This window comes from Amycolatopsis xylanica (assembly GCF_900107045.1).
Classification (GTDB): Bacteria; Actinomycetota; Actinomycetes; order Mycobacteriales; family Pseudonocardiaceae; genus Amycolatopsis; species Amycolatopsis xylanica.
On record NZ_FNON01000003.1, the window covers coordinates 1024428 to 1079904 of the forward strand.

57 protein-coding genes, 2 tRNA genes and 1 pseudogene (2 of these 60 only partly in view) are annotated in these 55477 nt (G+C 68.1%); 28 read left to right on the forward strand and 32 right to left on the reverse strand.

Features of this window, described 5'->3' with window-relative positions; all coding sequences use genetic code 11:
- Positions 1-271 carry the final stretch of a DUF3558 family protein gene (locus BLV57_RS18375; protein WP_143047093.1) on the forward strand. It extends 779 nt beyond the left edge of the window, so only the last 271 of its 1050 coding nucleotides appear in the window; its start codon lies off the left edge, out of view; the stop codon is at positions 269-271.
- A 266-nt stretch (positions 272-537) separates the two neighbouring features.
- Here BLV57_RS18375 and BLV57_RS18380 read toward each other — a convergent pair whose 3' ends face one another.
- Positions 538-2256: a serine/threonine-protein kinase gene (locus BLV57_RS18380; RefSeq protein WP_091290125.1), complete on the reverse strand. Its 1719-nt coding sequence runs from the start codon at positions 2254-2256 to the stop codon at positions 538-540.
- A 79-nt stretch (positions 2257-2335) separates the two neighbouring features.
- Positions 2336-2851 (reverse strand): hypothetical protein, encoded by a 516-nt coding sequence (locus BLV57_RS18385; protein ID WP_143047094.1) that lies wholly within the window; start codon positions 2849-2851, stop codon positions 2336-2338.
- A gap of 70 nt (positions 2852-2921) precedes the next feature.
- Here BLV57_RS18385 and BLV57_RS18390 point away from each other — a divergent pair, with 70 nt between their 5' ends.
- The 3 genes from BLV57_RS18390 (at position 2922) to BLV57_RS18400 (ending at position 7196) form a co-directional block, all read left to right on the forward strand.
- Positions 2922-3578, forward strand: a complete 657-nt coding sequence (locus BLV57_RS18390; RefSeq protein ID WP_091290129.1) for a hypothetical protein — start codon at positions 2922-2924, stop codon at positions 3576-3578.
- A 54-nt stretch (positions 3579-3632) separates the two neighbouring features.
- Positions 3633-5510 (forward strand): propionyl-CoA synthetase, encoded by a 1878-nt coding sequence (locus tag BLV57_RS18395; RefSeq protein ID WP_091290483.1) that lies wholly within the window; start codon positions 3633-3635, stop codon positions 5508-5510.
- A 99-nt stretch (positions 5511-5609) separates the two neighbouring features.
- Positions 5610-7196, forward strand: coding sequence for a beta-N-acetylhexosaminidase (locus BLV57_RS18400; protein WP_091290130.1), 1587 nt, complete (start codon positions 5610-5612; stop codon positions 7194-7196).
- Positions 7197-7199: 3 nt separating this feature from the next.
- Here BLV57_RS18400 and BLV57_RS18405 read toward each other — a convergent pair whose 3' ends face one another.
- The 4 genes and pseudogenes from BLV57_RS18405 to adh form a co-directional block, all read right to left on the reverse strand.
- The gene (locus BLV57_RS18405) at positions 7200-7826 is read right to left on the reverse strand and encodes a TetR/AcrR family transcriptional regulator (protein WP_091290132.1); all 627 of its coding nucleotides are present in this window, start codon (positions 7824-7826) and stop codon (positions 7200-7202) included.
- Positions 7825-8364: pseudogene (locus BLV57_RS18410) on the reverse strand (MOSC domain-containing protein); the annotation flags it as partial. The pseudogene BLV57_RS18410 and the gene BLV57_RS18405, both read right to left, overlap by 2 nt.
- A 33-nt stretch (positions 8365-8397) precedes the next feature.
- On the reverse strand, positions 8398-8745 hold the full coding sequence (locus BLV57_RS18415; protein ID WP_218134838.1) for a DUF779 domain-containing protein: 348 nt from the start codon (positions 8743-8745) through the stop codon (positions 8398-8400).
- Entirely contained in the window at positions 8742-10244 is a 1503-nt protein-coding gene (adh, locus tag BLV57_RS18420) for an aldehyde dehydrogenase (protein ID WP_245757371.1), read from the reverse strand. The genes BLV57_RS18415 and adh overlap by 4 nt, the downstream gene beginning before the upstream one ends.
- 106 nt (positions 10245-10350) lie before the next feature.
- On the opposite strand from adh, the gene BLV57_RS18425 reads away from it, so the two are divergent.
- Positions 10351-11817: a helix-turn-helix domain-containing protein gene (locus BLV57_RS18425; protein WP_091290139.1), complete on the forward strand. Its 1467-nt coding sequence runs from the start codon at positions 10351-10353 to the stop codon at positions 11815-11817.
- Here BLV57_RS18425 and BLV57_RS18430 read toward each other — a convergent pair.
- Together BLV57_RS18430 and BLV57_RS18435 are read right to left on the reverse strand one after the other, a co-directional pair.
- A complete protein-coding gene (locus tag BLV57_RS18430) occupies positions 11792-12712 on the reverse strand; it encodes a hypothetical protein (protein WP_091290142.1) in 921 nt (306 codons plus the stop codon). The genes BLV57_RS18425 and BLV57_RS18430 overlap by 26 nt on opposite strands.
- A complete protein-coding gene (locus tag BLV57_RS18435) occupies positions 12709-13050 on the reverse strand; it encodes a PadR family transcriptional regulator (RefSeq protein ID WP_245757372.1) in 342 nt (113 codons plus the stop codon). Before BLV57_RS18435 ends, BLV57_RS18430 begins: the two co-directional genes overlap by 4 nt.
- Positions 13051-13155: 105 nt before the next feature.
- Here BLV57_RS18435 and BLV57_RS18440 point away from each other — a divergent pair, with 105 nt between their 5' ends.
- The 4 genes from BLV57_RS18440 to BLV57_RS18455 all read left to right on the forward strand — a co-directional run bounded on the left by BLV57_RS18440 (position 13156) and on the right by BLV57_RS18455 (position 16042).
- On the forward strand, positions 13156-13953 hold the full coding sequence (locus tag BLV57_RS18440; protein WP_091290145.1) for an SGNH/GDSL hydrolase family protein: 798 nt from the start codon (positions 13156-13158) through the stop codon (positions 13951-13953).
- Positions 13932-14477 (forward strand): TetR/AcrR family transcriptional regulator, encoded by a 546-nt coding sequence (locus BLV57_RS18445; RefSeq protein ID WP_091290147.1) that lies wholly within the window; start codon positions 13932-13934, stop codon positions 14475-14477. Before BLV57_RS18440 ends, BLV57_RS18445 begins: the two co-directional genes overlap by 22 nt.
- Before the next feature lie 147 nt (positions 14478-14624).
- The gene (locus BLV57_RS18450) at positions 14625-15446 is read left to right on the forward strand and encodes an SGNH/GDSL hydrolase family protein (RefSeq protein WP_091290149.1); all 822 of its coding nucleotides are present in this window, start codon (positions 14625-14627) and stop codon (positions 15444-15446) included.
- A 137-nt stretch (positions 15447-15583) separates the two neighbouring features.
- Complete coding sequence (locus BLV57_RS18455) at positions 15584-16042, forward strand: carboxymuconolactone decarboxylase family protein (protein WP_091290151.1); 459 nt, start codon at positions 15584-15586, stop codon at positions 16040-16042.
- A 1-nt stretch (position 16043) separates the two neighbouring features.
- Here BLV57_RS18455 and BLV57_RS18460 read toward each other — a convergent pair whose 3' ends face one another.
- Positions 16044-17084, reverse strand: coding sequence for an AAA family ATPase (locus tag BLV57_RS18460; protein ID WP_218134825.1), 1041 nt, complete (start codon positions 17082-17084; stop codon positions 16044-16046).
- Entirely contained in the window at positions 17081-17713 is a 633-nt protein-coding gene (gene pnuC, locus BLV57_RS18465; RefSeq protein ID WP_091290153.1) for a nicotinamide riboside transporter PnuC, read from the reverse strand. Before pnuC ends, BLV57_RS18460 begins: the two co-directional genes overlap by 4 nt.
- 154 nt (positions 17714-17867) lie before the next feature.
- Between pnuC and BLV57_RS18470 the strand changes: the two genes are divergently transcribed.
- The 3 genes from BLV57_RS18470 (at position 17868) to BLV57_RS18480 (ending at position 20856) form a co-directional block, all read left to right on the forward strand.
- A complete protein-coding gene (locus BLV57_RS18470) occupies positions 17868-18812 on the forward strand; it encodes a DUF1996 domain-containing protein (RefSeq protein ID WP_091290155.1) in 945 nt (314 codons plus the stop codon).
- Positions 18813-19030: 218 nt separating this feature from the next.
- Positions 19031-20203, forward strand: a complete 1173-nt coding sequence (locus BLV57_RS18475; RefSeq protein ID WP_245757373.1) for a sensor histidine kinase — start codon at positions 19031-19033, stop codon at positions 20201-20203.
- Complete coding sequence (locus BLV57_RS18480; RefSeq protein WP_091290157.1) at positions 20200-20856, forward strand: response regulator; 657 nt, start codon at positions 20200-20202, stop codon at positions 20854-20856. Before BLV57_RS18475 ends, BLV57_RS18480 begins: the two co-directional genes overlap by 4 nt.
- Here the strand turns inward: BLV57_RS18480 and BLV57_RS18485 are convergent.
- Both BLV57_RS18485 and BLV57_RS18490 read right to left on the reverse strand, forming a co-directional pair.
- Positions 20853-22715 carry a Xaa-Pro dipeptidyl-peptidase gene (locus BLV57_RS18485; protein ID WP_218134826.1) on the reverse strand — a complete coding sequence of 621 codons (1863 nt, stop codon included), beginning with the start codon at positions 22713-22715 and terminating at the stop codon, positions 20853-20855. The genes BLV57_RS18480 and BLV57_RS18485 overlap by 4 nt on opposite strands.
- 43 nt (positions 22716-22758) lie before the next feature.
- Complete coding sequence (locus BLV57_RS18490; protein WP_091290159.1) at positions 22759-24201, reverse strand: phytoene desaturase family protein; 1443 nt, start codon at positions 24199-24201, stop codon at positions 22759-22761.
- A 94-nt stretch (positions 24202-24295) separates the two neighbouring features.
- Here BLV57_RS18490 and BLV57_RS18495 point away from each other — a divergent pair, with 94 nt between their 5' ends.
- Positions 24296-25036 carry a DUF2786 domain-containing protein gene (locus BLV57_RS18495; RefSeq protein WP_091290160.1) on the forward strand — a complete coding sequence of 247 codons (741 nt, stop codon included), beginning with the start codon at positions 24296-24298 and terminating at the stop codon, positions 25034-25036.
- A gap of 44 nt (positions 25037-25080) precedes the next feature.
- Here BLV57_RS18495 and BLV57_RS18500 read toward each other — a convergent pair whose 3' ends face one another.
- Complete coding sequence (locus tag BLV57_RS18500) at positions 25081-25512, reverse strand: MarR family winged helix-turn-helix transcriptional regulator (protein WP_245757374.1); 432 nt, start codon at positions 25510-25512, stop codon at positions 25081-25083.
- A 145-nt stretch (positions 25513-25657) separates the two neighbouring features.
- Here BLV57_RS18500 and BLV57_RS18505 point away from each other — a divergent pair, with 145 nt between their 5' ends.
- The 3 genes from BLV57_RS18505 to BLV57_RS18515 all read left to right on the forward strand — a co-directional run bounded on the left by BLV57_RS18505 (position 25658) and on the right by BLV57_RS18515 (position 29670).
- Entirely contained in the window at positions 25658-26593 is a 936-nt protein-coding gene (locus BLV57_RS18505; protein WP_091290163.1) for an ABC transporter ATP-binding protein, read from the forward strand.
- Positions 26590-27330 (forward strand): ABC transporter permease, encoded by a 741-nt coding sequence (locus tag BLV57_RS18510; protein ID WP_091290165.1) that lies wholly within the window; start codon positions 26590-26592, stop codon positions 27328-27330. The genes BLV57_RS18505 and BLV57_RS18510 overlap by 4 nt, the downstream gene beginning before the upstream one ends.
- A 126-nt stretch (positions 27331-27456) precedes the next feature.
- Entirely contained in the window at positions 27457-29670 is a 2214-nt protein-coding gene (locus BLV57_RS18515) for a family 2 encapsulin nanocompartment cargo protein terpene cyclase (protein WP_091290167.1), read from the forward strand.
- Here the strand turns inward: BLV57_RS18515 and BLV57_RS18520 are convergent.
- From BLV57_RS18520 to BLV57_RS18545, 6 genes are all read right to left on the reverse strand, one after another.
- On the reverse strand, positions 29667-30455 hold the full coding sequence (locus tag BLV57_RS18520) for a M48 family metalloprotease (protein ID WP_245757375.1): 789 nt from the start codon (positions 30453-30455) through the stop codon (positions 29667-29669). The genes BLV57_RS18515 and BLV57_RS18520 overlap by 4 nt on opposite strands.
- A 264-nt stretch (positions 30456-30719) precedes the next feature.
- A tRNA-Ala gene (locus BLV57_RS18525) sits at positions 30720-30792 on the reverse strand.
- A gap of 56 nt (positions 30793-30848) precedes the next feature.
- Positions 30849-31649 (reverse strand): divisome protein SepX/GlpR, encoded by an 801-nt coding sequence (gene sepX / locus BLV57_RS18530; protein WP_091290170.1) that lies wholly within the window; start codon positions 31647-31649, stop codon positions 30849-30851.
- Between the two features lie 154 nt (positions 31650-31803).
- Positions 31804-32421, reverse strand: coding sequence for a GNAT family N-acetyltransferase (locus tag BLV57_RS18535; protein ID WP_091290201.1), 618 nt, complete (start codon positions 32419-32421; stop codon positions 31804-31806).
- A 47-nt stretch (positions 32422-32468) separates the two neighbouring features.
- Positions 32469-33740, reverse strand: a complete 1272-nt coding sequence (gene glp / locus BLV57_RS18540; protein ID WP_091290205.1) for a molybdotransferase-like divisome protein Glp — start codon at positions 33738-33740, stop codon at positions 32469-32471.
- Positions 33737-34642 (reverse strand): UTP--glucose-1-phosphate uridylyltransferase, encoded by a 906-nt coding sequence (locus tag BLV57_RS18545; RefSeq protein ID WP_091290207.1) that lies wholly within the window; start codon positions 34640-34642, stop codon positions 33737-33739. Before BLV57_RS18545 ends, glp begins: the two co-directional genes overlap by 4 nt.
- Positions 34643-34666: 24 nt before the next feature.
- Between BLV57_RS18545 and BLV57_RS18550 the strand changes: the two genes are divergently transcribed.
- The 4 genes from BLV57_RS18550 (at position 34667) to mscL (ending at position 36756) form a co-directional block, all read left to right on the forward strand.
- A complete protein-coding gene (locus BLV57_RS18550) occupies positions 34667-35257 on the forward strand; it encodes a 5-formyltetrahydrofolate cyclo-ligase (protein ID WP_091290208.1) in 591 nt (196 codons plus the stop codon).
- Between the two features lie 89 nt (positions 35258-35346).
- Positions 35347-35682 carry an FmdB family zinc ribbon protein gene (locus BLV57_RS18555; protein ID WP_091290210.1) on the forward strand — a complete coding sequence of 112 codons (336 nt, stop codon included), beginning with the start codon at positions 35347-35349 and terminating at the stop codon, positions 35680-35682.
- A 136-nt stretch (positions 35683-35818) separates the two neighbouring features.
- The gene (locus BLV57_RS18560; RefSeq protein ID WP_091290212.1) at positions 35819-36310 is read left to right on the forward strand and encodes a hypothetical protein; all 492 of its coding nucleotides are present in this window, start codon (positions 35819-35821) and stop codon (positions 36308-36310) included.
- 26 nt (positions 36311-36336) lie between these two features.
- Positions 36337-36756, forward strand: a complete 420-nt coding sequence (gene mscL / locus BLV57_RS18565) for a large conductance mechanosensitive channel protein MscL (protein WP_091290214.1) — start codon at positions 36337-36339, stop codon at positions 36754-36756.
- A gap of 7 nt (positions 36757-36763) precedes the next feature.
- Here the strand turns inward: mscL and BLV57_RS43305 are convergent, their stop codons facing one another.
- On the reverse strand, positions 36764-36931 hold the full coding sequence (locus BLV57_RS43305; RefSeq protein ID WP_091290216.1) for a hypothetical protein: 168 nt from the start codon (positions 36929-36931) through the stop codon (positions 36764-36766).
- Between the two features lie 50 nt (positions 36932-36981).
- A complete protein-coding gene (locus BLV57_RS18575) occupies positions 36982-37482 on the reverse strand; it encodes a MogA/MoaB family molybdenum cofactor biosynthesis protein (protein WP_091290218.1) in 501 nt (166 codons plus the stop codon).
- A gap of 116 nt (positions 37483-37598) precedes the next feature.
- On the opposite strand from BLV57_RS18575, the gene BLV57_RS18580 reads away from it, so the two are divergent.
- On the forward strand, positions 37599-38654 hold the full coding sequence (locus BLV57_RS18580; protein ID WP_176968673.1) for an NAD-dependent epimerase/dehydratase family protein: 1056 nt from the start codon (positions 37599-37601) through the stop codon (positions 38652-38654).
- 3 nt (positions 38655-38657) lie between these two features.
- Here BLV57_RS18580 and BLV57_RS18585 read toward each other — a convergent pair whose 3' ends face one another.
- Genes BLV57_RS18585 through BLV57_RS18595 form a run of 3 tightly spaced genes read right to left on the reverse strand, consistent with a single transcriptional unit; the run spans position 38658 to position 41739 of the window.
- A complete protein-coding gene (locus BLV57_RS18585; RefSeq protein ID WP_091290221.1) occupies positions 38658-39707 on the reverse strand; it encodes a sensor histidine kinase in 1050 nt (349 codons plus the stop codon).
- Positions 39704-40402, reverse strand: a complete 699-nt coding sequence (locus tag BLV57_RS18590) for a response regulator transcription factor (protein ID WP_091290223.1) — start codon at positions 40400-40402, stop codon at positions 39704-39706. The genes BLV57_RS18585 and BLV57_RS18590 overlap by 4 nt, the downstream gene beginning before the upstream one ends.
- An 8-nt stretch (positions 40403-40410) precedes the next feature.
- The gene (locus BLV57_RS18595; protein ID WP_091290224.1) at positions 40411-41739 is read right to left on the reverse strand and encodes a hypothetical protein; all 1329 of its coding nucleotides are present in this window, start codon (positions 41737-41739) and stop codon (positions 40411-40413) included.
- A gap of 143 nt (positions 41740-41882) precedes the next feature.
- Here BLV57_RS18595 and BLV57_RS18600 point away from each other — a divergent pair, with 143 nt between their 5' ends.
- The 5 genes from BLV57_RS18600 to BLV57_RS18620 are packed head-to-tail and all read left to right on the forward strand — an operon-like array spanning position 41883 to position 45385.
- A complete protein-coding gene (locus BLV57_RS18600; protein ID WP_245757376.1) occupies positions 41883-42542 on the forward strand; it encodes a glycosyltransferase family 2 protein in 660 nt (219 codons plus the stop codon).
- Positions 42539-43198, forward strand: a complete 660-nt coding sequence (locus BLV57_RS18605) for a TIGR04282 family arsenosugar biosynthesis glycosyltransferase (RefSeq protein ID WP_091290226.1) — start codon at positions 42539-42541, stop codon at positions 43196-43198. Before BLV57_RS18600 ends, BLV57_RS18605 begins: the two co-directional genes overlap by 4 nt.
- Positions 43195-43830: a methyltransferase domain-containing protein gene (locus tag BLV57_RS18610; RefSeq protein ID WP_091290228.1), complete on the forward strand. Its 636-nt coding sequence runs from the start codon at positions 43195-43197 to the stop codon at positions 43828-43830. Before BLV57_RS18605 ends, BLV57_RS18610 begins: the two co-directional genes overlap by 4 nt.
- Positions 43827-44930, forward strand: coding sequence for a molybdopterin-dependent oxidoreductase (locus BLV57_RS18615; protein WP_091290229.1), 1104 nt, complete (start codon positions 43827-43829; stop codon positions 44928-44930). The genes BLV57_RS18610 and BLV57_RS18615 overlap by 4 nt, the downstream gene beginning before the upstream one ends.
- Positions 44927-45385 carry a hypothetical protein gene (locus BLV57_RS18620; protein ID WP_091290232.1) on the forward strand — a complete coding sequence of 153 codons (459 nt, stop codon included), beginning with the start codon at positions 44927-44929 and terminating at the stop codon, positions 45383-45385. The genes BLV57_RS18615 and BLV57_RS18620 overlap by 4 nt, the downstream gene beginning before the upstream one ends.
- A 6-nt stretch (positions 45386-45391) precedes the next feature.
- Here BLV57_RS18620 and BLV57_RS18625 read toward each other — a convergent pair whose 3' ends face one another.
- The 7 genes from BLV57_RS18625 to BLV57_RS18655 all read right to left on the reverse strand — a co-directional run bounded on the left by BLV57_RS18625 (position 45392) and on the right by BLV57_RS18655 (position 52159).
- Positions 45392-46753 carry a S1C family serine protease gene (locus BLV57_RS18625; RefSeq protein ID WP_091290234.1) on the reverse strand — a complete coding sequence of 454 codons (1362 nt, stop codon included), beginning with the start codon at positions 46751-46753 and terminating at the stop codon, positions 45392-45394.
- A gap of 70 nt (positions 46754-46823) precedes the next feature.
- Positions 46824-47900 carry a galactose-1-phosphate uridylyltransferase gene (gene galT / locus BLV57_RS18630; protein WP_091290235.1) on the reverse strand — a complete coding sequence of 359 codons (1077 nt, stop codon included), beginning with the start codon at positions 47898-47900 and terminating at the stop codon, positions 46824-46826.
- Entirely contained in the window at positions 47897-48691 is a 795-nt protein-coding gene (locus BLV57_RS18635; protein ID WP_091290237.1) for a DeoR/GlpR family DNA-binding transcription regulator, read from the reverse strand. The genes galT and BLV57_RS18635 overlap by 4 nt, the downstream gene beginning before the upstream one ends.
- Before the next feature lie 69 nt (positions 48692-48760).
- Positions 48761-50155: a HAMP domain-containing sensor histidine kinase gene (locus BLV57_RS18640; protein WP_091290239.1), complete on the reverse strand. Its 1395-nt coding sequence runs from the start codon at positions 50153-50155 to the stop codon at positions 48761-48763.
- A complete protein-coding gene (locus BLV57_RS18645; RefSeq protein WP_091290240.1) occupies positions 50152-50844 on the reverse strand; it encodes a response regulator transcription factor in 693 nt (230 codons plus the stop codon). Before BLV57_RS18645 ends, BLV57_RS18640 begins: the two co-directional genes overlap by 4 nt.
- A 52-nt stretch (positions 50845-50896) precedes the next feature.
- Positions 50897-51505, reverse strand: coding sequence for a trimeric intracellular cation channel family protein (locus BLV57_RS18650; protein WP_091290242.1), 609 nt, complete (start codon positions 51503-51505; stop codon positions 50897-50899).
- Positions 51506-51508: 3 nt separating this feature from the next.
- Positions 51509-52159, reverse strand: a complete 651-nt coding sequence (locus BLV57_RS18655; protein ID WP_091290244.1) for a response regulator — start codon at positions 52157-52159, stop codon at positions 51509-51511.
- A 181-nt stretch (positions 52160-52340) separates the two neighbouring features.
- On the opposite strand from BLV57_RS18655, the gene BLV57_RS18660 reads away from it, so the two are divergent.
- Both BLV57_RS18660 and BLV57_RS18665 read left to right on the forward strand, forming a co-directional pair.
- Positions 52341-52413: transfer RNA gene (locus BLV57_RS18660), tRNA-Arg, on the forward strand.
- A gap of 323 nt (positions 52414-52736) precedes the next feature.
- Positions 52737-54116 (forward strand): EVE domain-containing protein, encoded by a 1380-nt coding sequence (locus BLV57_RS18665; protein ID WP_091290246.1) that lies wholly within the window; start codon positions 52737-52739, stop codon positions 54114-54116.
- 213 nt (positions 54117-54329) lie between these two features.
- On the opposite strand, the gene BLV57_RS18670 is transcribed toward BLV57_RS18665, so the two are convergent.
- Positions 54330-55477 carry the 3' portion of a DUF2075 domain-containing protein gene (locus BLV57_RS18670; RefSeq protein ID WP_245757377.1) on the reverse strand. The gene runs 736 nt beyond the window's last position, so only the last 1148 of its 1884 coding nucleotides appear in the window; its start codon lies beyond the right edge, outside the window; it ends in the stop codon at positions 54330-54332.

Below are 55477 nucleotides of genomic sequence, written 5' to 3' on the forward strand. Positions count from 1 at the left end.
CGCCGTCGGGTCCTATACGACGGCAGGGGTCGGTTTGGCCGGGGTGCCCGAGAAGCCTGGGGCGCGTGTGACGCCTGGGAAGTTCGGCGTGCTGCCGTCGCGGACCGAGCAGACGGCGACGAGCTGCACGCTGAGCGTCGAGCTGCAGAGCAAGCAGGTGCTGCAGACCGAGTTCATCCCGGTCGCGAAGGACGCCAAGGACAAGGCTTGTGAGTCGGTCAGGGTCACCATGGCCGTCTCGGTCGCCAGCCTCATCAGCGGGATCTCGTGAGCCGGTGTTGCCGACGGTGAGAACCCAATGCCGGGTAGTTGAGGCTTGGCTTGCGTCGTCAATCGACGCGACGCCCCGGGCCGGCCGGTGTGGACTTCCGCGGCCAAGCTCGACGTGGTTGCCGACCTTGGGGTGCAGTGTGAAGTGAGGGGGCCATTGGGTGCGTTGTCAGCACTCGGGGTCACCCTCGCTGCGCGATCAGCCTCAGGCGGAAGCCAGTGGTCGTGAGCGTTGCGGGCGGTTCTAACCGCCCGCAACGCTCACGACTAGCGGGTCTGGCGAGGCACGAACTGGGTGACCGGCCCGTCGGCGGACTTGCCGACACGCGAAAGCCAGCCTTCGACCTCGCGCCGGACGGCGGTCAGTGTCGGGCGGCGGCGAGGGTCGGCGTCCAGTGACGCGATGAGCAGACGCGAGTGCGCGCTGCGCGCGGGCAGGCACGACATCGGCTCCGAGCGGGCGGCGGCCATCAGCGCGGCCATCGGCGTCTCACGGGTGCCGCGGGGCGGCTGGCCCGAGAGCGCGTAGCTGATCGTCGCCGCGAGCTGCCAGGCGTCCGAGGCCGGGCTGGCCTGCGAGCCCATCGCGGTCTCGGGCGCGACGAAGTCGGGGGTGCCGATCATCATGCCGGTGGCGGTCAGCTTCGAGTCGCCCTTGCTGCGGGCGATGCCGAAGTCGATCAGGTGTGCCAGGCCGCCGGGGTCGAGGATGATGTTCGACGGCTTGATGTCGCGGTGCAGCACGCCCTTCGCGTGTGCCGCGGCGAGCGCGCCCGCCATGGTCGCCCAGAGCCGTCCGGCGGCGATGTCGTCGAGCGGGCCGTGGCCGTCGACGATCGCGGCCAGCGGGCGGCCTTCGAGGTACTCCATCACCAGCGCGAGGCCGTCGTTCTCTTCGACCAGGTCGTAGACGCGCACACAGTTCGGGTGGCTGACGGCGGCGAGCGCGCGGGCTTCCCGCTGCATGCGCTCCTCGGTGTCGCGGTCGGGCGCGTGCGCGATCTTCAGCGCGACCGTGCGGTTGAGCTGGGTGTCGTGCGCCTGCCAGACGGTGCCGAAACCGCCGGCGCCGAGCTGCTTTATACGCCGGTACCGCCCGCCGCCCGCGTTGCGCGAGCCGGGCGGGGCCGGGATCGGGCCGGGTGCGGCCGCGAGCAGCGGCGCCGGTTCGGCGGCGGGCGCGACCGAGGTCGGGTTGTAGTTCTTCAGCGGCGGCGGGGGCGGAGGAGGCGGCGTCTGCGCGACCTGTGAGGGCGGCGGGCGGTACGGCTCCGGCTCGGGACGCGGGCGCTCGGGCCGGTTGATGACCGACCACGGCGGCGGGCCGACCAGCGCGACCGGGATGATGCCCAGCACGCTGAACGGCAGGAAGCCGAGCCACAGGTGCACGGCGGTGTTCGCTTCGACGCCCGCGCTGAACAGGAACATCGCCACGAACGGGATCCAGATGAACCGCGACGGCCACTTCGGGCCGCGGCGGAACGCGGTGCGTGCCTGCAGCATCACGAACAGCAGCGACGCGGCGGGCAGGCCGAGCAGGAGCACCAGGTAAAGGCCGTAGGACAGGCCTTGGCCCGTCGGGTAGAAGAGCGTCTCGTAGACGTTCTGCCCGCCACCGAGGTACTCCTTCTGCACGCCGACCCACGAGCAGAAGTCTTTGTCGAGTGTGGACATTTCGGCGCCGGAAAGTCCCGACGCGCCACCGGAGAACGCCGCGCGGTACGTCTCGGACACGCCGAGGCTGAGCAGCCACGGGAAGACGAGCGCCGCGACCAGCCCGATGCCGCCGAAGATCGACAGCGTGGTCATGTCGTAGCGGTTTCCGGTGCCCTTGCGGATGATCGCGATCACGACCGACCCCAGCACCGGGAACAACGCGATCAATGCCCCAGCGGTACTCGTCGCCCACACCCAGTCGCCGGGACAGATGCCAGGCCCGAAAAGCGTGTGCGCCAAGGACAGCAGCGAGCTTGCGAGACCGCCCACTCCCCACTCCCTCGCGTCGATTTTGCCGTTTTCCCCCAACTCAGCTTAGGACGCATGAGCGTCGGTCGCGGTTGCCGGGCTAGATACCGTGGCGCCAGACGACCTGGCTCACACGTTCGGCGTCCAGCCGCCAGCGCTGCCGCCGGTAGGTGAGCACGATCGCGGCGAGCGCCGCGCTGCTCACCACGGCGGCCGCGGCGACCAGTGCGACGCTGCCGGCCAGCGCCGCGAACACGACCACCGCGAGCCCCGCCGCCACGGCGAAACCACCGAGCAAGGCGGCCAGATTCCGGCTGCGCCACACCCAGTCCTCGCCCGCCTTGACCTCTTCCTTCAACGCGAGCGCGGTCGCGTCACCGCCACCCAGCGTGATCATCCGGTCGGCCGCGTAGGCGCAGAACTCGCGTTGCTTGGCGCTGGTCATCACCAGCACCTGATCGCGTGTGACGCTGCGCACTTCCGCGGTCAGCTCGCCCAATCTGGCCACGACCTTGGCCCGGACGGCCGCATCGCCCGGGTTCGCGGCCAGCTCGGCCTCCAGCGCCCGCGCCTCGGCCATCGGGTCGCCCATCGCCATCCTCCCGAACGTGGTCATCCGCCCCGGCGAACCATGCTACTGTCTGTGCCCACTTGAACACCTCATCGCGGCAGGGGAGGGTCACGCGATGCCAGCGAGCAATGCCCGTCTCGCGCTCATCGTCGCCGCCGCGAACCTCACCGCCTGCGCGCTCGTCGGCACGGTCCTGCTGGTCACCACCGCCTCCGGCGGCACGCCTCAGTCGCAGCCACCACCGGCCGGTCAGCCGACCACGGCGAGCAGCGTTCCGACCGCCGTTCCGTCCTCGACCACCCAGTCATCCTCGTCCTCCCCGACGCCGTCCACCTTGCCCGACAACTTCCAGCCTGTCGCGGGACCGGCCGGGTTCCACACCGCGATCCCGGCGGGCTGGACCACCAGCCCGGTGCGCGACTCGCCGGGCGCGACCCAGGCGACCGACCCCGCGAAGCCGACTCGGTTCGTCCGCTACGGTGGCGCCTCGGCGGACGGCGAGATCCTCAAGTCCCATGTGGACTACGAGAAGGCGACGTCCAAACGGCTCGCCGGGTTCGCCCGTTCCCAGCTGCGCGAGATGACGCTGCACGGCAACGAAGCCATCACCTGGGACTTCGAGTGGACCGCGCCGGAAGGCCTGCGGCACGTCCGTTCGGTCTACTGGCGCAAGTCCGGGATCGAGTACTTCTGCTACGCCTCGTCGCTGGCGAGCGAATGGCAGGAAATGGACTCGATCCTCACCACCATGACGGACAACGCGAAACCCTGACCGCGAATCAGGTCCATGATGGGTGGCGTCGTCGACGACAAGGAGATCGCTGCCATGGGCGACTACGCCGAAGCGCACCGACGGAGCCTGGAAGACCCGGAGGGCTTCTGGCTGGAAGCCGCCGAAGCGATCGACTGGTCACGAAAACCGACGCGGGCGCTCGACGACAGCGGCGCGCCGCTCTACCGCTGGTTCCCCGACGGGGAGCTGAACACCTCGGTCAACGCGCTGGACCGGCACGTCCAGGCCGGGCGTGGTGAGCGGACCGCGCTGATCTGGGACTCGCCGGTCACCGGCCAGACCCGCCGGTTCACCTACGCCGAGCTGCTCTACGAGGTCACCCGGTTCGCGGGCGCGCTCGCCTCGCTGCACGTCGACAAGGGCGAGCGGGTGATCATCTACATGCCGATGGTGCCCGAGGCCGTGATCGCGATGCTCGCCTGCGCCCGCCTCGGCGCGGTGCACTCGGTGGTCTTCGGCGGCTTCGCGCCCAAGGAGCTGGCCGCGCGCGTCGACGACGCCAAGCCGAGGGTGATCGTGGCCGCGTCCTGCGGGATCGAGCCGACGCGCACCGTCGAGTACAAGCCGATCATCGACGAGGCGCTGGCGATGAGCGCGCACCAGCCGGACCGCGTGGTCATCCTGCAGCGCGACCGGCACAAGGCCGAGCTCGGCGAGCGGGACGTCGACTGGAACGAGCTCATCGAGCACGCGCCGCCCGCGCAGGCGGTGCCGGTCGCCGCGACCGATCCGCTGTACATCCTCTACACCTCCGGCACCACGGGTAAGCCGAAGGGCGTCGTCCGCGACACCGGCGGGCACGCGGTCGCGCTGGCCTGGTCGATGAGCGCGATCTACGACATCCAGCCCGGTGACGTCTGGTGGACCGCGTCCGACGTCGGCTGGGTCGTCGGGCACTCGTACATCGTCTACGCGCCGCTGCTGGTGGGCGCCACGTCCGTGCTCTACGAAGGCAAGCCGGTCGGCACGCCGGACGCGGGCGCGTTCTGGCGGGTCATCGCCGAGCACGGGGTCAAGGCGCTGTTCACCGCGCCGACCGCGCTGCGGGCGATCAAGAAGGTCGACCCCGAGGCCAAGGAACTGGCGAAGTACGACCTTTCGCGGTTCCAGACCCTGTTCATGGCCGGCGAGCGGCTCGACCCGGAGACCTATCACTGGGCGAGCGAGCACCTCGGCACCCCGGTGATCGACCACTGGTGGCAGACCGAGACGGGCTGGCCGATCGCGGCGAACCCGCGAGGACTGGAGCCGATGCCGGTCAAGCCGGGCTCGGCGACCAAGCCGGTGCCGGGCTGGGACGTCCGGATCCTCGACCAGGCGGGCGAAAGCGTGCCAGCGGGCCGTGAGGGCGCGATCGCCATCAAACTTCCGCTGCCGCCCGGATCACTGCCGACGCTCTGGGGCGACGACGAACGGTACAAAGAGACCTACCTGTCGCGCTATGACGGTTATTACCTAACCGGAGACTCCGGCTACCTCGACGAGGACGGCTACCTGTTCGTCATGGGCCGGACGGACGACGTGATCAACGTGGCCGGTCACCGGCTCTCGACCGGCTCGATGGAGGCCGTGCTCGCTTCGCATCCCGCCGTTGCCGAGTGCGCGGTGATCGGCGTCAAGGACCAGCTCAAGGGGCAATTACCGCGCGGGCTCGTGGTGCTCAAGGCGGGCGTGGAAGTCACCGAAGCGGACCTGAAGGCCGAACTGGTCGCACTGGTCCGGCGTGACATCGGGCCGGTCGCCGCGTTCAAGGACGTGTCCATTGTGGAGGCGTTGCCGAAGACCCGGTCCGGCAAGATCTTACGAAAAACCATGCGTGGCATCGCGGACGGACGCGACGAAGCCGTCCCGTCCACCATCGAAGACGCCTCGGTGCTGGAGGCGCTCAAGGTGGTATTGCGCGGAAAATAGGGGTCGGGTGGTACGTACCACCACCGATCGGCCGTTGTGCTCCGCGCCACATTGGTCTATACCTCTGGTGACGTCTTGAATCCCTACCGGAGGTGTTCCGTGAGGAAGCGCGTGTCCAGGGCCCTGCTGGGTTCGGCCATTCTGAGTCTCGCGACTCTCGGCCTGCCCGTGGTGGCGTCGGCCGGTCCGACCGCTCAGACCGCGAGCTCGGAACGCGCTGTCACCGACATCATCCCGGCCCCGGTGGAGGCGAAAGCCGACGCCAAGGCCGATTTCTGGCTCTCGCCCGCCACCGTCATCAAGGCGGGCACCGGCGCGAAGCAGGTCGCCGACTACCTGCGCGGCCAGCTGAAGCCCGCCACCGGCTACCGGCTGCCCGTGCTCTCGCACAGCTTCGGCCTGCCCGCGATCTCGCTCGAGCTCGGCCACGCCGACGCCCGCGTCGGTAAGGAGGGCTACACCCTCAAGGTTGCCAAGAATGGTGTAACCCTCAAGGCGAACACCGCCGACGGCCTGTTCCTCGGCGTGCAGTCGCTGCGGCAGCTGCTCCCGTCCGCGATCGACGCGAAGACGGTCCAGCACCGGCTGTGGACGGTCGCCGGCGGCAGCGTCCTCGACTACCCGCGGTTCGGCTACCGCGGCGCGATGCTCGACGTGGCCCGGCACTTCTTCAACCCGGACCAAGTCAAGACCTACATCGACCAGATCGCCCAGTACAAGATCAACACGCTGCACCTGCACCTGTCCGACGACCAGGGCTGGCGCATCGAGATCAAGAGCTGGCCCCGGCTGACGAGCTTCGGCGGCCAGACCGCGGTCGGCGGCGGCAAGGGCGGGTTCTACACCCAAGAGCAGTACACGGACCTGGTGAAGTACGCGGCCTCGCGGCACATCACGGTGATCCCGGAGATCGACATGCCGGGCCACACCAACGCGGCCCAGTCCTCGTACGCCGAGCTGAACTGCGACAAGAAGGCCGTGCCGGTCCGCACGGACACCGAGGTCGGCTACAGCTCGCTGTGCATCAACGACCCGGTGACCTACCGGTTCGTCGACGACGTCTTCCGCGAGCTCGCGGCGCTGACGCCTGGCAAGTACATCCACATCGGCGGCGACGAAGCACACGCCACCAAGCCGGAGGACTACCTGACCTTCGAGAACAAGGTGCAGCCGATCGCGGCCAAGTACGGCAAGTACATCAGCGGCTGGGACGAGATCGCCAAGGCCAAGCCCGCCGCCACGGCCATCCCGCAGTTCTGGGACACCGTGAACGACAAGCCCGAGGTCGCGGCCGCGGCGGCGCGCGGGAACAAGATCCTGTTCTCGCCGGCGAACAAGGCGTACCTCGACATGAAGTACACCGACTCCAGCCCGCTGGGCCAGGACTGGGCTGGTCTCGTCGAGGTGAAGGACGCCTACGACTGGGATCCGGCCACGTACCTGAAGGGCGTCACCGAGAGCCAGGTCGCGGGTGTCGAAGCGCCGATCTGGACCGAAACGCTGGTCACCAACGACGACCTCGAGTACATGGCGTTCCCGAGGCTTCCCGGCCACGCGGAGATCGGCTGGTCGCCCAAGGCGACGCACAACTGGGACACCTACCGGCTCCGGCTGGCGAAGCAGGCTCCGCGTTGGGGCGTGCAGGGGATCGATTTCTACCGTTCCCCGCAGGTGGACTGGAAATAAGGACTAGGTTGCGGGCGGTGCGCTCATCGCCGCCGCCCGCAATCTGCTCGACATGCAGTCGCGGGCCAGCTCGTACGCCTCAGTTCCCCCGTTCATGACGGAATCGGCGTTGGCTGCCCGGCCGAGTGCATGAAGTTCGAAGGACAGCTGGGCCACCTCGACCCCCGACCCGAGGTGGCCCAGCTTTTTGGCTTCCCGGACCAGGTCGGTGATGAGGTTCGCGAAGTCGCGGCCCACTTTCGCGATGGCGTCGTGCACCCTGCCGGACCGCGCGTCGAACTCGGCGGCGGTGTTGAAGAAGAAGCAACCGCCGGGGAAGACCCGCTCCTCCGAATACGCCAGCCAGTTCGTGCACAGCGCGTCGAGCCGGGGCAGCCCCGGCGGCGCGGTCATGGCCGGCGTGATGACGTGCTCGGTGAAGATGACGCTCGCCGCGCTGATCGCGGCGAGCTGCAATTCCTCTTTCGAGCCAAAGCGCGCGTGGACCCCGCTCTTGCTGAGTTCGAGCTCCGTCGCGAGCCTGCCGATCGACAGCCCGTCGAGGCCTTCGACCGACGCGATGTCGACCGCGCGCTCCAAGACCGCCGCGCGCGTGGCGTCACCACGCGCGACCCGGCCGTCAACGGTCATAGCGCGCCCCGTTGAGTTCGGCGATCGTCGGCTCGATCGGATCGGACTCGACCAGCGTGAGCTCACCGTCGGTCGGCACCTCGCCAGGGCGCAGCACGCGCAGGTACCAGCCGCTGCGGCCGTTGCGGATCATCTCCGCGATGATCTGCTTGCGCCCGGTCTTCATGGCGAGCTTGAAGCACGGCGAGCGCGGCTTGGTCACCTGGACCAGCGCGTCGCCCCAGGCCCAGACGTCGCCGACGCGCACTGTGCGCTCGTCGACGCCGGTGACCGAGACGTTCTCGCCGAGATCGCCGGGTTCCGCGGCGAGACCGTCATCGGACCAGTGTTCGTAATGCTCGGCCGGGTAGACGTAGACCGCCATGTCCGGCCCGCCGTGCACGCGGCGATCGGCCTGGTCGTCACCCTCGAGATTGATCTCGCCGAGCTTGACGCGCGCGCTCTCGACCCTGGCCTTGGCGATCGCGCTGTACACCGGCTCGTCCCGCACCGTCCCCAGCACGCTGGGCTTGCCCACGAAGACACCCTTTACCCGCATGCCCTCGAAAATAGCACGACCGTTCGTACACTTTCACGTCTCGAGCAGCCGCGACCGGATCAGGAACCGCACGCCTTCCGGTGCTTCCAGCGAGAACCCGCTACCGCGCCCCGGCACCACGTCGATGGTGAGGTGCGTGTGCTTCCAGTACTCGTACTGCGCACCGGACATCCACACCGGCACGGCGCCGATGCCCGTCACCCGCAGGTCACCGAGATGCACGTCGGACTCGCCGATCCGGAACTCGCCCTGCGGGTAACACATCGGCGCGCTGCCGTCGCAGCATCCGCCGGACTGGTGGAACATGACCGGCCCGTGCGTCCCGACGAGCCGCCGCAGCAACGCGGCCGCGGCGCCCGTCAGGTCGACGCGGTCCATCAGAAGAACCCGAGCGCCTGGTCGGAGTACGAGACCAGCATGTTCTTGGTCTGCTGGTAGTGGTCCAGCATCATCTTGTGGTTCTCGCGGCCGATGCCGGACGCCTTGTAGCCACCGAAGGCCGCGTGCGCCGGGTACGCGTGGTAGTTGTTCACCCAGACCCGGCCCGCCTGGATGTCGCGGCCCGCGCGGTAGGCCGTGTTCCCGTCGCGCGACCAGACCCCGGCGCCGAGCCCGTACAGCGTGTCGTTGGCGATCTTCATGGCGTCGTCGTAGTCGTCGAACCGCGCGACCGAGACGACCGGGCCGAAGATCTCCTCCTGGAAGATCCGCATCTTGTTGTGGCCCTCGAACACGGTCGGCTCGACGTAGTACCCGCCGGACAGCTCGCCGCCGAGGTCGCTGCGCACGCCGCCGGTCAGCACCTTCGCGCCTTCCTGCTTGCCGATGTCGATGTACGACAGGATCTTCTCGAGCTGGTCGTTCGACGCCTGCGCGCCGATCTGGGTCTCGGTGTCGAGCGGATGCCCCTGCTTGATCTTGCGGACGCGCTCGACCGCGTCGCCGAGGAACCGGTCGTAGATGCCGGACTGGATCAGCGCGCGCGACGGGCAGGTGCAGACCTCGCCCTGGTTCAGCGCGAACAGCGCGAAGCCTTCCTGCGCCTTGTCGTAGAAGGCGTCGTTGGCCGCGGCGACGTCGTCGAAGAAGATGTTCGGGCTCTTGCCGCCGAGCTCGACGGTCACCGGGATGATGTTCTCGCTCGCGTACTGCAGGATCAGGCGGCCCGTGGTGGTCTCACCGGTGAACGCGACCTTCTTCACGCGCGAGCTCGACGCGAGTGGTTTGCCCGCTTCGACGCCGAAGCCGTTGACGACGTTGAGCACGCCCGGCGGGATCAGGTCGCCGATGAGCGAGATCAGCACGTGGATCGACGCGGGCGTCTGCTCGGCGGGCTTGAGCACGATCGCGTTGCCTGCCGCGAGCGCGGGCGCGAGCTTCCAGACGGCCATGAGCAGCGGGAAGTTCCACGGGATGATCTGGCCGACCACGCCGAGCGGCTCGTGGAAGTGGTACGCGACGGTGTTGTCGTCGATCTGGGAGATCCCGCCTTCCTGGGCGCGCAACGCGCCGGCGAAGTAGCGGAAGTGGTCGATCGCCAGCGGGATGTCGGCGGCGAGCGTCTCGCGCACCGGCTTGCCGTTCTCCCAGCTTTCGGCGATCGCGAGCGTTTCGAGGTTCTGCTCCATCCGGTCGGCGATCTTGAGCAGCACGCCGGCGCGGGCTTCGACCGAGGTCCGGCCCCACGCGGGCGCGGCGCCCTCGGCCGCGTCGAGCGCCCGGTCGATGTCCGCGGAGGTCCCGCGCGCGATCTCGGTGAAGGCCTGGCCGGTGACCGGGGTCGGGTTTTCGAAGTACTGACCACCGGCGGGCGCGACGTACTCGCCACCGATGTAGTGGTCGTAGCGGGTTTCGTACTTCGGGGGCTCGTACTGGACCATCGTTGCCTGCCTCATCACTCGGCGTACCGGACGACGGCGAAGGTAGGCCGGGCGACGTTGCACGCACGTTGCACCGGAGTGAGCGCGGTCACGTAGCCTCGACCACGTGGCAGAGCAGCCCGAACCCGACTTGCTGCGCGACCCGGAGTCCTACGCGCGGCTGCTGCGCCATGTCCACGAAGCCGTGCTTTCGGGCGTTCCCGCTCCCCGCTCGCCACGGTCGGTGATCTCGCAGTCCTGGGACCGTTCGCTCGCCGCGCGCGTCGACCCCGACGCGATGCGCCCGCCGCTGGTGTACGGCGCGGCGGAGCTGCGTGCCGTGCGCGACGAACATCCGCTGGCGCCGGTGCTCCCCCTGCTTCGCCAGACCTTGGTGAGCATCGCCGACGACGCCGAGCACATGATGATCATCACCGACGTCGACGGCCTCATCCTGTGGCGCGAGGGCGCGAACGCCGTGCTCCACCGCGCCGAGGGCGTCCAGCTCACCGAGGGCACCCGATGGAGCGAGGAGGCGATCGGCACCAACGCCATGGGCACGTCACTGGCCACCGGCGAGCCGGTGCAGATCTACTCCGCGGAACATCTCGTGCGCGCGTATCACGCGTGGACCTGCGCGGCGGCGCCCGTGCGGGACCCGGAAACGGGGCTGCTGCTGGGTTCCATCGACGTCAGCGGCCCGCTGCGCACGGTCCACCCTGCCATGCTCGCGCTCGTCACGGCCGCCGCGCAACTCGCCGAAGGCCAGTTGCGCGCCCAGCTCGCGGTGCGCGAAGAACGCTTGCGCCGTAACAACATGCGCCACCTCGAAGCACTTCGCGGAGAGGCGGGCGCATTGCTCTCGGCCACCGGCCGGGTGCTCGCCAGCGAATCCTGTGGCGACCTTCCGTCCACAGTGGACATCAGGCGCACCGGCGGCGCGATCACGCTGCCCGACGGCAGGCTCGGCGCGGTCGAGCCACTCGACGAGGGTTTCCTGCTCAGGCTGCGCACCCGCGCGCCACGTCAGCGGCCGAAGCTGGCGCTGGAGTTCCTGACCGACGGCGCGCCGTCCATCGCGGTCGACGGCCGCGAGATCCCGTTCACCTTGCGGCACGCGGAAATCCTGATCCTGCTGGCACTGCACCCCGCCGGCCTCAGCGCGGAACGGCTCGCGCTGCTGCTGTACGGCGACGCGGGAAACCCGGTGACCGTGCGCGCCGAGATCCACCGGTTGCGCGCCCAGCTCGGCGACGTGGTGCGTACCCGGCCGTATCGCCTCGCCGCCGACGTCGACGCCGATTTCCTGCGCGCCAGAACGGCTTTACGCCAGGGAACCGACGCGGCCAAGACGTTCCGCGGTCCCCTGCTCCCCGAATCCGAAGCGCCCGCCGTGCTGGAGGAGCGCGAGTCGCTGACGGCGTCGGTCCGGCGCGTGGCGCTCACCGGCCGGAATCCCGAATCACTTTGGTCGTTCTGGGAGACCTCGTGCGGCGTCGACGACCTGGAGATCGTCGACGCCTTGTGCGACCTGCTCCCCGATGACGATCCGCGGCGCGCGGTCGTTCTCACGCATCGAGCGCGTCTGCGGTGACCTCGCGTTCCCGGCTGCCCAGGATGAGCAGCGGCAGCAACGCCGCCAGCGCGATCGCCAGCTCAGCCGCCCCGACCAGCAGATAGCCCGAATTCGGACCGAAGAACGCGAGCACGTCCGCCAGCGAAAGCGCCCGGAGCACCACCAGGGTCCAGCCGACCACGACCAGCGTGAGCGTGGTGGACAGCAGCCGGGCCGCGGGCACGGCCAGATGCCCGATCGTCGCGCAGAACCAGATCAGCGAGTAGATCGTGATCGCGTCCCAGACCCCCGCCTCGAGCCTGATCCAGCCGAGCATGGGCAGCAGTTCGAGCGCGACCCCCGCGATCAGCGCCAGCAGCCACGGCCGCTGCGGCGTCGGCTGCGCCTCACGATGGAACGCGGCCAGCCCGAGCACCAGGCCCGCGTTGATCAGCACCTGGCTCCAGCCGCCGAACAGGAACGCGGGCTCGCCAGCGAAGAACTTCCCGGTGGCCACGACGGCTTCGTAGATCGAGTACCCGAAGCCGACGACCGCGAGCCCTCGCCCGATCCAGACCTGCCCGAAGAGCACCGCGAAGAACGCGCCGAGCCAGGGCGCCGCGGTCCAGTTCGTCACCATGCCCGCCGCGTTGACGAGCAGACCTATCAGCACGACCGTTCGTACAGCCGCACCCCAAGCGACCGAGCGCGTGGGAGCCGAACCACCGCCGAGCCGCAGCCGGAGCGAGAGCGCGGCCACGCTCATGACCTCGCCGAAGCTCGGCCGGCCGTGCTCCTCGACGAACTCCGGATCCTCCTGGCCCGCCAGCTCGGTCGCGAGATAGGTCGCGACCATGTCCTCGGCCCACTTCTCCCAGTACCACAGGGGCAGCAGCCTCAGCAGGTACCGATACCGGTCTTCCAGCGTCTTCATGCCGTTCCCCCCTGTGCGCGCCACGCCCCGAGCCGGAGTTCGGCCGCGCGCGCGTTGGCCGCCTGACGGGCCGCTTCGGCCGCGACGGCCTGCCGCCCGGAATCGGTGATCCGGTAGTACCGCCGCAGCCGCCCCTGCTCGACCTCTTCGCGGTCGAGCTCGACCTGTCCCTCCCCGGTCAGCCGGTCGAGCGCGCCGTACAAGGTCCCCACCTTGAGCCGGACCCGCCCCTCGGAGAGCTCCTCGACCTCCCCGACGATGCCGTAGCCATGCCGCGGCTCGCCGACGAGCGCCGTGAGGATGAAGAACGCCTGTTCCGTCATCGTCCGTCCTGCCATGGCCGTGAATATATCGGAAGCCGATATATCTTGCCAAGGCGAGTAGACACTGTCTACCGAAGTTTGATAAACAGTGTCCTCCAGGTGAACGGAAAGAGAACGGCAATGGGCTACCGCAGGTTCGTCGCACTCGGCGACAGTTGCACCGAAGGACTCGACGACCATCACCCCGAGAACGGGCTCTTCCGTGGCTGGGCGGACTTCGTGGCGGGCAGGATGTCACTGCTCGAACCCGACTTCCGGTACGCCAACCTGGGCGTCCGCGGCAGACGGCTCGACCAGATCACCGCGGAGCAGATGCCGACAGCGGCCGAGCTGAAGCCGGACCTGATCGCCCTGTTCGGCGGCGGCAACGACGTCATGTCCTCCGGCTGGGACGCCAGGACCGTCGCGCGCCGCGTCGACGCGGCCATCAGCCAGGCGACCTCGATCGCACCCGACGTCGTGGTGTTCACCTTGAGCGACATCGCCGAGCGCATGCCGTTCGGGAGCCGCATGCGTCCCCGCATCGAAGCGCTGAACGACGCCATCCGCGAAGCCGCGGTCAGCTACGGCGCGCGGCTCGTCGACCTGTGGCCGGACGAGGCCGTCAGCGACTCCCGCTACTTCGGGCCGGACCGGCTGCACCTGTCCGAACTCGGGCACCTGCGGCTCGCCGCGCATCTGCTGGCGAAGCTCGGCCTGCCCTTTGAGCAGTCCTGGCTCGAACCACTGCCCGGCACCCCGTCGCGGCCGACCTGGCGCGAAGACCTCCACTGGTTTCGCCACCAGGTGCTGCCCGTGGCCATCACCAGGACTCGGAACCGCATGATCGGCCGCTCGCCCGGCGACGGCTTCCTTCCGAAGCGCCCGCAGCTGCTCCCCGTCGAAGGCACCCCCGCGTGGATACCCGGGAACGCCTGATCTCGAGCGCGACGACCCTCCTCACCGAGGAAGGGGTCGACGCGGTCACCCTGCGCGGCATCGCCAAGGCCACCGGCGTATCCCACGGCGCGCCGCTCCGGCATTTCGCCGGGCGCGCGCAGCTGCTCTCGGCGGTCGCGTCAAACGGGTTCGAAGCACTGCGCCACCGCTTCGACGACGTGCTGCCCGGACCGCCGCGCGAACGGCTGCTGGCGGCGTGCCGGAGTTACGTCGAGTTCTCGCGGGCCGCCCCGTCGATGTTCGCGCTGATGTTCCGGCACGACCTGCTCGACCACGAAGACCCCGTGCTCGCCAGGCTGACGGCGGAGACGTTCGACAGCTTCGGTGAGCTCGTGGCCGCCGCCCAGCACGAAGGCTGGCGCGTCGACACGGATGCCCAGGCGCTCACCGCCGCGCTCTGGTCGGCGCTCTACGGCGTCGCCGAGCTGGGACTTTGGGGCGGAACCGGCAACGCGAGCCTGATCGAGACCCTCGAAACCACGCTGGAAGCCTTCTTCGGCTGACCGCCACAGTTCAGGAGAAGCGGGGCGCTGAGACCCAGCTCACTCTGAACATAGGGGTGCCACAGGGGTGCTGTGCTCTGGAGCACAGTGTCTCAACCCTGATATACGTATGTATTACACAAGTGGCACAGTGGAAAGAGGTCACCAATGAGCTACCACCGATTCGTTGCGCTGGGCGACTCCTGCACCGAGGGCTTGGACGACCCGCACCCCTTCAACGGGCAGTACCGTGGCTGGGCCGACTTCGTCGCCGGGCGCCTCGCGCTGGACGAGGCCGACTTCCGGTACGCGAACCTGGGGGTACGCGGACGCCGCCTCGACCACATGCTGTTCGAACAGATCCCCGTCGCGGAGACGATGCGCCCTGACGTGATCTGCCTCTTCGGCGGCGCGAACGACGTGATGGCGGGCATCTACGACGAGCGCACGGTCGCACGCCGCGTCGACGCCGTCTACCGCGCGGCCACCTCGATCTGCCAGGACGTCGTCGTCTTCACGCTCCCCGACGTGGCCGCCAGGATGCCGCTGGGCAAGCGCATGCGCCCGCGCATCGAGGCACTCAACGACGCCATCCGCGAGTCCGCGGTCAGCTACGGCGCGCGGCTCATCGACCTTTGGCCGGACACCTCCGTCAACGACTCCCGCTACTTCGGCGCCGACCGGCTGCACCTGTCCGAGCCGGGTCACCGCAGGCTCGCCGCCTACACATTGACCAAGCTCGGCATCTCGTTCCCGTCGTCCTGGCTGACCGAGTTCGACGGCACCGCGCCGCAGCCGACATTCGGCGAGAACGCGAGCTGGGTGTGCAAGCGCGTGCTGCCGCTGGCCGCCCGCCGGGTCAAGAACCGCCTCACCGGCAGCGAGCCCGGCGACGGCATCAGCCCGCGCCGTCCCGAACTCCGCCCGGTCCTGCCTTCGGAGACCGCCGTCCCGTTCCACTCGTTCCGCCCGGAACTGTTCGCGGCATGAACCACACCGCGCGGACGCCTCTTTCGGCACTCTGAGGAGCTCCGGAAGAGGCGTCCGAACTTTTTCTCCGGCGGCATGTCACATCCGCGCGGCGGGATCCGTCGAGGCCATGAGACCACCTGAAACTGGAGGAAATCATGGAAGCACGGATGAAGAACCCCGCGATGGTCCTGCCGGACGCGATGAAGGGCATCCAGAACCTGTTCAAGGCCATGAACTCGAGCACCGTCTCGCAGACCACGATGGAGCTGGTCCACCTGCGGGCCAGCCAGATCAACGGGTGCAGCGCGTGCGTGTACGGCGGGCTCGCGAGCGCCAGGAAGGCGGGCGAGACCGACGAGCGCCTGGGCATGGTGGCCGTGTGGCGTGAGTCCCCGCTCTTCACCGACGAGGAGCGTGCGGCGCTCGCGCTGGCCGAATGCGCGACGCGGCTGGCCGACCGGTCGTCTGACGCGGTGTCCGACGAGCTGTGGGACGAGCTCACCAGCCACTTCGACGAGGGGCAGATCTCGGCCCTCATCCTGATGGTCGCGACGACGAACCTGTTCAACCGTATCAACGCCGTGACCAAGACGCCTGCGGGCGCGACCTGGTGAGCTAGCCGAGCGGCGGGGCGAGGATCCATCCCTTGGCCAGCAAGGCATCGCAAGCCTGGACGGCCGTGCGCAGGCGTTCGTCCAGGCTGCCGGTCAGCCGCAGCCACGGCACGCCGGTGGTGCCGAGCAGCTCGGCGAACCGGGCGGTCATCCACGGCCGGATGTCTTCGCCGTCCCGCAGCCCGTCGTCCTCGAAGGGGACATCCTCGTGGTCGGTGAGTAGATACAGCGCGGGTTTCCGGTTCGACACCAGGGAAGTCGACCCGAGATAGCGCTCTTCCCACACTCGGGTCGCGAAAGAATCCGTGTCACAGAAGAGAAGCGGACCACCGCGCCCGGCGGCGGCGTCTTCGGCGGCGTTCTGGTGTTTGGCGACCATGGCGAAGTCTTCGGCCTCCCAACGGAGGTCGAAGACGGTCGCCGCCGGGTCGGCCGCGCGGGCCCTCGCGAGTTTCAGCTCGGTGTACTCGCGGCCGTACTCCGGCACCCATTCGGCGCCATAGTGCTCCGCGAGCGCACGGGAAACCGTTGTGGTCCCTGAGGATTCCGCGCCGAGCACGACCACCCGCCTGGCGAACCACGCCCGCACCGACGGCGCCAGGAACTCCCACTGGCCAGCCGGATCCGCACGCACGGCGGTCCCCGAAACCGGCACCGACGCGCGATCGAGGTCGACGACCACGGACGTCGCGTCGAACCGGCGGGCCAATTCGGTGCCATACGATTCGGAGGTGAACACGGCGTCGACGACGTCCCCGCCGAGCGCCTCACGGAAGATCGCGCAGTGGATCTCCCAGACGTCCGGATCGTCGTAGTCGGTCGCGTGCTCGTCCATCGTGCCGACCACGCGAACCCAAGGCGTGTCAGCGTGTTCCGCACGCAACCAGGCCACCCTGTCCGCCAGCGGGATGGACTCCACTGTGGACGCGCACGCGATCACCGTCACCTGCTCGCAGCGCTCCGCCGCCGCCCTGATGAGGTGATGGTGACCGAGGTGCGGCGGATAGAACTTCCCGATCACCATGCCGTGCGCGAACTTCACGCCACCACCGGCTCCTTCGCCAGCGCGCGCCGCCAGCTGTGCAGGCCGTTCACGCACAGGCACAGGAAGATCACGTAGACCACGGCCGTGACCCACAGTCCTTTGTAGCCGTAAAGCGGGATGTACAGCACGTCCGCGGCGATCCAGAACCACCACGACTCCAGTAGCTTGCGCGTCTGACCGTAGGTCGCGAGCAGCGAAAGGACGGTCGTGGCCGCATCCCACCACGGAACGGTCGAGTCGGTCGCGTGCGCCAGCAGCGCCCAGAGCCCCACGGTCCCGGCGACCCCGCCGACGGCCAGCCCGATCCACTCGCCGGACCGAGTCCGGCGCACCGGCAGCGCGCCGCGGTCCTTTCCACCGAACAGCCAGTTCCACCAGCCGTAGAGCGCGAGCACGACGTAGACGACCTGGAGTCCCGCGTCGGCGTAGAGCCCCGCCGTGGTGAACAGCAGCAGGAACGCGAGGTTGTTGGCGATGCCGATCGGCCAGTTCCAGAGGTTCTGCCTGGCCACCAGCCAGACACACCAGACGCCGGTGACCGCGCCGATGAGTTCGATGACGGAGACCGGGGCGCCGAAGATCCGGAACGCTTCGGCGTTGAACCAGGAGACGAGGAGGTCGAACACCTCGCGAGTATTTCCCGTCTCTCACTCCATGCGAATGTGACCCGCGTCACCCAGACGGCGGCTTGTTTCAGACATCCGGGGAGCTGTGTCATAAACCAGGCCTATTTGTTGTTCGCGACAACTTAACCGCCGGCTTCACAACGAGGAGGAGCCCATGCGAGTCAAGCGCCTGTTCAGCGCCGTCGCGGCCGGGGCGACAGTGGTCGCGCTCATCGCGACCGCCGTGCATTTCGGCAGCCTGGACACCCCGGCCCACGTCAACCACTCCGCCCACTTCTGGATGCCGACCCCCGAGCAGGCCGACGCGATCGTCGCCCAGCAGGTGGCGGCCCCGGTGCGCGGTTCCGAATTCCGCGCCAACTGCTTCAGTTCGCACCGCAGGAACGACGACCCGATCGTCTTCCCCGGCCAGGCCGGGGTCTCGCACATGCACGAGTTCTACGGGAACAGGAGCGCCAACGCGCAGTCGACGCTGCAGTCGCTGAGCCTGGGCACCACCAACTGCGACCCGGTGGTGGACCTGTCCTCCTACTGGACCCCGACGGTCTACAAGAACGGCCAGCCGATCGCGCCTGAGCGCGTGACCGTCTACTACCAGGGCATCACCAACATGGCCGCCGCCGTTCCGCACCCGCGCGGCCTCCGCTACGTCATCGGCAACGCGGGCGCCACCAACGCCGACCAGAACCCGTCCGCGCGGTGGTCGTGCACCGGCTCATCGCCGTCCAGCCGGGACTTCATGAACTGCGCGCCCGGCTCGAAACTCGAGACGTACCTGGACTTCCCGACCTGCTGGGACGGCAGGCTCGACTCACCGAACCACCGGGACCACATGGCGTTCGCGCTCGGCCAGACCTGCCCGGCTGGCTATCCGCACGTCGTGCCGCGGCTCGAACTGCTGATCACCTATCCGGTCAACGGCGGCGGGCTCACGCTCGCGGGCACCCGCAACGGGCAGCTGGTGACCGATCAGCCCGGCTACACGTTCCACGGTGACTTCTTCAACGCCTGGGACGCGAACGAACTGGCCAGGCGGGTGCGCGCCTGCATCAACGCCGGCTACATCTGCGGCACGGACGGGAAACCGATCCAGCAGTGAGGTTCCGCGCTCGGCGAAGAGTGCGGGCGGCCACCTCCCCCGCGGCCACACTCCACGCTCTTCGCCGAGCTTGGTGAATGGATGAACCATTCACCAAGAAAAATAGTGGGTGACCTGCCTTCGGTGGTATCAACCACGGTGGCAATCGCCGGTAAACTTTCGCGGTATATACCCGCATCGATGCGGGATTCCCCGCGCGCGGGCGGTAGCTTTCAGCGGTGTCCGCGTATCTCGCGTGGCTTCGCCACCTGCCCCGTTCCCGCCCGTTCTTGATCGACATCCTGCTCGCGGCGGGCTCCACCGTCTTCCTGTTCCTCGGCGTGGCGCCGTCGGGCGAAGTGTGGGCGTACGTGCTCGCGGCGCTCAGTGGTGTGCCGGTGGTGCTGCGGCGGAGGTTCCCGCTGACGGTGATGATCGTGGTCGGCGTCGCGATGGGCCTCTATTACGCGCTGGGGTACCGGGCGATGCTCGGCCAGCCGGGTGGGCTGATCGCGCTGTACACCGTGGTGCTGAGCTACCCGCTCGGACAGGCACTGGTCATCGCGCTCGCGTCGCTGGCGATCTACGAGGCGGGCATCGTCATCGGGGACAGCCCGTCGATCGGCGGGGACACGCTGCTCGGGCTGCTGCAGACGATGGCCACGATCGTCGTCGCGCGCTCGGCGAAGCTGCGCACCCGGCGGATCAGCGAGATCGCCGAACACGCGCACCAGCTGGAACGGCAGGCGCAGCTCGAGGCCGAACGCGCCGTCGTCGAGGAACGCATCCGCATCGCGCGCGAATTGCACGACGTCGTCTCGCATCATCTTTCGGTGATCGCCGTCCAGGCGAACCTGGCGAGCTACGTCTTCGACTCGGCGCCCGAGACGACCCGTGACGCGCTCAGCACGATCACCAGCACATCGACCGAAGCGCTCGACGAACTCCGGCGTCTCCTGCTCGTGCTCCGCCCGCCACGCAAGGAACCCGGCGACGGTGTGCTGCGCCCGCAGCCCGGCCTCGCCGATCTCCCCTCACTGGCCGCGCGCGTGCGTGAAGCGGGCGTGCCGGTGCGGCTGCGGATCTCCGGCACCCCGCGCACGCTGCCGCCGGGCCCGCAGCTGTGTGCGTACCGGGTCGCGCAAGAGGCGCTGACGAACGTGATCAAGCACGCCGGCGAGGCCGAGGCGGAGCTGACGCTGGCGTACCACGACGACAATCTCGTGCTGCGCGTCACCGACACCGGCGTGGTCACCGTGCCCGCGCGCAACCCGGCCGGGCATGGCCTGATCGGCATGCGGGAACGGGCCGGAATGTACGGTGGCGTCCTCGAAATAGGCACCGGCTCCGGAAAGGGATTCGAGATCGCGCTGACCCTGCCCTACCCGAAGACCGGCCGCCGCCCGTCATGATCCGCGTGCTGGTGGTGGACGACCAGGACCTCGTCCGCGCGGGTTTCGTCGCGCTGCTCGGGGCCATGCCCGGTGTCGAGGTCGCCGGCCAGGCGTCGAACGGCCTCGAGGCCGTCGGCAAGGCACTCGACCTGCGCCCCGACGTGATCCTGATGGACATCCGGATGCCCGAGCTCGACGGGATCCAGGCGACCGAGCGGATCCTCGCGGGCGCGGGCCCCGACAAGCCGAGCATCCTCATGCTGACCGTGTTCGACCTCGACGAGTACGTCTACACGGCGTTGCGCGCGGGCGCTTCGGGCTTCCTGCTCAAGGACAGCCCGCCGGAGACACTGAGCAGCGGCATCCACGCGGTCGCGCGCGGCGACATGCTGTTCGGCCCGACGATCACCCGGCGGCTGGTCGAGTCGTTCACGCACGCGCCGCCGACCGACACCACCAGACTCACCGGGCTGACCGAGCGCGAACTCGAAGTGCTCCGTCTCGTCGCGGGCGGCGAGACGAACGCCGAGATCGCGGGGCGGCTGCTGGTCAGCGAAGCGACGGTGAAGACCCACCTGAACCGGCTGATGACCAAACTCGGCATCTCCAGCCGGGCTCAGGCGGTCGTCGTCGCGTACGAGACCGGACTCGTCGAGCCGCGCAGGCGTTAACCCGCGAACGGGATCCGGATGCTGCTCGCGAACAGCGAGGCCGAGATCTTGGTGCCCGCCGGGTACCGCAGCGTGTAGTCGTGGTCGGTCACGAGCAACACCACACCGAGCCGGTGACCGGCCTTGAGCTGGTACTGCCTCGGCTCCATCCGCCAGGTGAAGGTGTACGGGCGGCCGGGCTCGATGGGCTCGGTGACGCTCGCGGAGTTCCGGTTGCGCACGTCGATCCAACCGCGGCTGACCACCTGGAAGTCCGACTCGGCCGTCGCGTACCGCCGCTTCGCGCGGCAGCCCGTGTCAGTGCCGACCGTGGGACCGAAGCACCAGTTCTCAGTGGTGGCCTTGAGCTCGGTGATCCGGGTGTCCTTGCCGTAGTCGACCAGCAGGGCGCTCAGGTACGGCGACTTGCCGTCGACCGACGCGCGCACGGTGATCTCCGGCGTGCCCGAAACGCGGACGTCCCTGGGCAGCGGGTCGGACACGTACAGCAGCCGGTTCGGATCCGCCTGACCGGCACCGGCGACCAGGCTGTCAGCGGTGCGCGCGGGATCGTCGACGAACCCTTGCCGCTGACCGAATCCAGGCCACCCCGTGGTGAGCACGCCGGGCTGCGGTGCCTTGTCGCCCGCCCTGAATCGCAGGGTGACGTCGTGCGCGCCGGGCTCCGGCCAATCGCGGTAGTTCGTCCACTGACCTGGCGCGGTCTCGAAGCGCACGCGCGGCTGGCGCATCACGTCGTTGTCGATGCCGTAGAGCTCGTGGTCGAACCACTTGTGCACGGTGTCGAGCCAGGCCTGCTCCGCGACGTACAGCGGATCGTCGTGCGCGCCCTGGTGGATCCAGAGCTTGCGCTTGATGTCGTTGCGCCCCAACGCGTCCCAGAGATCGGTGAAGTTCTTGGGCTTGACGTTCCAGTCGTTGATCCCGGCGACCTGGAACACGCTGCCGTGGTAGTTGCCGAGGTCCTTGGCGAAGTTCCGTTCCTTCCAGAACGCGGTGTAGTCGCCGCTGACGCGGTCCATCGCCTGTTCCATCTCGTGCATCTCAGGCGCGCAGACCTCGGGATTCTTGCGCGTCAGCACGACTTTCGCGTGCAGGTCGGCGTCCTCGCCGACGAACCCGCCCGGCGAGACGACCGCCCCGTTCGCGCGGTAGTAGCTGTACCACGAGGCGATGCCGGAAATGGACACGACGGTCTTCAGGCCTTTGACGCCGGTGCTCGCGACCGCGACCGGCAGCGTGCCGTCGTAGCTCTTGCCCGCCATCGCGACCTTGCCGGTGGACCAGCTCGCCTTGATCTCTTTGCCGTCTTTGGTGAACGCCTTCGCGTCGCCGGTCAGCCATTCGACGACGGTCTTCATGCCGAGCTTCTCTTCGGTGCCGATGGCGCTCGGGCAGCCGTCGGAGTCACCGGTGCCGAGCGTGTTGGCCGAGAGGACCGCGTACCCGCGTGGCACGAAGTAGTTGTCGTAGTAGACGCGGTCGTAGCTGGCGCCCTGCCAGGCACCGGTCGGTGGCGACCACGGCGCGATCCGGGGCACGTCGGTGACGTCGGCCGGGTGGTAGTCGGCAGGCGCGTCGGTGAGCCCGAAGTACGGGCTCGGCTCGACGATCGCGGCGACCTTGAGGCTTCCGTCCGTCTCTTTCGGACGGACGACGTAGACCGAGAGCCGGTCCTTCTTGCCGTCGCGGTCACTGTCGACGGGCGTCTCGACGTACACCTGCTCACGGATGGCCTGTGCGTAGTCGTAGATCGGCTCGGTCCCGTGGCTCGCGGCCCGCGCGGGCGCGGCGACGACCGTGGACGTCAGGAGCAGGCCGGCGAACCCGGCCATGGTGAGAACTCGCATGCGCTTCATCGGTGAGTCATTTTCCGGCTGACCGGATGGTTCGGCAACAGACTTACGGATGAAGGCCCGGAACCTCCCGGATGCCGAACTCGCGGCGCAGAATGCTCGCGGCCGCGTGAAAACCGCCCATACCGTGCACACCGGGCCCCGGCGTCACCCCACCGGAACAGAGGTAGACACCGCCGAGCGGGGTGGCATACGGGTTCATCCGCAGCGCGGGCCTGGCGATCATCTGCTTGACGCTGACCGCGCCGGAGCTGATGTCGCCGCCGACGTAGTTCGGGTTGTAGGCCTCCAGCTGCGGCGCCGTGGTGCAGCGGCTCTCGATGATCGTGTCGGAGAAACCCGGCGCGAACCGCTCGATCTGGCGGCGAACGGTGCCGGTGACGTCGGCCGGGTCGCCATTGGGGACGTGGCAATAGCCGAGCACGGGACGTTTGCCCGGCAGCCCGCGCGTGGGATCGACGACCATCGGGTCGGATACCAGAACGAACGGTCGTGCGGATTGTTTCCCTCGCGCGATGTCCGTTTCCGACGCGAAGATCTCGGCCATCGTGCCGCCGACGTGCACGGTCCCCGCGACCCGGACTTCGGGCTCAGCCCACGGGATCGGCTCGGTCACGAGGAAATCGACCTTCGCCGCGGCAGGCCCGTAACGCACCTTCTCGAGCGTGCGGCGGTAGCGCGACGGCAAGAGGGCACCGGCCAGGTCGAGCAGGCCTCGCGGGGCGGTGTTGAGCAGGACCACCTTGTACTTGTTCAGTTCGCGCAGATCGGTGATCGGGGTGTTGGCGTGCAGCTTCCCGCCGTGCGCCAGCAAGTCCGCGACGAGCGCGTCGGCGATCCGCTGACTGCCGCCGCGCGGCAAAGTCCACCCGGTCGAGTGAGCGAGCGGGGCCAGCATCGCGACGACACCGCCCGCGGGCAGGCTCGGCAGCCTGCCGGTCGCGTGCGCCGCGACCCCGGCGATCATGCCGCGCGCCTCCTGCCCGGTGAACAGGTGCTCGGCAGCCAGGCCGAACTTGAAGATCTCGGCGGGCAGCCGCAACGCCGTGCCGGCGTGGCCGAAGTGCCGCTGGTCGCCGAGCAGCAGGTCGACGATCTCGCGGCTGCGCTCGACCAGCGGGCCGACGTGCTCGCGCCAGCGCCGCCCGTCCCGGCCGAGCCGCTCACACGTCCGGTCCAGCGACCGGTACGCGATCCCGGCGCCGCGATCGAGCGGATGGGCGTACCCGGCCTCGGGCTGCAGCAGCCGGACACCACGCGCCTCGAGATCGAACTCGCGGAAGAACCGCGACGCGGGCGCCATCGCGTGCCCGAACGAGCAGATGTCGTGCACGACCCGGTCGTCGAACAGCGGCTTCGAGCGCATCCCGCCGCCGAACTCGGCGGCCGCCTCGAAGACTTCCACCCGCACTCCGGCTCGCGCCAGAACGACCGCCGCGGCCAGCCCGTTGGGCCCGGATCCCACGACGGCGACCTCTGCCCCCGACATGCCACCCAGTCTAGCGCGAGTCGAACTGATGAGCGAAACTGTCGGACCATCCGGGTAGGAAGGAAGCAGTCGCGAAACCGAGAAAGGGGGGACCATGTCCGACCAGGAGACCCTGCTCGCCAAGGTCCGCAAGCTGCTGGCGAAGGCGGAAGACCCGGGTGTGACCGAGGCCGAAGCCGAGTCATACAACACCAAGGCCGCGGAGCTGATCGCCCGCTACGGCATCGATAGCGCCATGCTCGCCGACTCCGGAGCACGCACCGACGAGATCACCACCATCAAGATCACCATGGGCAATCCGTACAGCAGGGACAAGGCGACCCTGCTGACCAACATCGCCCACCCGCTGCGCTGCCGCGCGCTCCTGCACCGGTGGGGTCAGTCGGTCACCGACGTCACCGTGTTCGGCTTCCGGTCCGACCTGGAGCGTGTCGAACTGCTGTACACGAGCCTGCTGCTGCAGGCGACCACCCAGCTCACGCGGGTCCGCCCGGACGGGTTCCGTGCGGGATTCGAGACGGTCGCCGCCTACCGGCGCACCTGGCTGACCGGCTTCGCCACCGCGGTCTACCTGCGCCTGAAGGCGACCGAGGAGCGCGCCGCCCGTGCGCACCCGACGGAACCCGGCGCCAAATCCGCCGCGCTCGTCGTGCGAGACCGCAACACACTGGTCGAAGACGCCTACGACGCCAAGTACGGCAACCTGCGCTCAGCGCCGCGCCGCCGCCTGACCGGCAGTGGCTATCTCGACGGCCACAGCGCGGGCGAACGCGCCAACCTCAACCCGACCGGCCTCGGTTCGGGCAACCGAGCCGCGCTTCCCCGTGGAAGGTGAGACAGCGGGCTTCGTCCCCCGGGATGAAGCCCGCTGAACCACACTCAAGCGAGCCAAGCCTCGTCGTCGGTCGCGTGCGCGAGCACACGCTGAAGCAGTACGCGAAGCGTCTCGATCTCACGTTTTCCCATACCCCGCAGGAAATCCTCTTCCGCGCGCATCAGTGGCCCGTGCGCGTCGAAGAGCAGCCTCGCCGTCCCGGGCACCAGCGTGAGCCGCAAGGTCCGCCCGGTCGCGCCCGGCTCGCGGCGCAGATGCCCCGCCTGTTCCAGTTCACCGACCATCTCGTGCAGTGACTGCCGGGAGATCCCGAGCTGCCGCGCCAGCTCCGCCATCGTGAGCTCGGGCTCGAGCCGCAGCTGCATCAGCAACCCGAACTGCCGGACCGTCAGGCCATGCTCACGCAGCTCCTCGTCGGCACGACGGCTCGCGAGCGTGAACGCGTACGCCAGCAGATAAGGGATCGAAGGCTTCACAGGCAGAATTCTATGTCAGGGACCCTGACGATAATTTTTCATGTCGGCGTACTCTTTTCGGGCTTTCTTCCTTCCCGAGCATCGAACGCCGAGTACCGGCGTTCCCTCGTCATGCCCTGACCAAGTACACGCCAAGGAGGCACAAGTGATCCGCACCAGGGGGTTGACCAGGCATTTCCGGGTCAAGCGTGAAACCGTCGAGGCCGTCCGCGGCCTCGATATCGACGTCGGTCCCGGCGAGCTGGTCGCCTTTCTCGGGCCGAACGGCGCAGGAAAGTCCACCAGCCTGCGCATGCTGACGACCTTGCTGCCACCGACGTCCGGATCGGCGACAGTCGCCGGGCACGACGTCGCCGGCGACCCGGCCGCCGTACGCCGCAAGATCGGCTACCTCGGCCAAGGCAACGGCGCGGGCGCGTACTTCCGCGTCCGCGACGAGCTGTTCACTCAAGGACGCTGCTACGCGTTGTCTCCCAAGGAATCCCGCGAACGCACCGAGGAACTGCTCGCCACCCTCGACCTCGAATCACTGGCGAATCGCACAGCCGGGACCTTGTCCGGCGGGCAGCGACGCCGGCTCGACATCGCGCTCGGCCTCATGCACCGCCCGGACCTGCTGTTCCTCGACGAACCGTCGGCCGGTCTCGACCCGCAGAACCGGGCGAACCTGTGGGAGCACATCCTGAAGCTGCGGGCCGAATCCGGCACCACGATCTTCCTGACCACGCACTATCTCGACGAGGCCGACGCGATGGCCGAGCGGGTGATGGTCATCGACCACGGCCGGATCATCGCCGACGACACTGCCGAGAACCTCAAGGCCGAGATGGCGGGCGACCTCGTCACGGTCACCACCCCGGATCCCGATGTCGCGCTCCGCGCCGCCGCCCGCATCCCGGCCGCCCGCGACCTCACGAGCGACGGCTCGACGGTCGAATTCCGGGTACCGCAAGGAAACAAGGTACTGCCGGAATTCCTCAAGACCGTCGAAGCGCACACCGCCGAAGTCCGCCGCCCGACCCTCGACGACGTCTTCCTGGCACTCACCGGCCGCAGCATCCGCGAAGGGGCACCCGCATGACCACGCTCACCGGCACCGGCATCGTCTTCTCCCGGGAGATCCGCCCGCAGCTGCGGAATCCGATCGGTCTCGTCTTCGGCATGCTGCAGCCCCTGGTCTTCCTGTTCCTCTTCGGTTCGCTGCTTTCGGGGGTCACGGCCGGTTCCTGGCAATGGTTCGTGCCGGGCATCCTGGTCATGCTCGCGCTGTCGAGCACGACCGGTATCGGCTGGACGCTGATGACCGAACTGAGCACCGGATCGATGGACCGCTTGCTCGTCACACCGCTGACCCGGACCTCACTTCTGTTGGGGCGTATGACCAAAGAGGTCCTGACGCTGGTGATCCAAGCCGCGCTCATCATCGGCATCGCGATCCCACTCGGCTTCCGTCTTCATCTGTCCGGTGTCCTCATAGGACTCTTGATCCTCGTCGGGTTCGGCCTCGGCCTCGGTGCGCTGTCGATGGCGCTGGCCATCGCGTCGAGAAAGCAGCAGGCGCTCTTCTACTCCGTCCAGGAGTTCCTGCTTTTCCCGCTATTGCTCACTTCTGGCATCCTCCTGCCGCTGAACACCGCTCCGAAGTGGCTCACCACGGTCGCGCATCTCAACCCGCTGACCTACGTCGTCAACGCCGAGCGCGCACTTTTCGCGGGCGAATTCACCACATCGGGTGCATACGGCATCGTCGCGGCCACAGGGACAGCCGTGCTAGGCCTCGCCTTGGCCGCGAGGGCGTTACCGAAGGCTTCCCAGTGAACGAGTGCCCGTCGCTCATTCGGCCGATCGACAGCACAGCCGCCGCCCCGAATGATCAAGGACGGCACTGTCCTAAGAAGATGTCCCAGCGGGATGTCGTCAGAGAACCATGAGGTAGCAGAGACTATGCAGCCGTTCCAGCTGCCCGAGTTCTACATGCCCTATCCCGCGAGGCTGAACCCGAACCTGGAACAGGCGCGTACGCACAGCAAGGCGTGGGCGTACGAGATGGACATGATCGACGTGCCCCAGCACGGGACGGTCATCTGGGACGAGCACGACCTCGACTCGCACGACTACGCCTTGCTCTGCGCCTACACCCATCCGGACTGCGACAGCACCACGCTCGACCTGATCACCGACTGGTACGTCTGGGTCTTCTACTTCGACGACCACTTCGTCGAACTGTACAAGCGCAACCCGGATCTGGCCGGTGCCAAGGAATATCTCAACCGGCTGCCCGCCTTCATGCCCGTTGACGGCCCGATCACCGAGACCCCCGCCAACCCGGTGGAACGCGGGCTCGCCGATCTGTGGACCCGCACGGTCGGCTCGCACTCGGCCGACTGGCGCCGCCGATACGCCTACAACACCAAGCACCTGCTCGACGAGTCGCTGTGGGAATTGGCCAATATCAGCGAAAACCGGCTGTCGAACCCCATCGAGTACATCGAGATGCGCCGCAAGGTCGGCGGCGCGCCCTGGTCGGCGAACCTCGTCGAGCACGCCACCGGTCTCGAGGTGCCCGCGTCGATCGCGAGCACCCGTCCGCTCGAAGTACTGCGCGACACCTTCTCCGACGCCGTCCACCTGCGCAACGACTTGTTCTCCTACGAGCGCGAGGTGCTCGACGAAGGCGAGCTCAGCAACGGCGTGCTGGTGTTCGAGAAGTTCCTGGACATCCCGACACAGGACGCGGCCGAGGCCGTCAACGACCTGCTGACCTCGCGGTTGCACCAGTTCGAGCACACTGCGCTCACCGAGGTGCCCCCGCTGCTCGACGAGCACGGCATCGACGCGGAAGGCAGGCTGGCCGTCCTCGCGTACGCGAAAGGCCTGCAGGACTGGCAATCCGGCGGCCACGAATGGCACATGCGATCCAGCCGGTACATGAACGGCGGCGGCCAACCCACGCCGTCACTGCTGAACGGCCCGAGCGGACTGGGCACGTCGGCAGCACACATCACGTCATCCCTGATTTCCACCGCACCGCAACGGATCCGCAGCTTCACGCACCCGCGGTTCAAACCGGTCGGCCACCTTCCGCTGCCGAAGTTCTACATGCCCTTCAAGCTCTCACTCTCCCCTCACTTGGATCATTCCCGCGAGCACGCCATCACCTGGCTGCACGAAATGGGCGTGTTCGACGAAGCTCCCTACATCTGGACCGAAAAGAAGGCCCGCAACTACGACTTCGCCCTGTGCTCGGCCGGCCTCGACCCCGACGCGACCGCCGAGGAGCTCGACCTGTCCGCCGACTGGCTCTCCTGGGGCACCTACGGCGACGACTATTACCCCGTCGTTTTCGGCCGGACAGGCAACTTCGCGGCGGGCAAGGCCTGCACCGAGCGACTCAAGCAGTTCATGCCAATCGAGTCGGCCATCGCCACGCCGCCGGCCAATGCGTTGGAACGCGGGCTGGCCGACCTCTGGCGCCGCACCGCGTCCCCGATGCCGATCGAGTCACGCAAGATGTTCCGTGACGCCGTCGAAGTCATGCTCGACAGCTGGCTCTGGGAACTGCGGAACCAGCACGCGAACCGCGTCCCCGACCCGGTCGACTATGTCGAGATGCGGCGCCGGACCTTCGGCGCCGACCTGACGACCAGTCTCAGCAGGCTGTCACACGGGAAGTCCATACCGCCGGAGATCTACCGCACACGGACCATCCAGAACATGGAGAACTCCGCGATCGACTACGCGGCGATGCTCAACGACATCTTCTCCTACCAGAAGGAAATCCAATACGAAGGCGAAGTGCACAACGCCGTCCTGGTGGTCCAGAACTTCCTGAACTGCGACATGACCCGCGCGGCCGAAGTCGTCAACAACCTGATGACCGCCCGGATGCGCCAGTTCGAGCACACCGTCGACATCGAACTCCCCGTGCTCTTCGAGGATTACCGGCTCGACGCGGACGCCCGCGCGACGCTCAACCGTTACGCGGACGAGCTGAAAGACTGGATGGCCGGAATCCTGAACTGGCACGAAGGCTGCGATCGCTACCACGAGAACGCCTTGCGCGAGAACTTCGCACCACCGCGGCTCTCCGCCTTCAGCAGCGGCCCGATCGGCCTCGGCACCTCAGCCGCGCGTCTCAGGAAGGCCGCCGCGAGCTAACGCCCCTGGAGCTCCCGCAGCCGTTTGATTCGGTCGATATGCGCCGGATGACTGGCGAACACCCGATCACGCATCCGCCGCCGATCACCGCCGCTTTCCGCGAGCCACGCACTCAGCACCTGGACGAGCACCGGCCCGTACCCAAGCCGCGCGGCGGTCCTGTCCGCCTCGTACTCCCCAAGCCGCCGGGACCAAGCCAGCACCGGACTCAGCAGCGGGATCACCAGCAGCCAGGGATTGAGAAACGCGAGCCCCGTCAGCAACCCGAGTGTCAGCAGCACCGAAACCAGCACCGCCACCACCCGCCCGAACGGCACGAAGACCCGAGCGACCCCGACCACCACGACCGCCACCAACCGCGCCAGCAGGATCGTCGCCCGCGCGGGCAGCTCGTACCACCACCGCAGCAACGAAATCCGCGCGTGCCCGGACAGGTGATGTCCTAGCTCGTGCGCCAGGATCGCCTCGAGGTACCGCTCAGGCAACGTCAGCGCCGGCTTAGTCACGGCCACCATCCGCCCACCGGCCGCGAACGCGTTGAGCGCCCGCGAATGCTCGATCCACAGCAGGTACCGCCCGCCATCGGTCCCCGCGGCCTCACAAACGGCCTGCCACGACGGCTCCAGCTTCCGCAATTCCGCGGGCGTGGGCCGCCGCATATCGAACATCACCCACCCGAGCACGTTCTCCACGGACGGCACGAACATCACGCCCCCTGCCAGCCCCCAAGCGACCGGGACCACCCAAGCCTGTTCCGCCCACACCAGCCGCCCGATCAGCGCCATGCCAACGGCACTACCCACAACAACCGGCGCAGCCAGCAAAACCGCCGACACCACAGCCCCACCCGGCCGCTCGACCATTCAAGCCCCTCCACCAAGCTTCAACGCCAAAGCACACCGCAACCTTGAACGTCAACGCAACCCACCAACTGAGGGGGTCCGGGGGGCGCAGCCCTCCCGGCGGGGGCGTGGGGGCTCGGCCCCCACATAAACACCAGCTCCACAAAAAATGGCCCGCGCCCTCTGCGGGCACGAGCCACCTAATTGTGGAGCTGAGGGGAATCGAACCCCTGACCTTCTCGATGCGAACGAGACGCGCTACCAACTGCGCTACAGCCCCTCGTTTGAAGCTCCATGAGCCTATCAAGGGCTCATGGAGCCTCGCGCGCGGGGGTCCTACTCCCCCGAAGCCCGCCTGAACGGCCTTGTCCCGGGCTCGTCGAGCTCGTGGAACGCCGGGTCCTCGTCGTCGAGGTCGACGACGACGGCCTGCCTCCGCAGCCGCGAGGTGGGCGACGGACGGCGCTCGACCACCTCGCGGCGCGCCGCGGAGACGACCTCGATGTCTTCGAGCGGCTCTTCTTCGATCTCTTCGAACCGCTCGCGGACGGGAACGCGTCCGCCACCGCCGACGTGGCCGTGGCGGGCCATGCGGCGGGCACGGATCTCGGACTCGATGCGGACCTGGCGGCGCAGGTAGCCGAGGTAGGCGATCAGCACGAAGTCGGCGACGCCGTTGCCCCACCAGGCCAGCGGCCAGACGAAACCGGCGACGGCGGCCGTGATGACCACGAGCACCAGGAGCGCGACGACCACGCGCTGGCGGTAGGCGTACTTGGCCCTGGCCGCGATTTCCGCGGCTTCCGGGTCGAAGCCGCCGCGGCCTGGCCGGTAGCCACGCGGGGTGTCGGAGCGGGCCGGCACGCGCTTCGGCTGTGGGAGCGGCTCCGGTTCGTCCTCTTCCAGGTCTTCGTCGAGGCCTGCTTCAAGCTCGGCGAGATCGTCTTCGACCGACGGCTCCTGGGCCATGGCGAACTCCTCCCGTGCGTCGCTGCGTGCGCTCCCGCTTCGGACCACCCTGGCGGCCAAGGCCGAGTCGGCGGTCTGTGCCACCTGCTGGCGCTTGCGCGCGACCATGGGCACGAGAACGACGAGCCATGCCACCGCCAGTGCGACGATGATCAACGAACTGGGCACTCCCGTCACCTCCCCCGATCCACTTCTGTCGTCACGCTAGTCACAGGAGTAACAGATCGGACGGAGGCTCGCCGATCTAGATCAGGAAAAGGCGTCACCGAATTAGGTGATTCTCACCCCATGTGGTAACGCGATTACGGTGTTGACCTTGTAATCAGTGGTCCGCGTACTCGGCACGCCCCGAAGCCACCAGCCTGGGGACCAGCCCGTCGCCGATCTCCTCCGAGGTGATGGCGAAGCAGAGGTGGTCGCGCCACCCGCCGGCGACGTCGAGATAGCGCCGGAACAGCCCCTCCTCGCGGAACCCCGCTTTGGCGAGAACCCGCAGGCTGGGCGTGTTTTCAGGGCGCACGGTGGCCTCGAGCCGGTGCAGCCCGCCGACCGTGAAGACATGGTCGGCGACCAGAGCCACCGCAGCCGTCGCGACGCCGCCGCGGACGATCTTCGACGACACCCAGTAGCCGACCCAGGCCGACCGAAGTGAGGCCCTGATCACATTACCGACGGTGATCTGACCGGCGAAGGCGCCGTCGACGGTGATCGCGAACGGCAGGCACTGGCCGCGCCGCGCGAGCGAGCGCAGCGCCGCCCACTGCGAAGGCCAGGACAGGAACGCGTTGCGGTCGGCCCACGAGCCCGGCGCGCTGGGCTCCCACTTCTCCAGATGCGACCGGTCGTGCAGTCTCGCCTTGCTCCACTCGCCCGCGTCGCGCAGCCGGATCGGGCGCAGCGCGACCGTTCCGGCGGCGACCTGGAGCGGTCCGAGCTTCATCGGCCAGCCGGGGTGACGGCTCTCAACGTCGTAAACCGGCCTGGCCACTACGCCCGCTGCGCCAGGAAGGTGACCTTGACCTGCTCGCCCGCGGCGACTTCGGTGAGGTCCTCGTCGATGTTGATCAGGCAGTTCGCCTCGGCGAGCGAGGCGAGCAGATGGGCGCCGGAGGTGCCGAGCGGCTGGACGAGGTACTCGCCGTTGCCTTCGTCGCGCAGCAGCTGCCCGCGCAGGAAGCCCTTCCGGCCCTTGGTCGAGGTGATCGGCGACAGCAGCCGTGCGCTGACGATCCGCCGGTGTGGGTTGCGGGTGCCGCGCGCCGCCCGGATCAGTGGCCGGACCAGCACCTCGAACACCACGAGCGCGCTCATCGGGTTGCCGGGGATGAGGAAGGTGGGCACCGAATCGGGACCGAGCCTGCCGAAGCCCTGGACCGACCCGGGGTGCATGGCGATCCGGGTCATGTCGATACGGCCGAGGTCGGACAGCGCGGCGTGCACCTCGTCGCCGCTCGAACCACCCGCGCCGCCCGCGACGACGACGATCTCCGACATCAGGAGACGGCCTTCGACGATCTCGCGCAGCCGTTTCGGATCGCTCGACACGATCCCGACCCGGCTGACTTCAGCGCCGGCGTCGCGCGCGGCGGCGGCGAGCGCGTACGAATTGACGTCGTAGACCTGACCGACCGACGGCGTGCGGTCGATGTCGACGAGTTCGTCACCGACCGAGACGATCGAGACCCGCGGCCTCGGGTAGACGAGGACCTTGGAACGGCCGACGGCGGCGAGCAGGCCCACCTGCGCCGAGCCGATCGTGTCGCCCTTGCGCACCGCGACATCACCGATCTGGACGTCCTCACCGGCACGGCGCACGTAACCGGCCGAGGGCACCGATCGGTGCACGGTCACTTTGGCCTGGTGGCCGTCGGTGAACGCGGTCGGCACGACCGCATCGGCGAGCGTGGGCAGCGGCGCACCGGTGTCGACGCGCACCGCCTGCCCGGGCTGCAACCGCCGGGGCTGGCGGCTGCCCGCCGCTATCTCGCCAACGACGGGCAGCTGAACCGGCTCCTGGCCAGCGCTCCGCACGTCGACGCTGCGCACCGCGTAACCGTCGACGGCGGCCTGGTCGAACCCCGGCAACGCGTGCTCGGCGACGACCTCTTCGGCGCACAGCAGGCCCTGCGCCTCGGAGATCGCCACGCGCACGGGCCGGGGCCGCACGGCGGCGTCCAGTGTCAGCGCGATCTGCTCGTCGACGGAACGGAACTCCGCCGTGGATTCGGTCTCGGCCGCCTCGCCGATGGGCTCCGTCATGACTGGGGGGTCTCGATCCGTTCGGTCAACCAGGCACGCAGTGAAGGTCCGTACTCCGGGTCCTCCAACGCGAAATCGACCGCCGCGCGCAGGAAGCCGCCAGGGTTGCCCAGATCGTGCCGTCCGCCACGGTGGACGACGATGTGAACGGGGTGTCCCTCGGCGATGAGCAGCGCGACCGCGTCAGTGAGTTGCAGTTCACCACCGGAACCAGGGGTGATGCGGCGCAAAGCGTCGAAAATCGCCCGATCGAGCAGATACCGGCCCGCCGCGGCGTAGGTCGACGGCGCGTCCTCCGGCTTCGGCTTCTCGACCATCCCGTGCACCTGCTTGACGTCAGGGTCATCGGTGTCGGACACGTCGAACACGCCGTAGGGCGAGATCTGCTCCTTGGGGATGTCGAACGCACAGAGCACGCTCCCGCCCCGCTCGGCGCGGACCGCGGACATGCGGTCCAGCACCCCGGTGGGCAGCACCAGGTCGTCGGGCAGCAGCACGGCGACGGCTTCGTCCTCGTCTGTCAGGTTCGGCTCGGCCTGCGCGACAGCGTGGCCGAGGCCGAGCGCCTGCTTCTGGATGGCCACCTCGACGTCGATCAGGTCGGGACCGCGGCGTACCTTCGCCAGCAGCGCGGTCTTGCCGCGGCTCTCCAGCTCGTTCTCGAGTTCGGGCGAGTGCTGGAAGTGGTTGATCACCGATTCCTTGCCGGGCGAGGTCACGATCACCAGCCGGGTCGCACCCGAGTCGGCCGCCTCCTTGGCGACGAGCTCGATCGCCGGCGTGTCGATCACCGGGAGCAGCTCCTTGGGCACGGACTTGGTTGTCGGTAAGAACCGCGTACCCAGCCCGGCGGCCGGCACGATCGCGGTTCGGAACGTCTGGTTGGTCGCTGCGCCCGTCATGGGCGCAAAGCCTAACCTGACCTCGTGCACGGGCTGGGCAATGAGCACCTGAGTAAGACCGAGTGGCGGTCCAAGATAACCACCGAACGGCGTTCAATGGACGCGGAGAGTCACGCTGCGGAGGCCGCCGCGCTGGCGGCGTCGGCATCGCGGCTACCCGGTTCCGTCGTGTGCGCCTACGTTCCGTTCGGCAGCGAACCAGGCTCCCTTTCGCTCCTTGATCAACTTCTGGACCTGGGGAAACGGGTGTTGTTGCCGATCGTCCCCGCCGCGCCAGGCCCGCTCGAATGGGCTCAGTACGAAGGCCCGGCGACGCTCGGGCCAGGACGGCTTCGAGGGCTCAAGGAGCCCTTAGGAAGCCGGTTAGGGGTGGACGCGATCAGCGCCGCCGACCTCATACTGGTTCCCGCACTCGCGGTCGACGACGATGGCGTCCGGCTGGGTCGCGGCGCGGGCTACTACGATCGATCGCTGGTCTTCGCCGCGCCCGGCGTCGAGCTGGTGGCCGTGGTTCGGGACGCCGAACTGGTGCGCCGGCTTCCTGCCGAACCACATGATGTCCGCATGAGCGGGGCACTGACCCCAGGTCAGGGCCTGGTTCCCCGGCCGGTGTGAGCAAGGGGGGTTTGCGCGCGGGGAATGCGGTGAAGCACAATTGGGTTAGCACTCTTGCCGACCGAGTGCCAGTTCGTTAAGGAGCAGCAGTGCCGACTTACCAGTACGCGTGCAAGGAATGCGATCACCGGTTCGAAGCCGTGCAGTCGTTCTCCGACGCGAGCCTCACCGAGTGCCCTCAGTGCTCAGGGCCGCTGCGCAAGGTATTCGGGTCGGTCGGCGTGGTCTTCAAGGGCAGCGGCTTCTACCGCACCGACTCGCGCGACTCGAAGTCCGCTTCGACGACGGCCGCGGCGCCCGCGAAGACCGAGTCGAAGAGCACCTCCTCGAACAGCGGCTCGTCCTCGTCCTCTTCGACGAGCACTACGAGCCCCTCCTCATCCTCCTCCTCGGGTACGACAAAAACGGCGACTGCGGCTCCCTGACGGCCGAGTTATCCACATCTACCCAGTTATCCACAGCTTGGCTTTTCCGGCCTTTCCCGGCTTGCCGGGCCGGTCCTAGCGTCGATGTCAGCGCGAGGGCGACCAGCCTTCGCCTGACACCGGCAAGGGGATCGTCATGCGTATTCCGCGCAAGCCAGCTCTTCTCATCGACCTGCAAGCCCGCCTTCGCGGGCGCCCGGCACGCCTGCTCCGGCGGGCGACCGCTGTCGGCCTGCTGATCGCCGGGTTGTTCGAACTCCGGCACGGCGATCCTGCTCCCGCCGCCGTCGCCACCCCACCGCCCGCGCCCGCTGCCGACTCCGTCATCAAGCCTGCCGCCGACGGCGAGTCGATCGTGCCGATCCGGCTCGCCGACGCCGCCGTCGCGGAGCTGCTGCATCCCGGTTCCAAGATCGATCTCGTCTCCGTCGGCCGAGGCCCGAGCCTCCGGCAAGTGCTGGCCAGCATGGCCTCGGTGGTCCAAGTGCGGACATGGGACGGCGAGGCCCGGCATGGCCCGCCCTCGTCCGGCCAGGGCCCGATGGTCTTGGTTTCGCTGCCGGCCGATGTCGCGACACAAGTCGCCGCCTCGTCGCTCGGAAAGGAGTTAGCGGTTACGCTCCGCTAACCCCCACCCGGCTTCGAGGAGCTCACATGATCAAGGGATTCAAGGACTTCCTGCTGCGCGGCAACGTCGTCGACCTGGCTGTGGCCGTGGTCATCGGCGCGGCGTTCACCACGATCGTCACGGCGTTCACCAATGGGCTGATCAAGCCGTTGATCAGCGCGATCGGTGGTTCGGACGCCGCGCAGGGACTCGGCTTCCGCATCTTGAGCGCGAACGGCGCCACGTTCATGGACTTCGGCGGCGTGATCAACGCGGCGATCAACTTCGTGATCGTGGCCGCTGTCGTCTACTTCGCGATCGTGCTTCCGGTGAAGCACATCCAGGAGCGCCGCAAGCGTGGCGAGGAGCCGGGCCCCGCCGAGCCGACCGACGTCGAGCTGCTGATCGAGATCCGCGACCTGCTGCGCGCGCAGGCCGGGAGCGGACGGGCCGCCGACGGCAAGTAGGAACGATCTAGCGGTCGTGATGAGGCGGACGGTTCTCGAGGTACCACGAGTCGCTGTCCGTGCTCGGTGGCCGCGGGTCGCGCTCGTCCGAGGTGGTTTCCGGCAGGACGTCGCCGAAGACCTCGTCAAGCCGGCGCTTGACGTCCTCGGGGCGCTTGTCCTGGTCTGAAGGCATGACTCCATGGTCCCACCCGGTCCGGTCAGGACCGAGTGGGGACCTGCGGGTCATTCCTCGTCGAAGCCGGAGAGCTCGCTGATGATGTGAGGCACCAGCGAAGAGAGCGTGGCCATGCCGTCGCGCACAGCGGAGCGGGAGCCTGCCAGGTTGACCACGAGCGTGCTGCCGGAGATGCCGGCGACACCACGCGAGATGCCCGCGTCGACGGCGCCCGCGGCGAGGCCGGAGGCACGCAGCGCCTCGGCGATGCCCGCGATCGGCCGGTCGAGCACACCGGAAGTCGCGTCCGGCGTCTGGTCACGCGGCGAGACCCCGGTCCCGCCGACGGTGATCACCAGGTCGGCGCCCCCGATCACGGCGGTGTTGAGTGCGTTGCGGATCGCCGCGGTGCCGGCGTCGATGACCACGACCCCGTCGACGATGAAGCCGGTCTCTTCGAGCAGTTCGGTGACCAGCGGGCCGGCCGTGTCCTCGTGTTCGCCATGGGCGACGCGGTCGTCCACGATGACCACCAGTGCGCGGCCCAGCCGTTGTGCGCTGCGTTCCATGGACACCACCGTAGTCGGTTTTCCACCGGAGGGAATTCGGGGCGAGTTCTGACGATTCCATGACGTGCGGCCGCTTCGGCGGGCCACGGTGACCTCGCGGTCCTAGCGTGATCGGCGTGCGAGTTCTTGTGACCGGCGGCGCCGGGTTCATCGGGTCCCATATCGCCGATCTGCTGGCCGACGCCGGCGACGAGGTCGTGGTGCTGGACAGTCTGCTGCCCACCGCGCACGGATCGCGGACGCCACCGGGATACACCGGGCGGCACCGTTTCCTGCGCGGCGACGTCACCGACGCCGCGATCGTCGAGGAGCTACTGGCCGATGTCGACGCGGTGTGCCACCAGGCCGCCGTGGTCGGTCACGGCGTCGACCCGTCCGACGCGCCGTCGTACGCGCTGCACAACGACTACGGCACGGCCGTGCTGCTGGCCGGGATGTACGCGGCCGGAGTGTCCAAACTGGTGCTGGCGTCGTCGATGGTGGTCTACGGCGAGGGCCGCTACTCCTGCCCGGACCACGGCATCGTGCCGCCGTCGCCACGCCGCCAGTCCGATGTGGACGCGGGGAGGTTCGAACCGGCGTGTGGCGACTGCGGCGAGGCGCTGAGCTGGCTGCTGGTACCGGAGGACGCGCCGTTGAACCCGCGCAGCACCTACGCGGCGACCAAGCTCGCACAGGAGCATCTGGCAGGCGCTTGGGCACGACAGACCGGCGGGACCGTCTGGGCGATGCGGTACCACAATGTCTACGGACCCCGGATGCCTCAGAACACGCCGTACGCGGGCGTCGCCTCGCTTTTCCGGTCCGCTTTGGAACGTGGTGAGGCGCCGACCGTGCTGGAGGACGGGCGGCAGCAACGCGACTTCGTGCACGTCCACGACGTCGCGATGGCGAACGTTCTCGCCCTGCGCGCCGACGGGACGCCCGGCGACATCGTTCCCGTGAACGTGTGTTCCGGGCAGCCGCACACGGTCGGTGAACTGGCGGCCGAACTCGCCAAGGCGTGCGACGGCCCAGCACCCGTCGTGGTGGGTGGCGCGAGGCCGGCGGATGTCCGGCACGTCGTCGCCGACCCGGCTCGGGCCGAACGCTTGCTCGGTTTCAAAGCACAGACCAGCTTCGCGGACGGCATCGCCGACTTCGCGCGCGCCGAACTACGCGAACCGGTCTAGCGCTCAACCGACGGCGAGCGGGAGCCTGACCTCGAACCGGCAACCTGGCCCGTGGTTCCGCACCCCGATCTGACCTTGATGTGCTTCCACGAGCCCCTTCGCGATCGCCAAACCGAGCCCGCCGCCGGTGGTCGTGCCGGATCGATCGGGCGTGCGGGCCTGCGTGCCGCGGAACGCGACATCGAAGACGCGGGAGATCTCGTCATCGGGGATGCCGCCGCAACCGTCGTCGACGGCGAGCACCGCGTCGCCGTCCTTGATGCCGATCTGCACCGCGACCGTCCCGTCGGGCGGTGTGTGTCTGATGGCGTTGGACACCAGGTTGCGCACGATCCGGGCCAGCTCCGGGTCGCTGCCGGTGACGACGGGCCACGCCTCGGCATCGGCACGCAGCCGCACCTGCTTCTGCTCCGCGACCGGAGTCTGCGCGGCGATCGCGTCGCTGACGACGTCGCGCAGCGGAACCGCGGACATGGTCAGCCGCAGAGCGCCCGCGGTGATGCGCGACAGCTCGAACAGATCGCCGACCATGCCGGACAGCCGTGTCGTCTCACAGCTGATCCGCTGGGCGTAGTCCGCCACCTCGCTGCGTTCCGACACGACACCGTCAGCGAGCGCCTCGGCCATCGCCTGGATCCCGGCAAGGGGGCTGCGCAGGTCATGGCTGATCCACGCCACCAGCTCCCGCCGCGACGCCTCGGCGGCGCGTTCCCGCTCACGGGCCTCGCGTTCCCAGACCGTGCGCCGTGCGATCGCCCTGCCGAGCAACACCGCCGCGGGCACGGTCACCAGGCCGACCAGCAGGCATACGAGCAACGTGGTGGTGAGCATCGGCGTGAACATGAACTGGCTGATCCCGAGCACGCCCGCCAACGTCGCCAGCACCGGTATCACTACGAGCACGGTCATCGTGCTGGCGAGGGAACCGCGGCGCAGCAGATACAGCACGACGGCGCCGATCGCCGCGACGGGCAGCGCGAACATCAACGCGAACGGCAGGATGTGCCAGACATGCGCGAGCATGTCGGCCATGGACTCGTCGGAGCCGATCATGACTTGCCCAAGTCGTAGCGGTAGCCGACACCCCAGACGGTGGCCACCCGCACCGGTTTCGCGGGCTCCGGCTCGATCTTCTCCCGGAGCCTCCGCACATGAACGGTCACCGTGGACTGGTCACCGAAGTCCCAGCCCCACACCTTCTCCAGCAGATCGGCACGCGAGAACGCCACACTGGGGTGCGCGAGGAAGAACGCCAGCAGGTCGAATTCCCTTGTGGTCAAGGGAAGTTCGGCGCCGTTCAGCCTCGCCTGCCGCGCGCCCATCTGCAACGTCAGGTTCCCGTCGGAGAGTTCCTCGGCGGCGGGCTCAGGCCGTGGCATCCGCGCGCGCCGCAGCACCGACGTCACACGCAGCGCGAGTTCCCGCGGGCTGAACGGCTTGGTGACGTAGTCGTCGGCACCGAGCTGGAGCCCGGCGATCCGGTTCTCCTCCTCGCCGAGCGCGGTGAGCATGACGATGGGAACCTGGCTGACCTGGCGCAGCCGTTTGCAGACCTCCAGGCCGTTGATCCCGGGCATCATCACGTCGAGCACGACGAGGTCCGGCGGCCGCGCGGTGAACACGCTCAACCCCTCGGTGCCGTCACCGGCCATGTCGACCGTGAACCCGGCGAGCTCGAGGTAACGCCGGACGACGTCGCGCACGGTCTCGTCGTCGTCGACCACCAGCACGCGGCCTTGCTCGTCCATGTGGGCTCCTACCAAATCGTCAGCACCAAATGATTCACCAGAAGCGCCGTCACCGCTTGCGCGGCCAGCCACCAGCGCCGATGAGACCCCGGCAGCAGCGAGACCGCCGGGAGCAGCCACACCGCGAACGGCAGCCAGATGCGCTCGACCTCTGCCTTCGACAACCCTGACAGGTCGGCGAACGCGATCGTCAGCAAGGCCGCCAGCACGATCATCAGCACAGGATTCCCCCATGGACGTCTGGTCACCGTTCGCCGAGTACCCGCCACCACCGCCGGTCCGGCGGCGATCGCCACGGCGGCCAGGTCCGCCCACACCCAGTAGGAATACGGCCGCTCACTCGCGATGCCCTGGTAGTACCGCTCGACCACCAGGTGATAGCCGTCGAGCCACCAAAACCCGGCCAAGGTGAACACCGCGACGACGAAGGCCGCTCCGAGCACGGCCCAGCCCAACACTCGCCACTGCTTGCCGAGCGCCACCACGGCCAGCGCGACGAGCGCCATCAACACAAGCCCGTACGACAGGTAAATCCCGAAGCCCAGCAGCACACCGCCACCGAACGCGTAAACGCCGCGCCGCGTATAGATGGCCAACGCCAGCAGCATCACCCCGGTGGCCGTCACCCCGGCGAACAGCCCGTCCGCCGACGCGCCGATCCAAATCGCGCCAGGCGTCAAGACCGCGAACGGCGCTGTGGCCCGCGCGGCGTCCGGACGCCCGAGCAGCGCCAGTGCCGCGGGCACCGCGACCGCGACGAGGCAGCCGACGGCCACACAAGCCGTCGCGGCCCATGCCCCGCCGCCGAGCCCGATCCGATCGAGCCAGACGAAGACCAGCGTCGCGCCCGGCGGATGGCCCGACACATGGGTGGTCCACGAATTCGGCTGAAAGTCGAGAATGCGCGACGAGAACTCGGTCAGCATGCGCGGGATGTCGCGGATTCCGGGCACCTCGTGCAGGTACTCGCTCGGCTGCGTCAGCCGCTCCGCGTATCCGCGGGTCCACCCGTCGACCATCGCCAGTGAGAACGTCCAGGCCACCGCCGCGAGGTAGCCAAGTGGCAGCAGGCGGCGCAACGGCAACGTCTCCGCGAGCATCGGCCCCCAGCACACGACCGCGAACGCGATCAGCAACGCGGAGACCGAGCCGGGACCCGCGTGCACGAGCCAGTCCCCGTACAGCGGCGGCGCGAACGCGAAGATCACGACGCCGGAACCCGGCCGGTTGAAATACGTGCCGACCCCGGCGGCTGCTCCTACGAGAACGAGAGCGAGCCCAACAGCGAGCAAGTCGGCCCGCAGCCCGCTCTTCATTCGAATGGCCACCGAAGTCATTACGCGCACCTTAGTCTCAGTTCGAGCCATCCGCGGCCTGCGCGACTATCTCGTCATGACTCGGTAAGAACTCGTTCGATGTCAGGATTCGGTAAGCAGCGTAAGGGTTTCTCAGTGTCCAACGTGGACCTAGCGTTTTCTGGGTGACCGATGACCGGATAGACGTAGTACTGCCTTGCCTCAACGAGGCCGGCGCACTGCCCATCGTTCTGCACGCACTACCGCCCGGGTACCGCGCGATAGTCGTGGACAACGGGTCCACCGACGACTCGCCCCGGATCGCCGAGAGACTGGGCGCGCACGTCGTGCACGAAAAACGGCGCGGATACGGCGCCGCCGTGCACACCGGCCTGGAGTGCGCCACAGCGGGCATCGTCTGTTTCGCCGACGCCGACGGCTCGCTCGACCTCGCCGAGCTCCCCAAACTCGTCGCCGCCCTGCACGACGGCGCCGACCTCGCCGTCGGCCGCCGTGTGCCCACCAGCCGCGACGTCTGGCCATGGCACGCGCGCGCCGGAAACCTCCTTCTCGCCTCTCTGTTGCGCCGACGCGGCCTCCCCGTCCGAGACATCGCCCCGCTGCGTGCGGTTCGCCGCGCATCGTTGCTCGATCTCGGCATCACGGACCGGGCGTTCGGCTACCCGCTCGAACTGCTTATCAAGGCCCAGCGCGCGGACTGGCGGGTAAGCGAATTCGACGTCAGCTACGGCGCACGCGCTAAAGGGACCAAATCCAAGGTCTCCGGATCCGTACGCGGCACAGTACGTGCCGTCCGCGACATGAGCCGGGTGCTGGCGCGATGAACTTCTGCCTGCTGATCGTCGCCAAAGCCCCGGTGCCGGGATTCGCCAAGACCCGGCTGTGCCCGCCCGCCACCGGCGAGCAGGCAGCGGACATCGCCGCTTCCGCCCTGCTCGACACCATCGAAGCCGCGCTCCGCACTCCCGGCGCGGTCCCCGTCGTCGCCATGACGGGCGATCTCGCCGAGGCCGCACAGAGCGCGGAATTGTCCAGCGCGCTGCGCGAAACCACCGTCTTCGCCCAACGTGGCTGGGACTTCGGTGCCAGGCTGGCGAACGCGCACGCCGACACCGCCGCACTGTTCGCGGGCATGCCCGTCCTTCAGATCGGCATGGACACCCCGCAGGTCACGCCAGAGCTTCTCGCGGCCACCGCGGAACCGCTGCTGTACGAGGGCAGGGAGGCCGTGCTGGGGCTCGCCGAAGACGGCGGCTGGTGGGCTCTCGGCCTGCGAGACCCGCGCAACGCGCACGTGCTCGCCGACGTGCCCATGTCCCGCGAGGACACCGGGCTGTTGACGCTCAACGCACTCGCCGACCTCGCCCCCCAAACGCTCACCACACTGTCCGATGTGGACACTATGGCCGACGCTCGGCGAGTCGCGTCGCTCCACCCACACGGCCGGTTCGCCCGAGCCGTCGCCGAGGTGGCCGCATGAACGTCTTGCAGGGAAACGAGTTCGACACAGGGCTGCTCGGCCACCATTGCTGGCTGGAACTGGCGAACGGCGAACGCGTCGAACTCCCCGTCGACCGCTGGACAGCCGAGCCCTGTGACGGCGACGAAGTCCTCCTCAACGCGTGCACCGGCCCGACGCTCGACATCGGCTGCGGTCCCGGCAGGTTGACGGCGGCGCTGCTCGAACGCGGCGTGATGGCGCTCGGCGTCGACAGCTCACGCACCGCCGTCCGGCTCACGCACGCGCGCGGCGCGATCGCACTGCACCGCAGCGTCTTCGACCGCATCCCCGGCGAGGGCCGCTGGTCACACGCGCTGCTCGCCGATGGCAACATCGGCATCGGCGGCGACCCCGTTCACCTGCTCGACCGGGTCGTCCGGCTGCTCGCACCCGGCGGCACGGTGCTCGTCGAATTGGACCCGCCAGGGCATGCGCTGCGCCACGAACGCGTCCGCGTGCACTCACCCGCCGAACGCACCGGCAAACCGTGGTTCACCTGGTCGTGGGTCGGCACGGACAGCATCGCCGAGCTGGCCGCCCAGGCCGCGCTGCGCGTCTCGTGGACCGCCCAACGCGGTCACCGCTGGTTCGCGGAGCTGGTGCGCCCATGAAACTGCCCAAGTTCACCAGCGCCGCGCATTCGGAACGGGTGACCAGCCGCATCGGCCTGGCTCTCGCCGTCACCTTCACGACCTGTTTCCTCACCGGCCTGATCAGCCACCTCATCCAGCACCCGCCGGGCTGGTTCGGGTGGCCCAGCCGTCCGGCGGGGCTCTATCGCGTGACGCAGGGATTGCACGTGATCTCCGGCATCGCGTCGATTCCGTTGCTGCTGGCCAAATTGTGGAGCGTCTTTCCGAAGCTGTTCGAACGCCCGCTGATCAAGTCGTTGCCCCACGCGCTCGAACGCGGCTCGATCCTCGTGCTGTCGGCGTCCGCGTTCTTCGAACTCACGACCGGCTTGCTGAACATCGCGCAAAACTATCCGTGGAACTTCTACTTCCCGCAGATCCACTACGCGATCGCCTGGATCGCGATCGGCTCGATCCTCGTGCACGTCGCGGTCAAGATCCCGATCCTGCGCCGCGCGTTGACCAAGGACGAACCCGAACCCGCCACGGGCCCGGGTCTCTCCCGGCGAGGCTTCCTGCGGACCACCTGGCTCGCCGCGGGTGTCTCCGTCGTCGCCACCGCGGGCGCCACGGTTCCCTTGCTCCGCGGCGTTTCCCCGCTCAAATGGCGTTCGGACGAGGGTTCGCAAGGCGTTCCGGTCAACCGGACCGCGGCAGGCGCGGGCATCACCCCGGTCACGCCGGACTGGCGGCTTCAGGTCGTGACACCTTCGGGTACGCGCGGCTTCTCGCTCGACGAACTTCGCGCACTACCCCAGACCACAGCGGAATTGCCCATTGCCTGCGTCGAAGGCTGGAGTCGCTCGGCAGTATGGACCGGAGTGTCCTTTCCGGACCTTCTGCGGGCGGCGGGCGGGAAACCCGGTATGCAAGTAGTCGTGACTTCGATGGAGAAGTCCGGCATCTACGCGACCAGCGTGCTGCCCGGCGAGCACACCGCGGACGACATCACCTTGCTCGCGCTGCGACTCAACGGCGAGGTCCTCGACCTCGACCACGGCTATCCCTGCCGGGTCATCGCCCCGAACCGACCCGGCGTACTGCAGACCAAATGGGTCGCGAAATTGGAGGCGGCGTGAAACCGTTCCGCTTACTGCTCGCCTTGCCCGGCCTGGCCGCGCTCGCCTGGGGAGCCGTCCTGATCTACGAGTTCGCCTTCCCTCTGTGGCCTGGTACGTTCGTGGCGGCGGGCTGGCTGCTCGGCTTTCCGATCCTCCATGACGCCCTGATCGCGCCCTTGGTCGGAGTCGTGGCTTTCGTCTTGAGCCGAGTGCTGCCGAAGACATGGAAAGCCCCGGTGATGGTCGGCGCCGTGCTCACCGGCGTACTCGCGATCGTCGCGTTCCCGCTGCTGTGGCGCACCTACGGCGCACCGCCACCGCCCGGGCCTCATGACAACCCCGAGCTGGGACTGGTCATCTCGCTGGCGGTCGTCTGGATCGGTGTGACGATCAGCGGGCTCGTGCGCCATCTGCGAACAGATCGCGCACGAGCCCGAGCTGGTCTCGGCCGCCCTGAGCGGCCGAGCGTCTGAGAGGAACTACTTGGGTTCGATGTCCTTGCCGCCCAGGGTGATCTCAAGGACACGCTGGTCGGCGGTCGTGAACTTGACCTTCTCGTTGGGCGCCCTGGTGCGGACCGCGGCGATGAGCGCGTCGGCGTCGTCGATCATCCGGTCGTCGATCTTGACGACCACGTCGCCGACCTTGAGGCCACCCTGTTCGGCGGGGCTGCCCGGCTCGACGCTGATGATCGAAGCACCACCCTGCTCCGCGGGCTTGACCCCGGCGCCGATGAAGGTCTGCTTGGCCTTGCCGGTCTTGATGATGTCGTCGGCCGTGCGGCGAGCCTGGTCGATCGGGATCGCGAAGCCGATGCCGACGCTGCCGCTCTCGCCGCCCTGCTGGCCGCTGCTCCCGGCCGAACGCGGGCTGTAGATCGCGGAGTTGATGCCGATGACCTGGCCCTGCATGTTCGCCAGCGGGCCACCAGAGTTACCCGGGTTGATCGCCGCGTCGGTCTGCACCGCGTCCATGACCGTGGTCTGGTCGCCGCTGCTGCCGCCCGCCTGCACGGGCCGGTGCAGCGAGCTGACGATGCCCGAGGTCACGGTGCCCGCGAGCTCGAACGGCGAGCCGATGGCGACCACGCCCTGGCCGACCGCGAGGTCGTCGGAGCGGCCGAGTTCGACCGGGACGAGGTTGCTGACGCCGGTGGCCTTGACGACCGCGATGTCGGTCGTCGGGTCACGCCCGACGATCTGCGCGGCCGCCTTCTTGCCGTCGCGGAACACGGCCTGGATCTGGCCGCCGTTCGCGGCGACCTCGACGACGTGGTTGTTGGTCAGGATGTAGCCGTCCGCGCTGAGCACGAATCCGGAGCCTTCACCGGCGCCGCGGCTGCCCGACACCCGAAGCTCGACGACACTCGGAGAGAGTTTCTGAGCAACCGATTCAACGGAGCCAGCTGGCGCGTTTCCAGTCTGCTTCGCGGGCTTCGGCGCGTCGAGCGCGCTGTAGCTCGAACCGCTGCCGCCGCCCCCGGCGAGATACCCGCCGAGCGCCCCCGCTCCACCCCCGACCAGCAGAGCGAGGACGGCCACCCCGGCGACGAGCTTCCCCGCGCCCGACTTCTTCGGCGCCTGCTGCGCCGGCACCGCGTAGACCGAGGTGTTCCCCTGCGGCACCTGGCCGTACGGCGTGGCGTGCTGGTATTGCTGCTGGTAAGGAGCCTGCGGCTGCTGTTGCGGCGCCCACGGGCTCGGCGCGACGTAGACCTGCTCACCACTGACCGCGGCGTTCCCCCGCGGTGGCGTGCTCGGCTCGTCGTGCGAAGCCGGGGTGACCGGCTGACCGCTCTGCTCAGCCGGCACCGGGTTGTTCTGGGGGTCGTTCTCGGTCATGTCTCTACCTTGCGGGATGGTCCTGAGAAAGTCCTGAGCCCCACCTGTGATTATGGCTTAAGAACCGCCCTTAAGAACCGCGCAGCCTCTCGGCGATCTGCTCGGGGGTGGCGTCGTTGATCCACACGGCCATCCCGGATTCCGACCCGGCCAGGTACTTCAGCTTGTCCTTCGAGCGCAGCACCGAGAACAGCTCGAGGTGCAGCCAGCCGAGGTCACGGTCCTGGTTGACCGGGGCCTGATGCCAGCCCGCGATGTACGGCAGCGGCCTGCCGTACAAGGCGTCGCAGCGCTTGAGCACCTGCAGGTACACCTCGGCGAAGTCATCGCGCTCGGCGTCGGTGAGCGCGGGGATGTCCGGCACCTGCCGGTGTGGCACGACCTGGACCTGCACCGGCCAGCGCGCCGCGGGTGGCACGAACGCGGTCCAGTGCTCGCCCTCGGCGATGACCCGCGTGCCCACCTTGCGCTCGGCGGCCAGCACGTCGCCCAGCACCGGGCGGCCGTGCTCGGCCTCGTACGCGCGGGCGACCTCGATCATGCGCGAGGTCTTGGGCGTGACGAACGGGTACGCGTAGATCTGGCCGTGCGGATGGTGCAGCGTGACGCCGATTTCCTCGCCGCGGTTCTCGAACGGGAAGACCTGCTCCACCCCGTCCAAACCCGACAGGAACTCGGTGCGGTCGGCCCACGCGTCGACCACGGTGCGCACCTTGCGCGGGCTCAGCCCGGAGAAGGAACCGTTGTGCTCGCTGGTGAAGCAGACGACCTCACAGCGGCCACGTCCTGGCGCGGCCGGCACCAGCCCCAGACCGTCCACAGTGGATTCCTCGCCGACGACGCCCTGCGAGAACGACGGGAACCGGTTCTCGAACACGACCACGTCATAGTCGGCGTCCGGGATCTCGCTCGGCTTGCCAGGCTTGCTCGGGCAGAGCGGGCACAGGTCCGCGGGTGGCTTGTACGTGCGAGTCTGGCGATGCGCGGCCATCGCCACCCATTCGCCGGTCAGCGGGTCGCGCCGGATCTCGGAGGTCGCGGCGACCGGCGGGAGGTCACGCGTGTCGACCGCGTTCCGCTCGGCCGGTGTCTCGTCGAAATAGATGATTTCGCGGCCATCGGCCAGGTGCCTGACGGTTTTCCTCACGCCTCTTCCGCCTCGGCGACCGTCTCCGCGATCATCAGTTCCCCCGCTTGTTCGGAAAGCACTTCCCTGGCGTGCTCGGCCAGCCCGTCGTCGCTGACGACGACATCGGCCTCGTTCAGATCGGCGATGGTGGAGATGCCCACCGTCCCCCATTTCGTGTGGTCGGCGAGCACGACCAGCTTGCGGCCGGCCTCGACCAGCGCCCGGTCGGTCTCGCTTTCGGTCAGGTTCGGCGTGGTGAAGCCGGGGCCGTCGGCCATACCGTGCACACCGAGGAAGACGACGTCGAGGTGGAGCGTGCGCAGGCTCTGCACGGCGACCGGTCCGACGAGGGCGTCGGACGGCGTCCGGACGCCACCTGTCAGCACGACCGTTCGTTCGGTTTGACTGGACCCGCGCAGCACGTCCGCCACCTGGATCGAGTTCGTGACGATGGTCAGTCCCGGCACCGCGTCCAGCGCTCTGGCCAGCGTCCACGTCGTGGTGCCCGCCGAGATGCCGATCGCCGTGCCCGGCCGCACGAGCCCGGCGGCGAGTTCGGCGATCGCTTCCTTCTGGACGCGCTGGCGCACGGACTTCGCCTCGAAGCCCGGCTCGTCGGTGCTCTTGCCGACGATCGAGGTCGCACCGCCGTATACCTTCTCGACGAGCCCGCGCCCGGCGAGCACGTCGAGGTCGCGGCGCACCGTCATATCGGATACGCCGAGCCGCCCGACGAGCTCACTGACCCGGACCGCCCCGGTCCGGCGTGCCTCTTCGAGGATCATCGCCTGTCGCTGCCGCGCAAGCACTGTTTACTCCGTCCGCCGCGCCAACCACACAAAATCCTACACGATCAAACATGCGGAAGGCGCGGCAAGTCACCCGGGTGCCCCAGGCAGGCGGAGTGTCATCAGCGCGCCGCCCTCGGCCGAGCGCGCGGCGTACACGGTACCGCCGTGCCGCTCCGCGGCGTGCTTGACGATCGCGAGGCCGAGCCCGGAACCCGGCAGGGTACGGGCCTCTGACGAGCGGTAGAAGCGGTCGAAGACCTTCGGCAGGTCCTCGTCGGCGATGCCGGGACCCGCGTCGGCGACCTCGAGAACGGCGCTGCCGTCACCGACCGCGAACAACCGCACCTGAACGGACGATCCGGGCGGCGAGAACTTCACCGCGTTGTCCAGCAGGTTCAACACCGCGCGCTCAAGCGCACTGGAGTCACCACTGAGCACCCAAGGCTGGAGATCGACCGCGAAGTCGATCTCCCCGGCCCGCCGCCGCGCCCGGTCCAGCGCCCGCTCGACCACGTCGGCGAACTCGACCCGCTCGAACTGCGCGTACGGCTCGTCCTGACGGGCGAGTTCGACGAGGTCGCCGATCAGCTGCGTCAGTTCGTCGAGCTGACCGCGGATATCGGCCTCGATCTCAGCCCGGTCCTCGTCCGGCAACGTCCGCGCGCCCGGCCTGCTCGCGCTCAGCAGGAGCTCGAGGTTCGTCCTGAGCGAGGTCAAGGGCGTGCGCAGCTCATGGCCGGCGTCCGCGACGAGCTGCCGTTGTCGTTCCTGCGACTCGCTGACCGTCCCGAGCATGGTGTTGAAGCTGGTGGTCAGCCGGGCGAGTTCGTCATCGCCGCTGACCGGGATCGGCGTCAAATCACCCGTGCGGGTGACCCGTTCGGTCGCCTGGGTCAGCCGTTCGACCGGCGCCAGGCTTCCCCGCGCCACCGCCGTGCCCGCCGCGGCGGCGAGCAGGATGCCCGCGCCACCGATCAGCAGCAGAACGACGGAAAGCTCGTTCAGCGTGCGTTTGGTCGACGCAAGCGATTGCGCCAGCACCATGGCGGTGCCATGTCCGTTGGGAAGCGCGATGACCCGCGAGTCCGTCCGCTGGTCGGTGCGGATCGATTCTTCGGAGGTGCCCTGCGCGACGGCTAGTTCCGACGCACCCCAGGCCGGGGGGTTGCCTGCCCGCGGATAGGTCAGCTGACCTCGGGGGTTGGACGCGATGCTGAGCTGTCCGATTTGGATGTCGACACTCGACAGGAACGCACCGGGGATCGACTCGATACCGGACTCGACCGTCGGCGAGATCACCGCGTTGCCCGCCCTGACACGCAGGTTGTCGTCGAGCTGCTGGTACAGGTTCTCCTTGACTGTGTAATAAGCGCCGATCGACGCCAGCGCGACCGCGCCGGCCACACAAGCGGCGGCGAGCAGGGCGACCCTGCGACGCAGCGAGAACCGGGTGGGTGGCTTGGGGTCCGCCAGGTCGATCACGGAGGAGTCTCGCGCAGCACGTAGCCCACGCCGCGGACCGTGTGGATCAGCCTCGGCTCGCCCTCCGCCTCCGTCTTCCGGCGCAGATACCCGACGTAGACCTCCAACGCGTTGCCGGACGTCGGGAAGTCGTAGCCCCATACCTCCTCCAAGATCCGGCCCCTGGTGAGCACGTGTTTCGGGTAAGAAAGGAAGAGTTCGAGCAAGGCGAACTCGGTGCGGGTCAGGCTGATCTCCCTGGTCCCGCGCCGCACCTCGCGCGTTCCGGGATCGAGGGTCAGATCGCCGAACGTGAGCATCTCGCTGACCTGGCCGGAGTCGGTGTCCGGCATGGCACGGCGCAGGAGCGCGCGAAGCCGCGCGAGCAGCTCCTCGAGCGCGAACGGCTTGGGGAGATAGTCGTCGGCGCCCGCGTCCAACCCGGACACCCGGTCCGAGACGGTGTCGCGGGCGGTGAGGACAAGGATCGGCAGGTCGTCGCCGGTGCTGCGCAGCCTGCGGGCGACCTCGAGGCCGTCCAGCCGAGGCATCATCACGTCGAGGACCATCGCGTCCGGCCTGCTCGCGATGATCGCTTCGAGCGCCTGCGCACCGTCACTGGCCAGGTCGACCTTGTAGCCGTTGAACTCAAGGGAACGACGCAGGGACTCCCGAACGGCCCTGTCGTCGTCGACTACGAGAATGCGCATGGCTGTAGTTTTACCCAGCGTGCTGAGACGCGCCTAAGAACAAACACAGATTTCACGAAGCATCTTTGGCGACCGGCGCGTTCCACCGCCGCCAAAGAGCCAAAACCCGCAGCGCGACGACCACGGCCGCGGCCACTACGGTGGTCGCCGCGGACGGGAGTCGCAGAACGTAACCGACCCCGACGAGCGTCGCCCCGGCCAGCGCGGCCACCGCGTAGATCTCCCGCCGCAGCACCAGCGGTATTTCCCGGAGCAGGAGATCTCGCACGGCACCACCGCCGATGCCCGAGGTCATCCCGATAAGACACGCCGCGTACACGGGCGCCCCGTAGTTCAGCGCCGTCGTCGTCCCCGCGGTCGCGAACACGCCCAGCCCGAGCGCGTCCGCGAGCAGCATGCCCCGCCGCAGCCGTGCCACTTGCGGGTGAAACACGAACACGGTGAGTGCGGTTACGGCACAGGTCGCCAGGTAAGGCCAGTTCCGGAGTGACGTCGGCGGATGGATCCCGAGCATCACGTCCCGCATGACCCCGCCCCCGAGCGCCGTCGTGAGCCCCACGACGACGACCCCGAAGACATCCAGCCGAGCCCTGACCGCCGCCAACGCCCCCGAAGCCGCGAACGCGACCAGTCCCAGGAACTCCAGCGCCGTGAGCAGCACTTTTTACCCGAGTAGCCCGCCGCGATAAGCAAGCAGCGCGGCCTGTACGCGGTTGGCGGCCCCGATCTTCGACAGCACGGCGGAGACATACCCCTTGACCGTCGCCTCGGACAGGTGCAGCTGCCCGCCGATCTCGGCGTTCGACAGCCCTTGACCGATCAACCCGACCACCTCGCGCTCCCGTTCGGACAGAGACGCGAGCAGCTTCCGTGCCGGCTGAGCGGCCCGTTGCTCATCCCGATGAGCGCTGACCATCCGCGCGGCCACACCCGGGTCGAGCACCGCTCCACCCCTGGCCAGATCCCTGACCGCCCTGAGCAGCGCGGCCGGATCGATGTCCTTGAGCAGGAATCCATTGGCACCGAGCCGCAGCGCGAGGCTCACGTACTCATCGATGTCAAAGGTGGTCAGCATGGCCACGGTCGGCGGATCCGGCAGCGCGAGGATGGCCCGCAGCGCCCGGATGCCGTCGTCAGGGGCCCGCATCTTGATGTCGAGCAACGCCACATCAGGGTGATACCGCCGCGCGGCCTCGACCGCGGATCTCCCGTCACTCGCTTCGCCCACGATCTCGATGTCAGGCGCACCCGACATCATCGCGCGCAGCCCTGAGCGAACCAGTTCCTCGTCGTCCGCGAACATGAGCTTGATCAACGAAGCCCTCCGGCGTCCGGTGGCGCGGGTCTCCCGCAACCGTTAAGGAAGGCTACCTACTGGCACCGGGAGTTTCGAAACGAGACACCTTCACGTGCTCCCCTGAGACCTCACCGAGACGTCACACACCCGGTGCATGTCCGGCAGGGCCTGGGCCGGTAGGGTGGGGGTGCATGTCCCCGCCCTCGTAGCTCAGGGGATAGAGCACCGCTCTCCTAAAGCGGGTGTCGCAGGTTCGAATCCTGCCGGGGGCACACACGTACCGCCTGATATCCAATGGTCGTATGCCCGGAGGAACTCGTTGGTGTTCCAACGTCGTCGCTGGCTTCCGTCCGGACATCTTCTCCAGGGCGTACTCGCCGTTCTGCTTGACCGGGTCGCTCCAATCCCAGCCTTGGATCGCCCAACCTCAGATCGCCGCTCCACGATGGAAGGCGACGCGGAGAGCTGGTCCGCGGCAAAGCTGCCAGTCTGCTGACGGATACCGAAACCGCGCGCCTCCACCTCCAGCTTCACAAGCATGGCGTCAACACACTTGTCATAGGACCGAGGCGCAGGCCACGCTAGTCTCAAGGTCATGACGAGTGCGCAGCTGGTGTTGCAGCCCCGGGGAGGAGTGAAAGACCGCGGCCCAGCGAACTTCGACCGATCCGTCCGGCAAGGTATCAGCCTCGCCGACCATGAGTTGGCGCTCGGCCCGGACTTCGCGACGCTGGCTCGGCTCTTTCCAGACGGTATTGCCCGGCTCTGGGGATCCACCCCGCCAAGTATTGACAGCAACCCCAAGGCGAAGGCGTTGCGCGACCGGCGCGCCGGGGACAAGGTACTCTTCTACGCGGACAAGACCTTTATCGCCGAAGCCACTATCTTGCACACCTTCCACAACTACGATGCCGCCAAGTCGGTATGGGGCATCGACAGCGAGGGCAAGACCTGGGAACACATGATGGCGCTCGGCGATATCAACGAGTTCCCATCACCGATTCCCGCGCACGACGTGCTGGTGCCGTTGGGCATGTCCGTGCCATTACGAAGCGTCACTCTGAAATCCGACTACGCCAAGGTCGCACACCTCCTTCCCACATCCCGGGCCCCACGGTCCTGGCTGCTCCAGTGCATGCCAGACACCTGGGATATCTGGAAATGTTGGGAAGACGGCTCGGACGCCATCAACCGGTGGACCGTGGGCAAACACCTCAAAGAACTCAAGAGTGGCGATCACTTCGCCATTTGGGTCGCCGGTCCAGAAGCAGGGGTGTACGGCATCGGCACACTCGCTTCAGCTCCCTACTTGACCAGGGAATTCGACCCATATTGGACATCCAGTCCCAACGAAGCCACCGTCGTGAACCTCCGGTTCGAACGACACCTCTTCGAGGATCCGATAACCAAAAGGTTCTTAGCCGCCACCGCCACGTTCGCCGACTCCCTGGTCATGCGCATGCCTGGATACGGAAACCCCATTCCGCTGCCCAGGGAATGGCGGGTTATTGCCGACATTGCCAAACAGCGCAGCCGGACAAAACCTGCTTTGCCAGCTGAACCGGTATTCGGCTCAAGGCCACTTGGTCAGGCCCCCAACGAAAGATCCACCTATCAACTAGCCACATCCGGTTTCATCACCTACCCCGAAGCGAAACTACTCAAGCAGTACCGCGATTACCTCAACAGGGACCTGCGCGCGCTATGGGTAAGACTTCCCTCAGGCGAACTGCTCGTATGCGATGCCTTTGACTACCAACGCGATCTGCTTATCGAAGCAAAAGGCTCCTGCAGCAGGGAAAATGTGCGAATGGCAATCGGGCAGCTATTTGACTACCGGCGCCACATCAAAGCCGACGCGAAACTAGCGATTCTGCTGCCAGACAAGCCGTCCGAATCAGCCGGAAACCTTATCAAGGAATGCGGAATACAGCTTATATACCGCCAAGACGCAACATTTCACGAATCGATCTGACATCGCAGCCCAGCCACACTGCGGACGGAGGCTCAGATCCGGCGAACGTTAAGGGCGCAGTTGCCGCGATAGCCGCATGCGGGACTTATCCCCGTGCCCGTTGACCCCTAGCCGGCGCACCCGCGAGGGAATGAGTCTCTTCGGCAAGAGCTCACATGAATAAGCTCATTTTTAGCTGGGTAGGCCTTGTTGACGACGTGATAGATCGCCACGCTAGCGGGCGTACTTACGAAGGAACTCGTTCGTCTCGTCGTCGACGGAGTAGACGCAAACGCCCTGCATGCCTCGCGTCAGCAGCACCTTGTAAGTATTTCGCACCAGGCGATCGAAAACCACGTCATTCGCCCGCTTCACAGGGCGATCCCGCGAGAATTCACGCCGAGCGACCCACTGGCCGTCACGAACCACGAGGTCCCCGCCGAAGATCACGCCGGACCAGTCGTACTCGAATCCCTGAGCTGTGTAAATGCACCCGACCTGACCGAATCCCGCAGGGTCGGATGCCCAGAGCGAAGCAGACGGAACTCCCGCTACCTTCGCGCCGGGCTTGGTGTTCCAGGGGCGCCGCCATCCGCCGATCCGCACATCCTCGGCGAGCGTGTACTCGCCGTTCCGCTTGACGGCATCACTCCACTCCCAGCAAAACCCGGCCGCCATCCTTGCGGTGCCCGAAAAGTTCTCAGCCTGACGGCGTAGCCAGGACTCCAACGTGTACGGCGACTCGACCGCGTCGACGACGTATTCGTCGTCTGTGCCCTTGACCAGGTCGGACCATACGACCGGCCCGTCGTCAGCAAGCCCCAGCAAGCGCAAGACCCACTCGTCGTAGTTGGACGAGCCGCCACAACGGAACTGCCCGTCGAGGTGGACCTCCTGGACGTCGCAGCCCTTTGCTCGAGCGATCCTGGCGATCGTGTCCCTGCTTCCGATCTCCCCTGGGCGCACGACTTGATGCTCGTCCAGCAGGAACACAGGCACCTTCGCCGCGTCGATGAGCTGATCGATCTGACCGGGAATCCGCCTGCTCCGGCTGTTCGGAGGCTCAGGATGGCCACGAACACGATGCGCTTCATCGCAGATGAGCACGTCCAAGGCATTCTCAGGGGCGCCACCGAACTCATTGAAGTAGGTGAACACTTTCGCAGCTCGCTCATCGCCGCCTGCGACCTCCTGCCGCAACGTCTCGGTGAGCGCCTTGGACCCAGTCGCATGCAGAGCCCGGCGCCCCCGTCTGGCCAGCGCGGAAAGCAGGCTTACCGCTATGGCGCTCTTGCCGGATCCCGGTCCGCCGATCACCAGGATAACCTTCTTGGTCTTTGTCTCATCGGCTTCTTTGACCGCGGTCAAAACCAACTCGTACG

What these genes read in the sequence shown, in the direction of transcription:
- BLV57_RS18385 (WP_143047094.1), bottom strand. Translation starts at nt 2,851, where the DNA reads ATGACCACGTTCGGGAGGATGGCGATGGGCGACCCGATGGCCGAGGCG.
- BLV57_RS18390 (WP_091290129.1), top strand. Translation starts at nt 2,922, where the DNA reads ATGCCAGCGAGCAATGCCCGTCTCGCGCTCATCGTCGCCGCCGCGAAC.
- BLV57_RS18395 (WP_091290483.1), top strand. Translation starts at nt 3,633, where the DNA reads ATGGGCGACTACGCCGAAGCGCACCGACGGAGCCTGGAAGACCCGGAG.
- BLV57_RS18405 (WP_091290132.1), bottom strand. Translation starts at nt 7,826, where the DNA reads ATGACCGTTGACGGCCGGGTCGCGCGTGGTGACGCCACGCGCGCGGCG.
- adh (WP_245757371.1), bottom strand. Translation starts at nt 10,244, where the DNA reads ATGGTCCAGTACGAGCCCCCGAAGTACGAAACCCGCTACGACCACTAC.
- BLV57_RS18430 (WP_091290142.1), bottom strand. Translation starts at nt 12,712, where the DNA reads ATGAAGACGCTGGAAGACCGGTATCGGTACCTGCTGAGGCTGCTGCCC.
- BLV57_RS18435 (WP_245757372.1), bottom strand. Translation starts at nt 13,050, where the DNA reads ATGGCAGGACGGACGATGACGGAACAGGCGTTCTTCATCCTCACGGCG.
- BLV57_RS18440 (WP_091290145.1), top strand. Translation starts at nt 13,156, where the DNA reads ATGGGCTACCGCAGGTTCGTCGCACTCGGCGACAGTTGCACCGAAGGA.
- BLV57_RS18450 (WP_091290149.1), top strand. Translation starts at nt 14,625, where the DNA reads ATGAGCTACCACCGATTCGTTGCGCTGGGCGACTCCTGCACCGAGGGC.
- BLV57_RS18455 (WP_091290151.1), top strand. Translation starts at nt 15,584, where the DNA reads ATGGAAGCACGGATGAAGAACCCCGCGATGGTCCTGCCGGACGCGATG.
- BLV57_RS18470 (WP_091290155.1), top strand. Translation starts at nt 17,868, where the DNA reads ATGCGAGTCAAGCGCCTGTTCAGCGCCGTCGCGGCCGGGGCGACAGTG.
- BLV57_RS18480 (WP_091290157.1), top strand. Translation starts at nt 20,200, where the DNA reads ATGATCCGCGTGCTGGTGGTGGACGACCAGGACCTCGTCCGCGCGGGT.
- BLV57_RS18485 (WP_218134826.1), bottom strand. Translation starts at nt 22,715, where the DNA reads ATGAAGCGCATGCGAGTTCTCACCATGGCCGGGTTCGCCGGCCTGCTC.
- BLV57_RS18490 (WP_091290159.1), bottom strand. Translation starts at nt 24,201, where the DNA reads ATGTCGGGGGCAGAGGTCGCCGTCGTGGGATCCGGGCCCAACGGGCTG.
- BLV57_RS18495 (WP_091290160.1), top strand. Translation starts at nt 24,296, where the DNA reads ATGTCCGACCAGGAGACCCTGCTCGCCAAGGTCCGCAAGCTGCTGGCG.
- BLV57_RS18510 (WP_091290165.1), top strand. Translation starts at nt 26,590, where the DNA reads ATGACCACGCTCACCGGCACCGGCATCGTCTTCTCCCGGGAGATCCGC.
- BLV57_RS18515 (WP_091290167.1), top strand. Translation starts at nt 27,457, where the DNA reads ATGCAGCCGTTCCAGCTGCCCGAGTTCTACATGCCCTATCCCGCGAGG.
- BLV57_RS18520 (WP_245757375.1), bottom strand. Translation starts at nt 30,455, where the DNA reads ATGGCGCTGATCGGGCGGCTGGTGTGGGCGGAACAGGCTTGGGTGGTC.
- BLV57_RS18535 (WP_091290201.1), bottom strand. Translation starts at nt 32,421, where the DNA reads ATGAAGCTCGGACCGCTCCAGGTCGCCGCCGGAACGGTCGCGCTGCGC.
- glp (WP_091290205.1), bottom strand. Translation starts at nt 33,740, where the DNA reads ATGACGGAGCCCATCGGCGAGGCGGCCGAGACCGAATCCACGGCGGAG.
- BLV57_RS18545 (WP_091290207.1), bottom strand. Translation starts at nt 34,642, where the DNA reads ATGACGGGCGCAGCGACCAACCAGACGTTCCGAACCGCGATCGTGCCG.
- BLV57_RS18560 (WP_091290212.1), top strand. Translation starts at nt 35,819, where the DNA reads ATGCGTATTCCGCGCAAGCCAGCTCTTCTCATCGACCTGCAAGCCCGC.
- mscL (WP_091290214.1), top strand. Translation starts at nt 36,337, where the DNA reads ATGATCAAGGGATTCAAGGACTTCCTGCTGCGCGGCAACGTCGTCGAC.
- BLV57_RS43305 (WP_091290216.1), bottom strand. Translation starts at nt 36,931, where the DNA reads ATGCCTTCAGACCAGGACAAGCGCCCCGAGGACGTCAAGCGCCGGCTT.
- BLV57_RS18575 (WP_091290218.1), bottom strand. Translation starts at nt 37,482, where the DNA reads ATGGAACGCAGCGCACAACGGCTGGGCCGCGCACTGGTGGTCATCGTG.
- BLV57_RS18585 (WP_091290221.1), bottom strand. Translation starts at nt 39,707, where the DNA reads ATGATCGGCTCCGACGAGTCCATGGCCGACATGCTCGCGCATGTCTGG.
- BLV57_RS18590 (WP_091290223.1), bottom strand. Translation starts at nt 40,402, where the DNA reads ATGGACGAGCAAGGCCGCGTGCTGGTGGTCGACGACGACGAGACCGTG.
- BLV57_RS18595 (WP_091290224.1), bottom strand. Translation starts at nt 41,739, where the DNA reads ATGACTTCGGTGGCCATTCGAATGAAGAGCGGGCTGCGGGCCGACTTG.
- BLV57_RS18605 (WP_091290226.1), top strand. Translation starts at nt 42,539, where the DNA reads ATGAACTTCTGCCTGCTGATCGTCGCCAAAGCCCCGGTGCCGGGATTC.
- BLV57_RS18610 (WP_091290228.1), top strand. Translation starts at nt 43,195, where the DNA reads ATGAACGTCTTGCAGGGAAACGAGTTCGACACAGGGCTGCTCGGCCAC.
- BLV57_RS18615 (WP_091290229.1), top strand. Translation starts at nt 43,827, where the DNA reads ATGAAACTGCCCAAGTTCACCAGCGCCGCGCATTCGGAACGGGTGACC.
- BLV57_RS18625 (WP_091290234.1), bottom strand. Translation starts at nt 46,753, where the DNA reads ATGACCGAGAACGACCCCCAGAACAACCCGGTGCCGGCTGAGCAGAGC.
- BLV57_RS18645 (WP_091290240.1), bottom strand. Translation starts at nt 50,844, where the DNA reads ATGCGCATTCTCGTAGTCGACGACGACAGGGCCGTTCGGGAGTCCCTG.
- BLV57_RS18665 (WP_091290246.1), top strand. Translation starts at nt 52,737, where the DNA reads ATGACGAGTGCGCAGCTGGTGTTGCAGCCCCGGGGAGGAGTGAAAGAC.